This is a genomic window from Micromonospora sp. NPDC005205 (assembly GCF_040608275.1).
Lineage (GTDB): Bacteria > Actinomycetota > Actinomycetes > Mycobacteriales > Micromonosporaceae > Micromonospora.
In genome coordinates this window covers 1-55,801 of record NZ_JBEXHV010000025.1, presented here as the reverse complement: position 1 = coordinate 55,801, position 55,801 = coordinate 1, and the positions used below count along the sequence as shown (strand labels likewise).

Here is a 55,801-nt window from a genome sequence, read left to right as displayed (position 1 = left end):
CGATGGTTCTCCACCGGATCCGCGCTGCTGCTGGCGGTCGCCGCCGGCACTGTCACCTTCGCCGCCGGCTCGGCCCCCGCCCAGGCACACACGATCGTCGCCAGCGACTTCCAGCAGGTCGAGTTGGCTCGCGGCGTGACCGACATGGGTGAGCCGATGTCGCTGGCGGTGCTGCCGGACCGCTCGGTCCTGCACACCGCCCGCAACGGCACCCTGCGCCGCACCGACGCCAACGGCACCACCTCCGTGATCGGCACCGTCTCGGTCTACACGCACGACGAGGAGGGGTTGCAGGGCGTCGGGGTCGACCCGGGCTTCGCCAGCAACCGCTACATCTACCTCTACTACGCCCCGCCGCTCTCCACCCCCGGCGGCGACGCACCGGCCACCGGCACCGACTTCTCGGCCTTCGACGGCGTCAACCGGCTCTCCCGGTTCACCCTCAACTCGGACTTCACGCTCAACCAGTCCAGCAAGGTCGACGTGCTCGACGTCCCGGCCAGCCGGGGCGTGTGCTGCCACGTCGGTGGTGACATCGACTTCGACGCCGCCGGCAACCTCTACCTGTCCACCGGCGACGACACGAACCCGTTCGAGTCGTCCGGCTACTCGCCGCTGGACGAGCGGACCAACCGCAACCCCGCGTACGACGCGCAGCGCAGCGCCGGCAACACCAACGACCTGCGCGGCAAGATCCTGCGGATCAAGGTGAACGCCAACGGCACGTACTCCGTCCCGTCAGGCAACCTGTTCGCCCCCGGCACGGCCAGGACCCGGCCCGAGATCTACGCGATGGGGTTCCGCAACCCGTTCCGGATCAGCGTGGACAAGGCCACCGGGGTGGTCTACGTCGGTGACTACGGGCCGGACGCCGGCTCCACCAGCTCCACCCGCGGGCCGTCCGGCCAGGTGGAGTTCAACCGGGTCGCGGCACCGGGCAACTACGGCTGGCCGTACTGCACCGGCACCAACACCAGCACCGAGACGTACAACGAGTTCGACTTCGCGACCAGCGCCAGCGGCGCGAAGTACAACTGCACCGGCGGGCCGACCAACAACTCGTTCCGCAACACCGGCCTGACCACCCTGCCGCCGGCCCAGCCGGCCTGGATCCGGTACGCCGGTGACGCCGGCACCCCGACCGAGTTCGGCGGCGGCTCCGAGTCGCCGATGGGCGGCCCGGTCTACCGGTACAACGCCTCGTCGACCTCCACCACCAAGTTCCCGCAGTCGTTCGACGGTCAGTTCTTCGCCACCGAGTTCGGCCGGGGCTGGATCAAGCCGATCCACGTCAACTCCGACGGCTCCCGGGGCACCATCGACACCTTCCCCTGGGTCGGCAAGCAGGTGATGGACTCGGCGTTCGGCCCGGACGGCGCCTACTACGTCCTCGACTACGGCACCGGTTACTTCAACGGTGACGCCAACTCCGCGCTCTACCGCTTCGACTACGTCGGCGGCGGCAACCGGGCGCCCACCGCGAAGGCCAGCGCCAACCGCACTTCAGGTGCGGCCCCGCTCGCAGTGACGTTCTCCTCGGCCGGCTCGTCCGACCCCGAGGGTGGCACGTTGACCTACGCGTGGGCCTTCGGTGACGGCACCACCTCGACCGCCGCGAACCCGACGAAGACCTACAGCGCCAACGGCACCTACACCGCCACGCTGACCGTGCGGGACCCGCAGGGCGCCACCGGCAGCAGCAGCGTGCAGATCAGCGTCGGCAACACCGCGCCCACCGTCACGATCAACAACCCGGGCAACGGTCAGCTGTTCGGCTTCGGGGACACGGTGCCGTACAGCATCACGGTGACCGACCCGGAGGACGGCACCATCGACTGCACGAAGGTCAAGATGACCTATGTGCTCGGCCACGACCAGCACGGCCACCAGATCACCTCGAAGACCGGCTGCTCCGGCTCGATCACCATCCCGGTCGACGGTGAGCACGACGACGCGGCGAACATCTTCGCGATCTTCGATGCCGAGTACACCGACGCCGGTGGGCTGACCACGCACACCCAGCACACGTTGCCGCCGCGGCACCGCCAGGCCGAGTTCTACGGCACCTCGTCGGGGATCAACGTGTTCAGCAAGACCCCGGCCGAGGGTGGCAAGACCGTCGGCGACATCAACAACGGCGACTGGATCGCGTTCCAGCCGTACCGGCTGGGCAACGTGACCTCGTTCAACGCCCGGGTCTCCTCGGCGGGCGCCGGCGGCACCCTCCAGGTCCGGGCCGGCTCGGCCACCGGCACCGTGCTCGGCTCGGCCACGGTCCCGGTGACCGGCGGCTGGGAAACCTTCACCACTGTCACCGGGACGATCAGCAACCCGCCCACCGGCACGACCACGCTCTACCTGACCTTCGCCGGGTCGGGCACCGGGGCGCTCTACGACCTGGACGCCTTCACCTTCGTGACCGGGACGCCCCCGGCCGGTGGGGCCGGGCCGATCAAGGGCCTGGCTGGCAAGTGCCTGGACGTGCGCAACGCCGCCACCGCCGACGGCACGCAGATCCAGATCTACACCTGCAACGGCAGCGCGGCGCAGACCTGGGCCGTGACGCCGAACTCGACGATCAAGTCGTTGGGCAAGTGCCTGGACGTCGCGGGTGCCGCCACCGCCGACGGCACCAAGATCCAGCTCTACACCTGCAACGGGACCGCCGCGCAGAACTGGGTGGCCCAGGCCGACGGCACGTTGCGTAGCCCGGCGTCCGGCAAGTGCCTCGACGTCTCCGGCAACAGCTCCGCCGACAGCACTGCGGTCCACCTCTGGACCTGCGTCAGCGGTGCCGCAAACCAAAAGTGGATCCTGCCCTGAGCTGACAGGTGGGGGCCCCTCGGCACGCCTAGTGTGAGGCGAGGGGCCCCTCCTAACCGCAGTTAGGAGAGCGATATGCGCAGACGTCTGCGACCCGTCCTCGGTGCGGCAATGGCCGCACTCGCCGTCATCGCCTGCACCACCCCAGCCACCCCGGCCAGCGCCGCCGACGCCCCGTACGACGTGTTGGTCTTCTCCAAGACCGCCGGTTTCCGGCACGACGCGATCCCGGTCGGCATCCAGACCATCCGGGACCTGGGCGCGGCGAACAACTTCACGGTCACCGCGACCGAGGACGCCGCCGCGTTCACCACGAGCAACCTCAACCAGTACGAGGCTGTCGTCTTCCTCAACACCACCGGCGACGTGCTCAACGCCAGCCAGCAGACCGCCTTCGAGTCGTACATCGGCTCCGGCCGCGGATACGTGGGTGTGCACGCCGCAGCCGACACCGAGTACGACTGGCCGTTCTACGGCAACCTCGTCGGGGCGTGGTTCGCCTCGCACCCCGCGATTCAGCAGGCCAACATGAAGGTGGAGGACCGGGGCCACGCGGCCACCGCCCACCTGCCGCAGACCTGGACCCGCACCGACGAGTGGTACAACTACCGCACCAACGCCCGGTCGAGCGCCCACGTGCTGGCCACCCTCGACGAGTCGTCGTACTCCGGCGGCGGAATGGGCGCCGACCACCCGCTGAGCTGGTGCAAGAGCTACAGCGGCGGCCGGTCCTTCTACACCGGCGCGGGGCACACCCAGGCGTCGTACGCGGAGTCGGGTTTCCGGAACCACCTGCTCGGCGGCATCCGGTACGCCTCGGGCCGGAGCAAGGCCGACTGCCGGCCCGAGACCGGCTACACCCCGCTGTTCAACGGCTCGACGGCCGGTTGGTCACAGGCCGGCCCGGGCAGCTTCACCAACACCGACGCCACCCTGACCTCGGTCGGCGGCATGGGTCTGTACTGGTACAACGCGAAGCAGTTCACCAACTACTCGCTGAAGATGGACTGGAAGCTGGCCGGTGACGACAACTCCGGCATCTTCATCGGGTTCCCTCCGTCGAGTGACCCGTGGTCGGCGGTCGACAACGGTTACGAGATCCAGATCGACGCCACCGACGCGACCGACCGCACCACCGGCGCGGTATACACCTACAAGTCCGCCGACATCGCCGCCCGCGACGCGGCGCTGAACGCGCCGGGGGAGTGGAACACCTACGAGCTGCTGGTCGAGGGCGAGCGGCTACAGATCTTCCTCAACGGGGTGAAGATCAACGACTTCACCAACACCAACCCGGTACGGTCGCTGGCCGGTCACATCGGTATCCAGAACCACGGCACCGGTGACGACGCCTCCTTCCGCAACATCCGGATCAAGGAGCTGGGCGGCACCCCGCCGCCGACCGGGAACACCACGATCCAGGCCGAGGCCTTCAGCTCGGCCAACGGGGTCTCCGCGTTCACCAAGGCGGGCGCCAACGGCGGGCAGACCCTCGGCTATATCGAGCCGGGTGACTGGGCCGCGTACAACGGGGTCAACCTGGCCGGGGTCACCTCGTTCACGGCGCGGGTCGTCTCCGGCGGCGCTGGTGGCGCCATCCAGGTGCGCACCGGTTCGGCCACCGGCCCGGTGCTCGGCACTGTCGCGGTGCCGAACACCGGCAGCTGGAGCACCTACGCCAACGTCTCCGCGGCGCTGTCCAACGTCCCGTCCAGCACCCAGAACCTCTACCTCACCTTCACCGGTAGCGGCACGGGGCTCTTCGACCTGGACGACTTCACCCTGGTCAAGGGTGGAGGTGGCACGAACGGGGTGGGCCCGATCAAGGGTCTGGCCGGCAAGTGCCTGGACGTGCGCAACGGTGGCACCGCCGACGGCACCCAGATCCAGCTCTACACCTGCAACGGCAGCGCCTCGCAGACCTGGACCGTGACGCCGAACTCGACGATCAAGGCGCTCGGCAAGTGCCTGGACGTCAACGGCAGCGGCACCGCCGACGGCACCAAGATCCAGCTCTGGACCTGCAACGGCAGCGGCGCACAGAACTGGGCTGCCGCGTCCGACGGCACGCTGCGCAACCCGTCGTCGGGCAAGTGCCTGGACGTCTCCGGCAACAACTCCGCCGACAGCACCGCCGTGCACCTCTGGACCTGCCTCAACGCGGCCAACCAGAAGTGGACCCTGCCCTGACCGACTGCCCCCTGACCCCCTGACAGCGGAGGGGCCGCGGCTCACGTCGTCGGCCCCTCCGGCCTGACCGCCGACGTGCCCGGCCGACGTCCCCCGTCGACCGGTCGCACCGTCGAAGCGCGACGAGCGGTGTCTCCAACGAGCGTGATGCCTCTGAGTCATCAAGATGACTCAGAGGCATCACGCTCGCACCAATTTGTCTGCCGGGTCGCCATCTCGCCGGGCGCCGCATGCGAGGTGTGCGGGCTTGTCGGAAAGGTCGGGCCTCGGTGTAGGGCTGGCCCCCGCGCCGCTGCCGGGGTACCCGGATGCAGGCACATTGCGTGGACGCCGCCGCCCGGCTCACAGCGGGCTGCCGTACCTTGACCTGCATGGGGTTGTTCGCGCAGTGGCGCGGGACGGTGCTGGCGCGAGGCCATCAGCTGCTCGGTGCGCTGGGCCGGCCCGACGAGCCCGACGACCCGTCCCAGCCGGCGCCCAGCCTGAACCGCCTCGACGCGCTGGTGGAGGGCTTCACCGCCGGTCAACCGGTGCGGTGGACCATGGCCGGGCAACCCCGTCCGCTACCCGGCCCGGTCGACGTCGTGGCGTACCGGATCATCGAGGAAGCGCTGACCAACGCCTGCCGGCACGCGCCGGGCGCCCCGGTCGGGGTCCGCCTGCGCTACGACGCTGCGGGCATCAGCATCGAAGTCCGCGACGAGGGCGCCGGTCCCGCTCCGTCCGGCGGCAGCACCCAGGGCGCCGGTCGAGGTCTGCTCGGGGTACGCAGGCGCGCCGAGCGGCTCGGCGGCACGTTTTCCGCCGGCCCGCGCGCCGGTGGCGGCTTCACCGTACGGGCTGTCCTGCCCGCGCCCGAGGAAATGATCGGATGATCGGCCGTCTGCGGGGCTTCCCCGATGGGGCACTGCGGAAATAGGGTGGGGGTCGGCGACCGTGCTGGTGGCCGGTGACCCGGTGGGAGGCGCAACCCGCCGGGCTCAGGTGTGCTCCGCACCCACCGGTGACCGTCCGGGTGCCACGCACGTCCGGTCACCCTCGCCCCGGTCCGCACAAGGAATCCCCATCACATCAGGGGAGAAGGACAATGGCGCGACCCATCACGCTCTTCACCGGCCAGTGGGCCGATCTTCCGTTCGAGGAGGTCTGCCGGCTCGCCTCCGAGTGGGGCTACGACGGTCTGGAGATCGCCTGCTGGGGCGACCACTTCGAGGTCGACAAGGCGCTCGCCGACGACTCGTACGTCGAGCGCAAGAAGGAAACCCTCGCGAAGCACAACCTTGAGGTCTTCACGATCTCCAACCACCTGGTCGGTCAGGCGGTCTGTGACCACCCGATCGACGAGCGGCATCAGGACATCCTGCCCGGCCGCATCTGGGGCGACGGGGAGCCCGAGGGGGTTCGCCAGCGGGCCGCCGAGGAGATCAAGGACACCGCGCGGGCGGCGGCGAAGCTCGGAGTGAAGACCGTCGTCGGCTTCACCGGCTCGTCGATCTGGCACACCCTCGCGATGTTCCCGCCGGTGCCGCCGTCGATGATCGAGCGCGGCTACCAGGACTTCGCCGACCGGTGGAACCCCATCCTCGACGTGTTCGACGAGGTGGGAGTGCGGTTCGCGCACGAGGTGCACCCCAGTGAGATCGCGTACGACTACTGGACGACGAAGCGGACGCTGGAGGCGATCGGCAACCGGCCCGCGTTCGGGCTGAACTGGGACCCGTCGCACTTCGTGTGGCAGGAGCTGGACCCGGTGAACTTCATCTTCGACTTCGCCGACCGGATCTACCACGTGGACTGCAAGGACGCGAAGGTGCGTACCGGCGATGGCCGGCGTGGCCGGCTCGCCTCGCACCTGCCCTGGGCCGACCTGCGGCGCGGGTGGGACTTCGTCTCCACCGGCCACGGCGACGTGCCCTGGGAGGACTGCTTCCGCGCGTTGAACGCGATCGGCTACACCGGCCCGATCTCGGTCGAGTGGGAAGACGCCGGAATGGACCGGCTGGTCGGCGCTCCGGAGGCGTTGCAGTTCGTCCGCCGGCTCGCCTTCGACGCACCGAGCGCCGCCTTCGACGCGGCGTTCAGCAGCAAGGACTGACCGCGCGTCGGACAGACCGCGGGCCGGTCGCCCTGCGGCGACCGGCCCGTCGACGTGCGATTGGTCAGAGCGTGCTGGCGTTCGTGCCCGAGCCGGACGGCTTGGTGCGGGGGTTCGTGGACGACGGCGACCCGGAGGTCGTGCCGACCGTGCTGGTGCCCGCCTTGGCGCCCACAGTGGCGGGCGTGCCGGCGAACGCGTCGTCGGCGGCGGTCAGCTCCTGCTTGCCGGTGCTGCCGTTGCCGTTGCCCAGCTTCTCGCCCAGTTTGGTCTGGCCGAGCTTGTCCTTGCCCTCGCTGTAGAGCTTGTTGGCCTGGGCCTGTGCCACCCCGGCCGCCTCCTGGACGGTCGGGTGGTCAAGCACCTTGCGGCCCCGGACCACGAGCTCTTCGTACTTCTCCCGGCCGGCACGGGCGCCCAGGACGAATCCCGCAGCCAGCCCGCCAAGAAACATGATCTTTCCGCGCATGGCGGCTCCTTCCGTACCTGACGCGCCGTCGCCCCGGCGAGTTGCCCCGTCGGAAGGCGACCTGTTCGCGCCTGCGTCCTCTGTCCGCAGCTAACTACCCATCCTGCTCCCCGCTCAAGCATGGTTGTGCCGGGATGGCGATTTACCCTGTTTGTCGATGCGTCGCGGACCCTGACCTGCGCCTCTTGATCAACCGGCGCCGGGGTGGAACCCACTGGACCGCCACGGGGGAAAGTCCTGTACTCTTGTCCCGTCGCACGGCGTCGGCGAGATCCGATGTCAGGCGGTGCACGATCCCCTGTAGCTCAATTGGCAGAGCAGCCGGCTGTTAACCGGCAGGTTATTGGTTCGAGTCCAATCGGGGGAGCTTCTCCACCCAACGCCCGTCGGCTTCAGGCCGACGGGCGTTTCTTCGTATCTGCCCCCATCCGCAGGGTCGATCATGGAGTTGTGGTGCCGGTTGCACCCTGCTTTGCGCGTTTCATCCACCACCACAACTCCTTGATCGACGCTGACGGTATGCCGGATTCGCACTGTCTCGACGGGTTTGGGCGGCAGGATGGGCGATGGTGGCCGCGCTCAGAGCGCGTCGAACCTTGAGGTGTGAGGGGCGGATGTCCGGACGAGGCGGCAGGGCCACGCTGATCGCGGTGGCGGTCGTGCTGGCCTGGTTGGTGATCGGCGGCGTGTCCGGCCCGTACGCGGGACGCCTCAGCGAGGTCGCCACCAACGACAACGCCGCCTTCCTGCCCACCGACGCCGAGGCGACCCGAGCCCAGGACCTCGCCAGCGAGTTCGTCGACAGGCAGACCATCCCGGCTCTGGTCGTCTATGAGCGGCCCACCGGGATCACCGACGCGGACCGGCAACGGGTGAGCGCCGACGCCGCCCGGTTCGCCCAGATCCCCGGAGTGGTCACCCCACTGCCCCCGCCCATCCCGAGCGACGACGGCCAGGCACTCCAGGTCGTCGTACCGGTGGACGACGCCGAGGGCGAGGAGATCGGCACCGTCGTCGAGCAACTGCGCGACATCACCGGCGGGGACCGGGACGGCCTCACCGTGGACGTCTCCGGCCCGGCCGGTCTGCTCGCCGACCTGATCGAGGTCTTCTCCGCCATCGACGGACCACTGCTGCTGGTCACCCTGGTCGTGGTGCTTGTCATCCTGCTGGTCGTCTACCGCAGCCCGGTCCTGTGGATCTTCCCGCTGCTCGCCGCCGGGATGTCGTACGCCCTCGCCTCGGTCTTCGTCTACCTGCTCGCCGACGCGGACGTGGTCAAGCTCAACGGGCAGGCCCAGGGCATCCTCACAGTGCTGGTCTTCGGCGCCGGCACCGACTACGCGTTGCTGCTGATCGCACGCTACCGGGAAGAACTGCACCGGCACGAGCGCCCATGGGACGCCATGAAGGCCGCCTGGAAGGGCGCCGCGCCGGCCATCATCGCGTCCGGCGGCACCGTCATCGTCAGCCTGCTCTGCCTGCTGCTGTCCAGCCTCAACTCCAACCGGGCGCTCGGACCGGTCGCCGCCATCGGCATCGCCGCCACCCTGCTGGTGATGCTCACCTTCCTACCCGCGCTGCTGGTGCTCGGCGGACGGTGGGCATTCTGGCCCCGACGACCCCGAGCCGACCAGGCCGACCCTCGGGCCGAACACGGCATCTGGAGCCGCGTCGCCGGCTTCGTCGCCCGGCACGCCCGCCCGATCTGGCTGAGCACCGCCGTCGTGCTGGCCCTGCTGACCCTCGGCCTCACCCAGCTCGGCGCCACCACCCTCGGGCAGTCCGACCTGTTCACCCAGCGCACCGACTCGGTCGACGGTCAGGAGGTCATCTCCCGGCACTACCCGGCCGGCACCGGCAGCCCGGCCACCATCTTCACCACCGAGCAGACCGCCCGACAGGTCGCCCAGGTGGCGACTGACGTGCCCGGGGTCGCCGACGTCCGCCCCCTCACCGCCGGCCCGCAGACCGGCCCACCCCAGGAGAACGCCGCCCCGAAGATCGTCGACGGGCGGGTGCAACTGGAGGCGACCCTGGCCGACCCACCAGACAGCGACGGCGCCGAGCGGACCATCCGCGAGCTGCGGGTGGCCGTACACCGGGTGCCCGGCGCGGACGCGGTCGTCGGCGGCTTCACCGCGATCAACGTGGACACCTCGGACGCCGCGAAGCGCGACCAGAACGTCATCATCCCGGTGGTGCTGGCGGTCATCGCCGTCATCCTGGCCCTGCTGCTGCGCGCGCTGCTCGCCCCGCTGCTGCTGATCGCCACGGTGCTGCTCAGCTTCGCGGCGACCCTCGGCCTCTGCGCGCTGCTGTTCCGCGACGTCTTCGACTTCCCCGGCGTGGACTCGTCGTTCCCGCTGTTCGCGTTCGTCTTCCTGGTCGCGCTCGGCATCGACTACAACATCTTCCTGATGAGCCGCGTCCGCGAAGAGTCGGTCAAGCGCGGCACCCGCGCCGGAGTGCTCGCCGGCCTCGCCGTCACCGGCGGGGTGATCACCTCCGCCGGCATCGTGCTCGCCGCGACGTTCTCCGCCCTCGCCGTCCTGCCCCTCGTGGTGCTCGTCGAGTTGGGTACGGCGGTCGCGATCGGGGTACTGATCGACACCATCATCGTCCGGTCGCTGCTGGTGCCCGCACTCGCGTACGACATCGGGCCGAAGATCTGGTGGCCGGGCCGGTTGTCCCGGGCGAACGGTGAGCGGGAGGCGCGCGGTGCTGGCTGAAACCGATGTGGTCATCGTCGGCGGCGGCCTGGCCGGCCTCGCCGCCGCCCGCCGGCTGCACCGCGCCGGCGTGCCCTGGCGGCTGGTGGAGGCCGAGGGTCGGCTCGGCGGCCGGGTCGCCACCGACGTGGTCGACGGTCACCTCATCGACCGGGGCTTCCAGGTGCTCAACACCGCCTACCCCCGGCTCGGCACGCTGCTCGACACCGACCAGCTCAACCTCGGCTACTTCACCTCCGGCGTGCTGGTCCGCAAGGGCGACAAGCTGCTGCGGCTGGTCAACCCGCTGCGCGAGCCCACCAGCGGGCCCGGCACCGCGCTCGCCGGGGTCGGCTCCCTGCTCGACCGGCTGCGCTTCGCGGCCCTCGCCACCGGCTGCGCCACCCTCCCCGCGTCCCGGCTGCTCGACGCGCCGGAAACCAGCACCGAGACCGCGCTGCGCCGCGCAGGCCTCTCCGACGCCATCATCGAGGAGCTGCTGCGACCGTTCCTGTCCGGTGTGTTCATCGACCGGGAACTCTCCACCTCCAGCCACGTGCTGGCGATGGTGCTGCGCTCCTTCGCCCGCGGCCGGATCGGCCTGCCCGCCGAAGGAATGGCCGCGCTGCCCCGGGCCGTCGCCGCGCCGCTGCCCGCCGACCTGCTCGACCTGAACACCCCGGTCGCCGAGGTCACCCCGGGCCGGGTCCGCACCCAGGCCGGCGACATCCACTGCCGGGCCGTCGTGGTCGCCGTCGACCCGCCCGCCGCGGCCGCGCTGCTGCCAGCCCTTGCGACGGTACGCATGCACAGCTACACCACCTACTACCACAGCGCCCCTGAGCCGCCGCTCACCGAGCCGATCCTGCTCGTCGACGGCGACCGACGCGAACTCGTCGCCAACACCGTGGTGCTCAGCAACGCCACCACGACGTACGCGCCCACCGGACGGCACCTCATCGCCACCTCGGTGGTCGGCCCGACGGCCCCACCCGAGCCGACCATCCGGGCCGAGCTGACCCGGCTGTACGGCCGCTCCACCGCCGACTGGACCCACCTCACCACAGTGGCCATTCCCGAGGCGCTACCCGCCGCGCCACCGCCGCAGGGACGGCTGCGCAAGCCGGTGGCGCTGGGGGAGGGCCTTTTCGTGGCCGGTGACCACCGGGACAGCCCATCGATCCAAGGTGCTCTCACCAGCGGCTGGCGTGCCGCCGGCGCCGTACTGGACGAGCTGCGCGCCGGCTGACGGTCGTACCCGAGCACGCTGTTATATTCCTGTTGCCCATCGTGCTGGCGCAGGCGTGGGCACCGGCCGGCTTCATGCTGGCTGCTGATCGCCGAGCGGGATAAGATCCGGCGCGGTGTTTCGGGGCGGTAGCTCAGCCGGTTAGAGCAGGGGACTCATAATCCCTCGGTCGCGGGTTCGAGCCCCGCCCGCCCCACCGAAACGGATACCCAACCGGAGGGGTCGGAGACCCGAGAAGCTGCAGGCCACGGCGTGCGCCGGGGCTAAGCGACCGACGCCGCTCGGCGGCCAGTGGGCGAGTTGGGCCTGGGCCTCTCGCGGGTATCAGGCGTTGACCGAGTTGTCTGTCAGACCTTGAGGACGTCGACGTCGTACAACGCTATCGACGCGTCGCGGGAGGCGAGGGTCAGACCTTCGGTGATTGCCTGTGCCACCAGCATGCGGTCGAAGGGATCGCGGTGATGCGATGGCAGGCGGCCGGCGGCTATGGCGTGGGCGTAGGTCACCGGGAGTTCTCGAAAGCCCATGTCCCTTACCCGCTCTGCGAGGTCAGGGGGTCCGGTGAGTTTTCCGGTGCTTTGTTTGATGGTGATTTCCCAAAGGGTGACCGGGGAGAGAAAGATGTCCGGCTCGTGGCGTAGTCGGTCGAGCAACTCGGCACCGAGAGTCGGGTCGCCAGTGATGGCCCAGAGCGCGACGTGAGTATCCAGCAGCAGGTTCATGCGCCGATGCCGAAGTCGTCGGCGATCTCGGCGTTGGTCTGTGCTGAGTCCCAGTCACCGGAGAGGTCCAGTTGTCCGGCGAGGGAGCCGACTGCGGTGCGGTTGGCCCGCCGGACCAGCGGTACGACCTTCGCCACCGGGGTGCCCGCCCGGTCGATGATGATCTCCTCGCCGTGTTCCACCCGTTCAATGATGCGCGACAGATGGGTCTTGGCATCATGCATGTTGTAGTGCACAGCCTCAGCCGACATGGCGTGACCTCCTCGCTTAGCTAAGGGATTAGTTTAGCCTGCTTGGCCGCATGCGTCAGCGGCCTTGGCTGCTCGGGGTCGAGGTCGCCAGACGCCGCGCCCTGGAAAATCAGGATCAGCGGATCACCAGGGATGGTGGCGGCGTGGTTCGCATGGTGGTACCTCCGCCCCACCACACAAACTTCCTGGTCAAATCCCGCTGCCGGCGACGGCGCGAGGGCCTTCTTCCAGGTAGCGAGGCATTCATGCATGCATAATGAATGCATGGTTGCTATCCAAATTCGGGACGTGCCTGAAGAGGTGCGAGATGCCTTGGCTGCCCAGGCCAAGGAACGCGGGCAGTCGCTCCAGGCGTACCTGCTGGAGTTGGTGGAGACGCAGGCTCGACGTCTGCGCAACACAGCGACCCTTGATCGCTTCGCCGGCCGTTCTGATGGCACTCGAGCCCTTCCGGGGGAGAGCTCTGCGGAGCTGACAGACCAGCGGGAGCAGCGAGGGCCGAGGGGTAGTGCCGCATGATCGTCGTGGACGCTTCGGTCCTGGCTGATGCTCTCGTCGACGACGGGCCGGTAGGCGACGCGGCGCGGGCGGAACTTTACGCAGATCCGCACTGGGCGGCGCCAGGTCATCTTCTGGTGGAAGTCATGTCGGTGATCAGAGGCAAAGCCCTCGGCGGAAAACTGAGCCCTGCCCGCGCTCAAGAGGCCGTCGATGCTCTGCCTTCACTGGTCATCGACGAGGTTGACGTCTTGCGATTGCTCGACCGGATGTGGCAGTTGCGAAGCAATGTCACGGCCTACGACGCAGCGTATGTCGCGGCAGCGGAGCTGCTGGCCTGTCCACTCGTGACCGGCGATGGTCGGCTCGCCAAGGCCAACGGGATCCGCTGCGAGATCCGACTGCTCGCACCGTCCTGACGGCGGCTGCCACGGATATCGACCCTTGCCTGGACGCGGTGGTGGGAGAACGACATCCTGTCGCCGAAATCGCGTGCGAGGGTTGCCTTGCCTTCGAGAGGTAACGGAGGGGAGGGCTGATGGGCGGCTTCCAGGACTGGGACGGCATCCGTGCAGAGCTGCACGACGGAGACAACGACGCGCTCGATGGGTCGACACCATCAAGACCGCCTGCCGCCCCTGAGCCGGCAGGGCGGCTGACATGGTTCATGGCACTCGCGAACTGGCGCACCTGTGCGGTGAGCGTCAGCGTGTCCGGCTGACGGACGTAACCCTCGGGTCTACGGAGTAGCGGCGGACGACGTCGTCGGCGTCGCCAGCGGTGGCACCGGGATCGAACAGCACTTCCAGGCACGGCGCTTGCGGCCCTTCCGACCCGAAGCCCGCAACCACGTTGTTCGGGTCGAAACGGTGGCTCTCGCTAATCAGCTCCTCAGCGGACTGCCCCTCCCGCACGCAAACCACCGCCTCGGGCTGGCTACCACCCCAGGCCAGTGCTGGAGCCGACACGCCGATTGTGAGCACCAGCGCCGTCCCCACGCCGATCACTGTCGTCCGGCCAAGCCCTGGTCGGCTGATCGGTGAGATCACCGCCGCCAGGGCGGACAGCACGTAAACCCAGAGAGCCCGTTTGTCGGCCGAGTCATGGAGAGCCAACGCGATGACGCCGGCTCCGACGGTCTGTGCGATCAGGCTGATCACCCGGAACCCTGGCCAGTCGACCAGCGCCGCTGGTATCGCGGCGAGCGCACCAAGCAACAGGAGGAGCACGACAAGCCCGTACGCACTCCATTCACGGCGCGCGTCCAGGACGAGCAACACCAGAGCAACCAGGTGTCCGCAGACGACAAGCGGCGGGCGGAGGTACGCCAGAAACCGTGCGACCATCGGAAGACCCTACGTGATGTGACCGATTTCAACGAGGGCGCCAATCCCGGCCCGACCGGCGAGCGGTGACGTGAGGAGGGGGCCGGACATGGTTCAAGGCACCCGCGACGAGCTGATCACTCGTTTGGCTGAGGCAGTCGGGGCCGTCGCAGTCGGCCACCCGACGCGGGTTGCCGTCGACGGAGCGCCCGCCGCTGGTAAGACCACTCTCGCCGACGAGTTGGCCGTCGTCCTGCGCGCACAGGGCCGCGAGGTCATCCGCGCCACGATCGACGACTTCCTCTTTCCTCGGGCGCAGCGCTATCCGCGCGGCGAGTACTCAGCCGTTGGCTGCTACCACGACACCCACGACCATCAGGCGCTGAAGCGGGTTCTACTCGACCCGCTGGGGCCGGGCGGAGATCGACGCTTCCAACCCGCGGTCTACGACAGCGCAACGGATGCCGTGCTGTCCCCGCCGGTCGTGACCGCCCCGACCGACGCCGTGCTCGTCCTCGACGGCGTCTTCCTCCTGCGCCCGGAACTGGTCGACCGGTGGGAGCTGCGCGTCTTCGTGTCGACGGCATTCGACAAGACCGTGGATCGTGCCGTGGTCCGGGAGCGCCGGGTGTCGACCCGGGCCCACGTCGAACGGCGCTGGCGGGAGCGTTACATCCCCTCCCAGCAGCTCTACCTCGCTACGGCCCGGCCGACCCAGCACGCCGACATCGTCGTGCACAACGACGAGCCTCAGCGGCCGGCGTGGGAGACGCGGACGCACTGGCCGCACTCATCCTGACTCTGGGCAGGCCGGTCAAGCGCACGGTTAGGCAGCCGCGTCACCCACGGTCGGGCTGTGGGGTCTCGACGTACTGGCCAAACGGTTCGGCGGCGTCGTCCGACTCTGGTAGGTGCAGACGACCTGACGGCCACACCGTGTGTCCCACTATGGGCATCTGACGACTGTCGATGTCCTTCACGTCGAAGCCGTTGTCCGGAGGCATCGACGGGTGGCACGGTCGTGCGATGATCAGCGCGAGTGCCAGGTGGCGGAGGGAAGAAGCGTGACCGATCCGCAGCACGGCTCCGGTCGACGGGAGCCGTTCTGGCAGACAATGGCCGGGATGCTCACCGCCGTCGCGGCCCTGATCACCGCGATCGTGGGTGCCGCGGCCTTCGTGCATCAGATCGGCGGGTTCGGCGCGGACGGCGGTCAGCAGACGTCCACCGGGACCACCGCCACGCCTTCCATCGCGCCCCGTTCGGCGGGAACGGCCGGTGCCCAGGCGACACCACCGCGTGCCGCTCCGGTGGAAGGCGCGGGCGCGGGACCGTACGAGTTGCTCTTCACCAACAACGGCGTCGACCTCGACGCGGACCCACCGAAGGTCGCCACGGGCCCGGACCCGAGCATCGACATCTACGACGCCGGCACATTGATGACGAGTTACCCGGCCTGGCCCGGTCTGGCGAAGTGGCCCCGGCCCAGCGCACCACAACGACAGGACTGCCTCTCGCTGCTCAACAGCTTCGCGACGGGCAACTCAAGATTCGTCAAGGGGAGTCGGTACTGCGTTCGCACGCAGGGCGACCTGCATGTCGCAGCCGTCGAGTTCGTCGAACCGATGAGCGGCGGGTGGAAGATTCGTGTGACGGTCTGGCCGGGCACGGTGAGCTGACAGGACAGGTGGTGCGTCGGCGCTACCGTGAGTGCGTCACACCCACCGAGGAGCGCCGCATGACCGCCGCACCGCGCAGGGCCGTACGCCGGGGTCTCATCGTCCTTCTCGTTCTGCTGGCGGTCTCCGGCTGGACCTATGTCGCCATCGGTGACCGGTGGAAGAGCAACGTCGCCTTCTTCACCCTCGACGAGGGCGACAACTATCGGCTCCGGGTCACCGGTTCGTTCGATGTGCGTTGCGCCAAACTTGAACGGGAGACGTTCTCCGACCCGTACGTCAACTGGCGGGAGGCGGGCAAGGACTGCGCCTGGCCCCGGGTGGCAGACGGCGACGGCTGGCTGGCCGGTGGGCGGGTCGAGCAGGTCCATTCGGAACGTCTGGGCAGGCGCCTGCCGGAGGCGATCCTCTATGGCATCGTGCCGGCCGCCGCCACGTCGATCCAGATCACCCTTGGCGACGGGACGCCACGCGAGGCGACCACGATCGCATCGGGTCACGATGCCTACCGGGTCTACGCCGTGTACGTACCCGATGCGGGCGACCGGGTCGAGGTCGTGTCGCTGCGGCTGCACGACGCGCAAGGCGGTGATCTGCTTGTCTACTAGCCGTTTCCGTACCGTGGTGGCCGCCGTGGTGGTGTTCGGTGGGCTTGCCGTGGTCGGCGGCCTCAACTGGGAGGGCTGGGACGGGCGGCGGCCGAGCGTCACCGGTCCCCGGTTACTCACCGAAGGCACGACCAGCGGCGTGAACTGGTCGGTGGTCCAGGTTCGGGAAAGCACCTGGGGCGAGTGTCTCTACCTGCGTCAGGACGGCGCGACAGTGGAACGCACCTGCACCGAGTCCGGCGTTCTGCAGAACTACGAGATCAGCGTCCGTACGCTCCGCGGCGCCGCCGCCCCGATCATCTTCGGCATGCTCCCCGCCGCGGCCGCCCGAGCCGAGGTGGCAGCGGACGGCGGCGATGTCCAGGTCCGCTTCCGCAACGCCGAACTGGTGCCCCTCGAGGTCCATGGCTCCGACGGGTCCCGGCGCTTCGTGGTGCAGGCCGCACCGCCCGGCCCGGACTGGGCTGGCAAGAACTCGGTGTCAGTCGCCGTCCAGGACGCGGCGGGTCGGCCGCTCACCCCCCGCGACCTTCGGCCCCGCTAGTCGCCGGGGTGACGGGGCGGCTGGTTCGTGGCTACTGGTCACCGTGACTCTGCTCGCGGGTGCGCTTGATGCTGCCGACCTCGCCTCTGATCGGCAGCCAGTAGAACGGGATGAACGCGATGACCACCACGAGGCCCACGACCGGATGAACAGCGCCCAGTGCGGTCCCGACAACGATCCAGAACGGCGCGGGGCGGAAGCGTCTGCTGATCGCCCGTGCGGTGTCGTCGTCGGTGGTGGAGGTCAGCAGACGACGGCCGTGCCTGGCGTACTCCCAGATCACGTTGAAGAGGATGGCGGCCACTTCGTAGGTGGCCCCGTAGAAGATGAGTGCGGTCCGCTTGCCGTGGCCCGACTCGAACGCGTGGGCCAGGAGGGACGAGGCGAACGGCAGAAACGCGATCACCATCAGCAGCAGGGTGTTGAGCAGGAGCAGCATGCGGTCGGCGGAGCGGATGTGGTCGAACATGACGTGGTGGTTCACCCACATCTGACCGATCAGCAGGAAGGTGATCGCGTACGCCAGGTATGAGGGCCACAGTTCGGTGAGGCCGCGGAGCAGGTGCTCGGTGTCCTCCGGCGGCTGGATCTCCAGGACGAGCAGGGTAACGGCGATGGCAATGACCGCGTCACTGAAGGTGACTGCCCGCTTCGGATCTCGTTCCGCACCGATCGGGTTGCTGGCCCTGGTTGTGCCCTCGGTGGAGACGCCGCGAGCCGCGCGAAACCAGCGCATGAGCCTCCCCACGGTGGTCACCCAAGAGCCTGCCGGTGCCGCGGGTTCCCACCGTCGCCGGAACCAAACCGGCCTGTGGGTCAGGCAGCGTCCTCCGCCTAAAGGAGTCGGCCTCAGCCGATGTGCAGCAGCAACACCTGGTGGTCGCTGAGGTCGGAGACGCAGTCGCGCAACAGCCTCAGCCCGTCCAGCCCGGCCGGGCCACTCTCCTCGAAGTCCATCCCCATCTCGGCGAAGTGGGCCGCCAGATCCTCCGCGCGGTGCGCGCCGGGATCGAGCTGATCAAGTAACCCTGGTGCGGGAGTGATGAGCGTGGTCAGGCCGTAGGCGCTGTTGATGGCCTCCGACTCGGCGTTGAACTCCGGCGGATCCAGGTCGATGCCGCGCTCCTCCAGATAGGTCAGGACGTACAGCATGCAGTAGCCGGACCAGTCGTACTCCTGCCGCGCACTGCGCCCGTGTTCGGCCAGGTACGCGCGGAACGACGACGGCGATGTGCGGGCCAGGCGGGCCAGCTCAACGATGCTGTCCCTGGGGACCACTGTCAGTGACGCGATGGCGGACAACGCATCCTCCGTCGGTTCAGGAGAGCACGCGGTAGGTGACGTGCAGGACCGAGCTTGCCGCCCGTGCCGTCACCTGTTCCAGTTTCAGCGACGGGACGCCGTCGAACAGCCGCACACCGGTGCCGAGGGTGAACGGCACCAGGTGCAGCCGCAGCTCGTCGACGAGGCCGGCGGCGAGGTACTGGTTGATGGTGGTCGCACCGCCGTGGATCAGGATGTCGCCGCCATCGGCCGCCGCACGGGCCCGCGTGAGCGCCGACTCGATGCCGTCGGTGACGAAGTGGAAGGTGGTGCCGCCCTCCATCGGCTGCGGCTCGCGTGCGTGATGGGTGAGCACGAACACCGGCTTGTGGAACGGTGGGTCGTCACCCCACCAGCCGTTCCACTGCCGATCCCATGCACCGCGCACGGGGCCGAACATGTTGCGCCCCATGATGACCGCCGACGCGTCGGTGAGCTGGTCGAGCTCGGCCTGGTTCTCCTCGGCGTGGTCGAACATCCAGGCGTGCAGTCCACGGCCCCCGCCGTCACCGCCGTCGTCGCCGAACGGGCGTTCCTCGGTCTGGTTGAGCCCGGCCGAGTATCCGTCGGCGGAGACGGTCTGGTCGGCGATCACCTTGCCGTTACGTGTGGTCACAGCGCTCTCCATCGACGACTTCTGGGCGGGGGATCAGCCTACGGCCGTACCTGGTCCCGGTCTCGCGTTTCGGGAAGGCGTACACGCCGACCAGGAGGAGCACGATCCACAGTGGCACGAGCACGGGGGCGAGAGCGGGCCAGACGGGCCAGACCGGCTCGGTGACGATGCCCGGACCCAGGGCCGTCCAGGTGAGGGCGGCGCCCGGGAGGAGGCCAACCGTGACCAGCGTGCCAACCAGCAGGGGTACGGGTCGACGCCGCCGTCCCACCCACCCGAACAGCGCCGCGCCGGCTGCGGCACCGGTGAGGGTGCCAGCGACAGTGCTGGCGAGGAACGTGCCGGGCGCGGCCGATGCGATGGTCAGCTCTGCCCCGCTCGCCGAGTAGTCGAGCGTGAACGTCTGTCCGTCGCGCTCAGCCCGCCAGCCGTCGCACAGGTAGCCGGGTACGCGGCGAAGACCCTCCCACCCCTGCCTCGCGGCGTTGCGCCGCAGCTGCTCCGAGAGCCCACAGTCGTCACCATCGTCGTACCGGAAGGACGTCCGGCCCGAGCCCAGGTCGTCGGCAGCGAGATGAACGCCCCACCGGTAGCCGTGCACGACCTGACCCGAGTCGACCGGCACCGCACCGGGAAGCAGCTGCGCCGCCGCGCGCTGTGCCTGATCGCCGGTGGGTGGCGTGACGCCGCGACCGCCGTACCAGGAACCGAGGCTGAGGCCGACCGCACCCAGCAACACCGCGCCGAGCAGCATCATCGCGACGCGCCGCAGCCGACGGCTCATCGGCGCACCTCCCTGCCGTAGTGCGCTAGAGGGTAGCTCCCGGAGTCCGGCTCTGGTGCCCCGTGGATCGTGTCCAGTGCGCGACGATCGGATCGAGCATGCCGGGGCGGAGATTTAGCCTGATTCGGTGATCTCGATGGTTGGAACGGGCGTGCGGGTCAGGCTGCTCGGGCCGGTGGAGGTGGTCGTCGCCGGCGCTCCGCAGGCGGTGAACGGTGTACGCCGCAAGGCGGTACTGGCCACGTTGGCGCTGCACGCGGGCCGTGTCGTCAGCATCGACCGGCTCGTCGACGTGGTCTGGGGCGACCAGCTACCGGCCACCGCGGCGAACACCTTGCAACGCCACGTCTCCTACCTACGCGGGGTGCTCGGTGAGCCCGGATCGATCGTGGCGCGCCAGCCCGGCTATCTGCTCGACACCGGGCCGGACTCCACGGATGTCCAGGCCGCCGAGCGCCTCATCGAGCTGGCCCGGCGCTCGACGGACCCCAACGAGCAGGTGAAGCACCTGACGGCCGCGGTGGCACTGTGGCGGGGCCCACCGCTGGCCGACGTGGCCGGGTCGGCCTGGCTTGAGGAACAGGCAGAACATCTGGCACGCCTACGGTTGGAGGCCGAACGGTCGCTCGCCGAGGCCCGGCTGTCCGTCGGTGAGCACGCCGGCCTCGTCCCCGGGTTGGAACGGCTCGTCCGACAACACCCCTTCGACGAACACCTGCACGCCCAGCTGATGCTCGCCCTGTACCGCGACGGCCGACAGGGCGAGGCGATCGCCACGTACCGGCGGTTGCGCGACAACCTGCGGGAGAACCTCGGCCTCGACCCGGGTCCGCGGTTACGCGACCTGGAGTGCGCCATCCTGCGCCAGGACACCGCCATCGCCGCACCGGCCGCGGCGGCACCGACGCGGGTCGCGGCGCAACTGCCTCCCCCCGTACCCACGTTCACCGGACGCGACGCGGAGCTCGCCGCCCTCGACGCGATGATCGACCGGGGCGGCGCCGTCGTGGTGTCCGGGACGGCCGGCGTCGGCAAGACCGCCCTCGCCGTGCACTGGGCGCACCGCGCGGCCGAGCGCTTCCCCGACGGGCAGCTCTACGTCAACCTGCGCGGCTTCGACCCGGCGGCCACACCGACCGAACCGGCGCGAGCGCTGCACGGTTTCCTGGAGGCGCTCGGCGTTCCGGTGGCCCGGATGCCCCGCGACCTGGACGCCATGGCGAGCTTGTACCGCACGACGGTGGCGGGCAAGCGACTGCTGGTGGTGCTGGACAACGCCCGCGACGCGGAGCAGGTCCGGCCGCTGCTGCCCGGCTCACCGGACTGCCTCGCCATCGTCACCAGCCGCGACCAGCTCATCCCGCTGGTCGTCACCGAAAGCGCCCAACCGGTGCCCCTGGCCCTGCTGAGCCCCGGCGAAGCCCGCGACATGCTGGTCCGCCGGCTCGGGGAGCGCCAGGTCGCCGCCGAACCCGCCGCGGCCGACACCATCGCCGACCGGTGCGCCCGGCTGCCCATCGCCCTGGCCATCGTGGCCGCCAGAGCCGCCACCAACAGACACTTCTCGTTGACCGCCGTCGCCGGCGAGCTGGGCGACCTGGACGCCTTCCGCGCAGGTGACGAGGCCACCGACGTACGGGCGGTCTTCTCCTGGTCGTGCCGGACGCTCAGCCCGGCCGCAGCCCGGCTGTTCCGGCTGCTGAGCCTGCATCCCGGCCCGGACGTCTCCGCCCCGGCCGTGGCCAGCCTGGCCGGCGTCGACGGGCAGGCGACCGGCCCCCTGCTCACCGAGCTGACCCGGGCGAATCTCTTCACCGAACACACGTACGGGCGCTACGCGTTCCACGACCTGCTGCGCGCGTACGCCGCCGACCTGGCCGAGGAGGCCGAGCCGCCGGCCGAGCGTCGGGCCGCCATCCACCGGCTGCTCGACCACTGCCTGCACACCGCTCACGCCGCCGACCTGGCACTGCACCCGCACTTCAGCGCGATCAGCCTCCCGCCACCCCGGGCGGGTGTGACGCCGGAACGCCCCAGGAGCCGATCGGCCGCCGCGGCGTGGTTCGCCACCGAGGTCCCCGTCCTGCTTGCCGCAGTGCCGCTCGCGGCGCGGTCCGGGTTCGAGGGACACGCCTGGCAGCTCGCCTGGACCATGGCCGGGTTTCTGCACCGGCAGGGGCACTGGCAGGACTGGCTCGGCACGCAGCGGATCGCGCTGGCCGCCGCGTCCCGCATCGGGGATCAGGCGGGGCAGGGCCACGCGCACCGCAGCCTCGGTCTCGCCTGCTCCCGGCTCCGACGGTACGACGAGGCCGACGACCACCTGCGGCGCGCACTCGATCTGTTCACCGATGTCGGCGACGACGCCGGACGGGCGCACACCTGCCTGAACCTTGGCCAACTGGCCGAGCGGCAGGGGCAGCACCAGCAGGCGCTGCGCCATTCCCGGCGGGCGCTGACCCTGTTTCGGGGGGCCGGGAACCGGGCCGGGCAGGGGTACACCCTCAACGCGGTCGGTTGGCAGGAAGCGCTGCTCGGCGAATACCACAGCGCCCTCGAATCGTGCGGCCAGGCGCTGCGGATGTTGCAGGAGGTGGACGACGTCCAGGGACAGGCCGACACCTGGGACAGCCTCGGCCACGCCCACCACCAGCTCGGCGACGACCGGCGGGCCATCGCCTGTTACGAGCATGCCCTCGAACTCTTCACGCAGGTCAACGACCGGTACGCCGAGGCGGGCACGTACGTCAATCTCGGTGGCAGCCACCTGGCGCTCGGCGACGTCCCCGCCACCCGCGCCGCGTGGCGGCGAGCCCTGACCATTCTCGACGAGCTCGGCGATGCCGACGCCGACTCGATCCGCGCCGACCTCGAACAGCTCGACGCCACTCGGCTGCGCTGACGTACGCCGCTTTCTGCGCCGTTTCCGGGCCGCTTCAGCGCGGCCCGGCACTCTTCGGACACCAGTCTCTTCCGCATCAGGAACGGAGCGTTCGATGAGTCGTTTGGCACACCGCCTCGCGGTGATCGGGGTGGTCAGCGCGACGGTGCTGGCCATGTCCTCCGCCGCCGTCGCGCAGACCGACAAGCCGCCACGGAAGGGCGTCGACTGCGTGGTCCAGCACGTCGACGAACGCGGCAAGGTCCTCCGCACGGAGACCGCGCCCGAGGGCCGGGAGCACGGCCCGTTCCGCTGCGTCGGCGGGAAGTGGACGTTCGCCTGGGCGCCCTTCGGGGCGGACGACATGATCACGGCCGCCGAGATCCAGATCGAGCCGTCCGGTGCCGTGTCGGTCCGGCAGTTCACCGGCCCCGCGCTCGGCAACGACCTCACAGTGGGCGAGATCGCCGGCATCGCCCAAGCCGTCAGCGGAAGCCGGGAGGTGCTTGTCGACCGCGCCATCGTGGCGGTCGACGACGGCAAGGAGCGGACCCCGGAGCAGATCGAGGCGCTGCTGGCCGGCACTGACGACACCGGGGTACGGGTGCTGGACATCATCGAGAAGCCCGACGCCGCCATGTCGACGAAGGACGTCATCGACGAGGCCGGCGGGACACCCGAGACGACAGTCGTCTACTTCAGCCTCTGGGGCGCGATCAAGTCGGTGTTCGCCTGGATCGTGGACACGATCGGCGAGATCGGTGAGTGGATCGACGACCACTGCGACTGGGGGTCCCCCAACACCACTGGCGACATCGTGACGTGTCGCTGGTAGCCCGTCCCACCCCGCCGACACCGATCACGGAAATGAGGACAGCATGACAACTCTGCGGGACATCACCAGGCGCGCCACCATCGTCACGACCGCTCTGATCGTCGGACTGACGGCTTCGTACGCACCGTCGCAGGCCGCCGAGGGGGAGGCCCGGACGACGATCACCGACCACAGCGGTGCCCCGGGCACGATGCTTCGACAGCTCGAGGATCTGACCGGTCGGCCCGTCGGCGACCTGGACAAGGTGCTGGCCGTCGACACCGGCGGGCGGACCCTCACCAGCGACCAACTCGCGGCGCTCGCCGCCGGCAAGGAGGTCGACGGCGTCAAGGTCGTCGGCACAATCCCGGGCAGCCGGGAGGTGCTCGGTACGACAATGGCCGACCTCGCCGACGGCACGTACGACGGCACTGGCGACGGCGGGACGGCGACGTCAGTGCTCTTCGCCTCGTCGACCTCCGGCGGCCGGGAGTGGTGCCTGACCATGTGCGTCGCGTCCGGCAAGTCCGTCTGGGAATGCCTGCTGTCGCGCCGGACCGGCGAGCTGATCCTCACCCTCGACCTGGCCGGCGGCACCACGGTCGGCGGGACGAAGGCGGCCTTCGAGAAGGCGAACGGTGTCGCCGTCGACGGCCCGTCCAGCGTGCAGACGCTCATCGGCGACGGCGAGCCGTCGGCGGACGAGATCAGGACGCTCCTCGACGGCAGGGACATCACGTCGTTGCGCCGGGTGGCGACAGTGGACCGACCGGACCCCGAGTGGGCGCTGGCCGACGTCGCCGAGAAGTCAGGCGTCGTCTACGCGAAGACCAAGGGCCACCTCTTCACCGTCAACCTCCCGATCCTCGGCAAGATCCTCGTGTTCTGCGTGTCGCAGGACAACGGGAAGACCTGGAAGTGCTCGGCCAAGCAGTGGGGCGGGTTCTAACCCGTAGGCCCGCCAACGGTCCCGCTCCGCATCGACCCTCAGCAGTCGACGCGGAGCGGGACCCCACCCCTTGAGCGCGCCGCTCATACTCCCCGCATGATCAGCAACGACCCTCGCGTGCGGAGCGGGACCCCACCCCTTGAGCGCGCCGCTCATACTCCCCGCATGATCAGCAACGACCCTCGCGTCCCGTGGTCGCCTCGGGCATCCCACCCGGCCGACGGCTCGACACTGCCGCTCTACATGGTCTTCTTCTTCCTCCTGGGCCTCGTCGGCTTCGCGATCCACGGGCTGAGCGACGGCGGGGGTGCGCTCGTTCTCGCGATCATCGTCTCGGGAGTGTTCTTCGCGTGCTTCCTGATCCTCTTCGCGGTCTACTGGATCGGATACCTGCTCAAGGGACACGCCACCTGGTTGGCCGAGCGTCAGGCTGAGTCCGATGGGCCGTCCACGGGTCACCAACCGGAGGCGTGAGCCCGGCAAGCGATCTTCCACTCAACCCCGGAGACCCCCGGTGGCGTCTCACCCTGCGTCCGCACTGACGCGAGGTGGACGCGACCTGGAGGTGGCGTGAGTCGGCACGAGGACGACGAAGAGTTCCGGCTGTTCGTCCAACGACAGTGGGGATCGCTGCTCCGAACGGCCTACCTGCTGACCGGTGACCGGGGGACAGCCGAGGACCTGACGCAGTCGGCGTTGGAGAAGACCCATCGGCGCTGGGGGCGGGTGCTGCGCCGGGACGCGCCCGAGGTCTACGTACGTCGGGCGATGGTGAACACGGCGATCTCCTGGCGGCGTCGACGGCGGCCGTTGGAGGTGCCGCTGCTGACCTCCGACAGCCAGCCGACTCATGACGCGTACGTGCAGGTGGAGCAGCGGCAACTCCTCCTCGCCGCGTTACGGCGATTACCGCCCAGGACGCAGGCGGTGCTGGTGCTGCGCTACTTCGAGGATCTCAGCGAGGCGGACACCGCCAAGGTCCTCGGCTGCTCCGTCGGCGCGGTGAAGAGCCAGGCGTCGCGCGGGTTGGCCCGACTGCGCAGCGACTTCGCCCCACCCGCGGCGCAGTCCCCGGCACGGCTCGAGGAGGAACTGGCATGACCGGAAGCTTCGCCAATTCGACGCTCGGTCCCGCGCTGCGGCAGGCCGCGCACGGCGTTGACGTACCCGAGGATCCCTGGCCCGGATTCGCCCGCCGGGAGCGACGGCACCGGCGGACGCGGCTGATCCGCACGGCGTTGGCCGCCGCGGTCGGGGTCGCGCTCGTCGGGGTCCAGACCAACGTGGTTCCGTTGCCCGGATGGGCGCCGGGCATCGCGGTCGCAGCCACTCCGACGGCGCTGCTCGACGCACCACCACGGGGCGCGCTGGCCGGAGATCAAGCTTGGCTGGACACGCTACGGGCGCGGATCACCGCCGATCCGCCGGTGCGAATCGACGCCCCGGTGGGTGCCTGGAAGATCGGCGACAGTGACCGGATCCGTCTGATCTACGGCAGTGACCAGCCGGGCCACCGGGTCGCGCTGGTCGCGGTGCCGCTGCGGTTCGGCCTGCTGACCAGAGAGGCGCTGGTCTGGTACGTGGGTCCCGCCGGGGCCAGTGCCCAGCAGATGCGGTACAGCGGCCACAGCGAGGGTGACGACGACCCGGTGATGACGCTGATGCGGGCCTACCCCGACCGGGCCGGGTTCGCGGTCGCCGTCGGTCCGCCCGAATCCACTGTGACGATCAGTGGCGACCCTCGATACACGTCGAGGGGCACCCTGGAGTACCAGGACATCGCCCGAGGGGACGGAGGCGGAGTCGGGCTCGCCGTACTGCCGCCCGAACCCCTGCCGCACGAACCCGTCGTCCGGGTCAGCCGCGGCGAACGGGTGTTCTTCCAGGGCGGTCTGGGCGGCGGCCCGTACGCCGGGCTCGACCCGACCGGGCCGGAGATGGACTCTCTGCTCATCGGTGCTCGTCAACCCGACCGAGGTACGCCGATCGACGAGGCCAACCTCCGTAACTTCGTCCACACGGCACTTCAGAACAGCCAGCTCGCGGCCGGCGGCACGACAGTACGGGTGCGGTGGTCGGGCCGCGATCACGGGCAGGCCGCCGCGCTGCTCACTGTGCAACCGGCCGGGGGTGGAGTGATCGCGTACGCCATGCACGGCGACGACCGGACCGGCTGGTACATCGACCTACGGTTGCTGCTGCCGGCCGAGGGCGCCGACCAGCGACCGATCGGCTGGCGGGTCCGGACCGAGGACGGTGCCCGTCCCGCCACCGGCGAGGTGCGGGTGATCGCCCCGCCGAACGCGGCCCGCCTCACGGTGACGGTCGAAGGCGCACCCCCGGCCACTGTCACCCTCGACGCGTCGAACGCCGGCACCACCCGGGTACCAGCGGACCGGGCGGCCACTCTCACCGCGTACAGCAGGGACGGCGGTGTCCTCGGGACCACCCCGCTGCCGCCCGTGGAGACCGACAGCAGCGCGGGAGGTCTGCCCGGCGACAGCCCTGCCACCCGGGTGACACCCTGACGCGACGGCAGGCGGGCCGAGCCGTCCCCGGACGGCTCGGCCCGCGTCGGCCTCTAGGATCGACAGCCTTGACGGCGAAGACGGCCTGCGGGAGCGCGTGGTGACGATCGAGGCAGAACGGCCAGCTGACCGGCTCGCCGACATCGTCGAGCGGGCCGAAGCCGTACTCGTGGACTTCGACGGACCGATCTGCCGCCTGTTCGGGAGCAAGGCCGCGCCGCGCATCGCCGCCGACCTGCGTCAGCTGATTCTCAGCCGGGGCGTCGTCGTGCCCGACGAGCTACGCGACGGAGACGACCCGCTGGCGCTGTTCCGCGCGACAGCTGCGTTCGCGCCGGAGCTGGTCGGCGTCGTCGGTGCGGCCCTGGCATCGGCGGAGGTTGAGGCGGCGGTGTCCGCGGAGACCACCATCGGAGCCTTCGACCTGGTCAGGGCATGCCTGGCGACCGGGCGAAGCCTCGCCATCGTCAGCAACAACTCTGCCGCCGCCATCGGCGCCTACCTCGGGCGCCGCGACCGGGCCCGCTACTTCGCCGCCGTCGTCGGGCGGGGCGAGCATCCCGATCTGCTGAAGCCCGACCCGACGCCCGTTGTCCGGGCCCTGCGGGCGCTGAAGGTCGCACCCGATGCCGCTGTTCTGGTAGGTGACTCGGCCACCGACGTCGAGGCCGCCCGAGCAGCCGGTGTCGCCTGCATCGGGTACGCCAACAGACCCGGCAAGGCCGAACGCCTCACCGCCGCCGGTGCCGACGCGATCGTGACCGACATGACCGACCTGGCCTCGGTTCTCGCTCGTACGCGCACGCCAGTCAGCCTGCTGCCGTGGGTCGACTCGGGCGGCGGGCCGCTCATCGTCGTGCCGACGACCGCGCTCGGCCAGTGGAAGGGCGCGTCGGACGACGACGATGACTCCTGGGGTGACTACGACCGGGCCTGCCGGGTCGATGGTTACGTGGGGGTGCTTGACGTCGGTGCCGCCCAGGCGCTCGTTCTGGCCGACGAGCCGGCCTCCACCACGTACCTCCCGGACCGGCGGATCTTCGTGCGGTGGCTGTACGCCGACTCCGAGGCAGAGGTCGTCCGCCTCGTTCCCCGGGCGGTGGAGATCGCCGACTGGGAGGACGCGGGTACGTGGACGACCAGCGGGCCAGCCGAGTTGTTCGACTCCGCCTACACCGATGACGGGTTGGAGCACACCACCCACCTCACCGTTGACCTGGCCCGTGGCACGTATCTGATCCGCACCGCTCTCGTGCAACCCGACGAGAGGACGGCGCTGATGCTTGTCCACCTGGTCGAGCGGACGCAGCCGGCCTGAGCGGACCGAACAACTCCGGACAGACCCGTGACCAGCCCGGACAGGGCGCGTCTGTTCGGAACAGGCAGCGACCGTAGCGGAGGCTGAGCTGGCGTCAATACGCTGATGACGGTCACCCGGGACGCTGGCCAGCAGGACCGGGTGACGAGTTTCGCCGATACGTGGGGCCCGCGATCTGTCAGCGCTGTCGCCTGTTGAAACGGCAGCACACCCTCTGAGAGGAGAGCTCATGCGAATCCGTCGTGTTGTCTACGCAACGGCCCTCGGCGCCATCCTGGCCGTCACCTGGATGGCCGCGCCAGCCCAGGCTGGTTGGGGTCACGGCTGGTAGTCGGCTGCGGGCGAATGCGGGCGGGCGGGACGCTCCCAGCGGGACGGCCCGCCCGACAACGTCACGCGGCCGGACCACCTGCTCCACCGCTATCGCGACAGCCTAGGGCTGGCGCACATCCGGTCAGGACGCGGCCGTGCGGATCTCCGATCGGGTGGGGACGACGCGGTGGCGGCGGACCGGGTACAGGATCGGGTGCGCCATGCTCCATGCGGCGCCCGCGCAGACGAACTCCTTGTACCGGGCCGCCAGCTTCCCGGTGAGCTGGGCGGGCCTGGCCCGGTCGTCGGCGGTCACGTACTGGATGATGCCGTCGCGGCGACCGAGGCTGATGCACTGGTTGAAGTAGCGCAGCGGGGCCTTGGGGAACTTCGCCCGACCGGTCAGGCGCGCGGCGATGGCGTCGGCGGCCTGCCAGGCCATCGGAATGCCCGAGGCGCAGGACATCCGCAGTGGCTTGCCGCCCGGTCCTTCGGCGATCGCGGCGTCGCCCACTGCGTACACCTCGGGGTGTGAGACCGACCGCATGCTGGCGTCGACGATGATCTGGCCGGTCTGCGCCACCGCCAGGGTCGTGGCGGCGGCGATGGGGTGCACGGCGAAGCCCGTCGTCCACACCGTCACCTGGGCCGGGATCTCCCGACCGTCGCGGGTGACCGCACCGTCCGCCTCGACCCGCGTGATGTCGGCGTGCTCGTGCACTGTGATGCCGAGCCGGTCGCAGACGCCGCGCAGGTGCTGCTGCGCCTTGCCGTTGAGCCAGTCGCCGAGACCGCCGCGGGCGGCGAGCGCGACGTCGAGGTCCGGCCGGGTCTCCGCGATCTCGGTGACCGCTTCAAGGCCGGTGAGGCCGCCGCCGACGACGAGCACGGTCCCGCCGGCAGCGAGGTGGGCGAGGCGGTCGCGCAACCGCAGCGCCGAGGGCCTGCCCGCGATGTCGTACGCGTGCTCGGCGACCCCGGGAACGCCGTGGTCGGCGGTGACGCTGCCGAGGGCGTAGACCAGCGTGTCGTACGTGATCTCGTCGGTGCCGTTGTCGTCGACGAGCGCGACGGTCCTGCGGTCGGCGTCGACGGCGGTGACCCGCGCCTGCCGAGGCGTCACGCCGGTGCCGGCGTAGACCTTGCTCAGTGGGCGTGGTGTGAGGTCCTGTCCGGTGGCGAGTTGGTGCATGCGGACCCGCTCGACGAAATCCGCGTCGGCGTTGACGAGGGTGATCTCGGTGTCGTCCGGGTGCAGCCGCTTGGCGAGACGCCCGGCGGCCATGGCTCCGGCGTAACCCGCTCCGAGGACGACGATGCGGTGCTTCATGGTGGCACTCCTGTCTCGGTGGTGGTCGCTTCCTGAACCGGACAGCGACGCGATTCCTGACAGGAGTCGGCTATGAGCTGGATCACCAGACGCGGAGGGTGGGCTCCTCGTGCTCCAAGGCGGACCACTGCCGGGTGGCGCGGACGAGCTTGTCGGGGTTGACCTGGTTGTGGATGGCCGCGACGCCCTCGGGCGTCACCTCCAGCGACATCACGCCGATGACCCGGTCGTCGATCACGACCACCACCGCCGGAGCGCCGTTGGCGGTGGCGACGTGCACGGCTGGGCTGCCACCCACCAGGTCCCGTTTGACGTCGGTCGGCTTGAACAGGCCACGCAGGAACTTCGCCACCGCCAGTGCGCCGACGATCGGCGCGGCCCGGGCCGGGATCTTGCCGCCACCGTCGGCGGTGCTCGTCGCGTCACTGGTCAGCAACTCCACCAGCCGCTGGATCTCGCCGTTGTTGGCCGCCGTGAGGAACTCCGCGACGACCTTCCGGGCGGTGGCCCGGTCGACCTCCGCGGGGGCCCGTTCGGCGGTGACGTGCTGTTTGGCGCGCCGGTAGGTCTGCTGGCAGTTCGACTCGGTGATGCCGAGGATCTCGGCGATCTCACCGTGCGGGTAGCCGAAGGCCTCCCGCAGCACGTACACCGCGCGCTCGTTGGGTGACAACCGCTCCAGCAGGGTCAGCACCGCCATCGAGACGGACTCGCGCTGCTCGGCGGTGTCGAGCGGGCCGAGCATCCGGTCCCCGCCGAGGACCGGCTCGGGCAGCCACGTGCCCACATAGGTCTCCCGCCTGGACCGCGCCGAGGTCAGCTGGTTGAGGCACACGTTGGTGAGGACCTTCGTCAGCCACGCCTCGGGCGTCTCGACGTGTTCCCGGTCCGCGCCCTGCCAGCGCAGGAAGGTGTCCTGGACGGCGTCCTCCGCGTCGCTGGCCGAACCCAGCAGGCGGTAGGCGATCGCCTCCAGGCGGGGCCTGGAGTGCTCGAACACCTCGACCTCGTCCGGGCTGAGCGGCATGACTAGACAGTATCCGGGCGGGCGGTGCCGCCGTCCCGGTGCCCGTCCCACCGCTCGCGCCATGATCAAGTGATGAAAAGTAGCTTTGAGCGCTGTTCCTGACCTCCTTTTCATCACTTGATCAACGGATCGCACGGCCCGCGTGGTGGTCGTACCCTTGCCGCTGTGACGTCCGATTCGTTGCGCCGCGCCCTCACCGCACCCGCGGACCCGCCGCTACGGCACCTGCCCGCCCAGGTCGTCGCTCTGCTGGAGGTCCTGGACGCGCCGCCGCGCCTCGCCGCGCACCTGCGGGCCGTGCACGACGTGGCCGCGCAGCTCGCCGACGCGATGGCGCATCGGTTCCCGCAACTCCCGTTCGACCGCGAGGCGGTGCTCTTCGGCGCCGCCACTCACGACATCGGTAAGGTCCGGCACCCGGAGGAGTTGTCCGGGCCCGGTTCCGCGCACGAGCCCGCCGGTTACGAGCTGCTGCTCCAGCACGGTGTCGGCGAGTCGTCGGCCCGGTTCGCGCGCGACCACGCGTCCTGGCACCAGGACGGCGTCGGCGTCGACGACCTGCTGGTCAGCGTGGCCGACAAGGTGTGGAAGGGAAAGCGGGTCACCGACCTGGAAGAGCTGCTCGTGGACCGGCTGGCCGACGCCACCGGCCGTGAGCGCTGGTCGGTCTTCCTCGACCTTGACGACATCCTCGATGAGATCGCCGCCGACGCGGACCGTCGACTCGCCTTCCAGGCGACCCATCCGGTACGCGGGTGAACCCGGTCAGCGGCTCGCCGGACCCGTCCCAGCCGTCCGGCGTGGTGTGGACGCGGTCGGCGTCTCGTCGTACGGCGTCGACCGCCGGCGGAACGTGGCCACCACCACGGCGGTCAGGCAGATCGCCGCAGCTGCCATGAGCGGCGGGCGGGCACCGAGGTGGACGGCCGCGGAGCCGAGCGGAATCGCCACGACGAGCGGTCCGAACATCGCGGTGTTGGCCGTCGCGGAGACCCGTCCCAGCAGCGCTGACGGCGTGTGGGTCTGTACGGCGGTCACCGCCGCGACCAGGGTCCAGGGCAGCCCGACACCGGCCACCACCGCCCCGACGACAGTTGCCGGCCACCACGGCAGGCAACGCGTCAGGCAGCCGACCGCGAACAGCGCCGTTCCGGCGATGCCGACGGCCACGGGACCTCTCGCCGCGATGAGCCTGCCGACGATCAGGCCACCGAGAACGGAACCGGCGCCCTGTGCACTGGCCAGCACACCGAGGAACGTCGTCGGCAGGCGTAGCTCGGTCACGACGATCGCGTAGATTCCCGCGGTCGTGAAGCCGGACATGGCGATCGACACCGCGGCGAGCACGACCGCCAGCCGTGTCGCTCGCTGTCCGAACAGGACCACCAATCCGGTACGTAGGCCGCCGCCGCGTTCGGTGGGCCGGCCGGTGGGCGCATCGTTGAGGCGAAGGAGCGCGTACAGGGTGGCGACCAGGACCGGCATGGCGGCACTGAGGACGGCGACCGCGTGGCCGCCGCGCCACGCGTAGAGGCCGGCCCCGGCCAGGGGAGCGACGAGCTTCATGCCCTCCTGCGCGCTGGAGCGCCACCCGTTGACGTCACCGAGTTCGGCCGGCGCGAGTGCCGACGGCAGCAACGCCGTCTCGCCGGCGTCGATCAACACGTAGCTGACGCCGTAGGCGCACGCGACGGCGAAGATGAGCCAGGTCTGCCCCGGCCCGCGCACCGCGAGGAGCGCGAGCAGGGCGGCCGCCAGCATGAGGTTGACGGCGATGACCAGCGGCCGTCGGGCCGCCCGGTCGAGCAGACCGCCCAGCCACGGGCCGGTGAGCACCGGGGCGTAGACGCAGAGCCCGGCGAGGGCGGCGAGGCTGGTGGAGCCGGTGAGATCCAGGATCCAGATGCCGGCGACCAGGGACATGGCGCTGCTACCGAAGCCAGACAGTAGGGAGATCGCCGCGAACAGGCCCGCGTTGCGACGCATGAGCACTCCGAGTTGAGTCGAGGTGACTCATATCCTCAAGCTTGAGCGCAGTGCGGGCAATGCCGCTGGGCCTTGTCAATCAACCGTTGACAAGGGCAACGTCGATCTTCATCGCGGCGGTCCGCGCCGACGCGGGCAGTCGCTCACCCGCTTCGGCGAGATCGGTGCTGAGGTGCAGGGCCAACGCGTGCAGCGAACCCGGGGCCGCGTCCAGCGCGGCGTCCACGGTGCTCCGGACGAGCGCCGCTCGACGAAATCGGCTGTCCCACCGCTGGTCGGCCCCGATCCACCGAGCCAGGTCCGCCACCGCCGCCCGCAGCGCCGCGACCTGCTGCGGCATCTGAAGGTCGAGCTGCTGCCGCCGCGACCACCGTGCCGCCACCAGCCGTTGTCGACGCTGCTCGGCGGCCTGCCGACTGCCGAGGTCGAGTGCCGTCGCGATCTGAGCCCACGTCGCACCGTCGTGTCGTGCGCGGTCGATGAGCTCCAGCTCCTGCTCGTCCAGGCGGGCGCGGGTGGCGCGAACCTCCGCCAACCGCGCCAGCTCCGACGTCATCCGTCAACGTTACATTGACACTGTCGGAGTCTGGGCGGCGATCGTCCTGGGGGCGCGAACCATGAACACGTCCACCGCATCCTCGGTGTCGAGGGTGAAACCGTGCCGCTCGTACAGGCTCCGGGCCGGGCTGCCCCGCAGCACGTTCAGCCGGACCGGCGTGCCGGCGCTGTCGCACCGGCGCAGCAACTCGCGCAGCACTGCCGTGCCGATGCCACTGCCCTGTAGCCGCGGAGCCAGGTAGAAGTGCTCCAGCCAGTGGGCGTCCGCGGCGGGCCGCAGCGCCACGCAGCCGGCGAACGCGCCGTCCACCTCGACGACCCAGGTGTACGCCGGTGCGAAACCGTCCCGCAGGCGCTGCCGCACCCGCTGTTCGTCGTACCGCCCGAGCCGCTCCAGATCGGCCCGCAGTACCACCGCCCGCAACTCGGCCACCGCCTCGACGTCCGCCGCCGAGGCCGGCCGAAGCTCCCAGTCCGCCATGATCAATAAGCTAGCGCGGCCCGGTGACCTCGTGTTGGCGCAGCCCCGCGACGAGGAGTTCGACCATGCGACGCGCGTCATAGCGGGGTTCGCCGGCGCCGATGCAGAGATTGCCGACACCGCGCAGCAGCTCGAAGGCCGTCACGTCGGGGCGGATCTCGCCAGCCGCGGCCGCGGCGTCGAGCAGTTGGGCGCACACCGGCAGGAGCCGGTCCAGGAAGTAGGCGTGCAGCGCCTCGAAGGCCGCGTTGTCGGACTGTAGCGCCTCGGCGAGGCCGTGCTTGGTGACCAGGAAGTCGACGAAGATATTGATCCACTGGGTGAGGGCGGCGTGCGGTGTGTCGCTCTCCGCCAGCAGCGTCGGCCCGGCCTCCGCGCACGCCTCGACCTGGTGTCGGTAGACGGCGACGATGAGGTCGGCGCGGGTCGGGAAGTGGCGGTAGATGGTGCCGACGCCGACGCCGGCCCGGGTGGCGATGTCGCGTACGGGCACGTCCACGCCCGAGGTGACGAAGGCCGAGGCGGCGGCGGCCAGCAGTGTCGCCTCGTTGCGCCGGGCGTCGGCCCGCTTCCGCGGGGTCGGCCTCCCTGGTTCGCCGTCGATGTCGACCAACGCGCCCTACCTCCTATTTGGCAAACGGAACAGTCCGTTAGCGGAACGGGGTTCCACTTGACCAGGATGCCAGATCGGGTGGGCCAGTCGCCACCGCCGCGGACACCGCGCCTTCGGGTGCGGTGCTCGGCACCGCTGGTCACCTAGGCTGAGACCCATGAGCGCTGAGGCTGTCGGCATGGACATGCCCGCCGTCGTGACGCTCGCAGACGTGGCGGCGATGAACGCCGCCGATCCGAACGGTCACCGCTACGAGACCAGCCCCGAGGGGTTCCTGTCGGTCATGCTGCCGCCCGATTCGGAACACGCCATGATCGCCAGCCGCCTCTTCGCCTGGCTGATCGTGGCCGGGTGGCCTGCCGAGCAGGTGCTTCAGGCGGTCGGTGTGCGCATCTCCGGACCGGACGGTGACGGTGGCCGCATCCCCGACGTGAGCGTCTGGCGTAAGCCGCCGTCCCGCAGCGTCTGGGCCACTGTCGCCGACGTCGTACTCGTCGTGGAGATCGTCTCGCCGGGCTCGGAGGCGATGGACTCCGTGACCAAGGTCCGCGAGTACGCGTCGGCGGGGATCCCGCAGTACTGGGTCGTCGATCGGGACGGCGCGCAGACGGTCACCCTCCACCGGCTGAGCAGGGACGGCAGCTACGAGACGCGGGCACGGATGCCACTGGCCTGGCTGCTCCAGACCGCCCCCGCCGACCACCTCGACTGAACGCCAGCATCGACGGCCCTGACCTGTCGTATCTTTTCGGGATGGTGCAGCCGGTGTGGGCGAACGGTGACGCGTACGAGGCGTACGTGGGTCGGTGGAGCCGCCTGGTCGCTGTGGAATTCCTGCGCGGGTTGGCCGTTGCGCCGGGGCGGCACTGGCTCGACGTGGGCAGCGGCACCGGAGCACTGACCTCGACGATCCTCACCCACAACGACCCCGCCGAGATAACCGGCATCGACCCGTCGGAGGGCTTCGTCGCTGTCGCGCGTACCCAGGTCACCGACCCCCGAGCGGCCTTCCAGGTTGGTGACGCCCAAGCGCTGCCGCTGCCCGATCGCGTCGCGGACGTGGTGGTCAGCGGATTGACGCTCAATTTCGTGCCGGAGCCCGCGCGGGCGGTGGCGGAGTTCGCCCGGGTGGTCCGGCCGGCCGGGGTGGTGGCCGCCTACGTCTGGGACTACGCCGATCAGATGGCGATGATGCGGCACTTCTGGGCCGCCGCCGCACAGCTCGACGGGGCCTCGGCGAAGCTGGACGAGGGGAACCGCACCACCGTGTGCCAGCCCGACGCGCTCCGCACGCTGTGGGAGCGGGCCGGGTTGCGGGACGTGTCGGTCTGGCCGGTCGACGTACCGACGACCTTTACCAACTTCGCCGACTACTGGACGCCGTTCCTCGGCGGCCAGGGGTCGGCGCCGGGGTACGTCGCGACGTTGGCCGAATCCGACCGGGCCGCGCTGCGGGAGTCGCTGGCCACGCGGCTGCCGGTCGAGCCGGACGGGTCGATCCGGCTCACCGCGCGGGCGTGGGCCGTGCGCGGGACGCCGCCCGAGTAACCCGTCGCGCCGAGCCCTTCCCGAGCCTTCCGGGCTCTTGTCGCAATTCGGACAAGACGGTAAAGCCCCTGGTAGAGCACCCTTGGGGCAGGTGGAGGTAGACGGGTGGCGGGCCACATCCCGATCCTCCGGCCCGGTGGGGACAACATCGTCCGCACCGGTGCCGCCCTCACCCAGCCCGGCCTCGAAGCCGTGGCGGTCACGGCACAGCTGCCGTGCCGATCGCGCGTACGACAGGCCGTGGCTGTCACCGACACCCCTGCGGGCGCCCGCAGCGGTGCCTCCGCCCATCGGGACAAGGACGTCAGCACCATCGGCAGTCAGGCAGCGCCGTCCGTCGGTCGTGCCCACCGTCCCCGTGCCCCGCCGGCCTTTCGCACTGTGGACCCCGCCGGGGTCCGGCGTCGCTCGACCGCGCGCCGAGGCCCCGGCGACCGAGCAAGAAAGGGCCCGACATGGCCGCTCCCACTGCAACCGCAGCCCTGAACGCATCCGTCTTCGCGCCGGGTGACCAGATGCTGCTGACCGTCACCTACTCAGACGCCGACACCAAACCGCTGACCGTCACCATCGTGGTCACCGACGCGCAGGGCAACAGCAGCGCGCCGGTCAAGGTCACGGCGGTCATCGACCCGCTCACGGTCACCGTCACCGACAACTCCGGACGTACCTGGACCCGGGTCTCCGACAACGGCTCCGTGGCCGTGTATCGGTCGGTGGCGTGATGCCCCGGGTCACCGTCCAGGTCCGCGATGCCGCTGGCAACACCGCGACGGCAGCCGCCGACTACAGCCTGAGCCAACCCGTGCTCGGCGGCTACTACCTCTCTGGGGGCGCCGACCCGACCGCCGACATGGCCGGCGGCAACTTCCGGTCGCTCACCCAGTACCGCAGCTTCGCCGACGGCTTCATCTTCCCCGGCTACAACCGGCCCTGGCTGGTCAATCTTGGTAAGGCCGGTGTGCAGATGAACATGGTCCTGGAGTTGAAGAGTTACGGCGCCCCGAACTACGGGCCGCAGAGCTTCACTGTGGACGGCGTCAGCTACACGGTGCCAGCCCCGTCGATGACCATCCAGCAGCGACCCGGCACCACCTGGCCGAGGGCGTACGGGTACAACCAGGTGATCAAGGGGCAGTGCGACGGGTTGTTCGCCCGCGCCCTGTCGCAGTACCGGGCGCTGGGTTTCGGGGTCAACATCCAGCTCGCCTCGGAACTGGACACAGATCACGAGTTCGGCACCACCGAGGACGGGAAGGCGTACACCTGGGCCGAGTCGGACGCTCGCGCGGTGCAGGCGATCAACTACATCCTGACGTGGTTCAGGGCGCGGACCCTGCCCACCGGGACGACCTTCTCGGTGGGGTTGGGCGGCTTCGACCGGGAATGCTTCCAGCGCACCCACCCGGAGTCGCTGATGTCCCGCCTCGACTACCTCCAGTGGAACGCGTACGGCACCAACGCCAGCCACACCGCGCTGGCCCGGTTTCGTCGCACCAAGGACTGGGCGGTGGCGGATCTCGGCCCGGTGGCGCTGTCCCGACCCGTGATCATCGCGGAGTGGGGCGTCAGGGTCGCCGAGATTCCGAACCAGGCCGCCTGGATCGCCACAGTCCCGCCGGCGATCGCCCAGCTCAACGCCGAGCGCGGGCCACGGATCGTGCGCACCAACTACTTCAACTCCGGGTGGGGCACCCTGGTGCCGAAGGCGGCCGGGTTGGCCGCGCTCCGCGAGGCGTACGCCAAGCGGCCGTACGTCTGACCGGGTTCCGGCGGCTCCGGGCTCCGGGGCCGCCGGAACTGCACCGGTCAGCCCGCACCGAGCCGTTCGGCGTACGCGTCGCGCAGCTCGGGCCAGCCGAAGTCCTTGGCCTCCGCGCCGCGGATCGGGCCGACCGGGTCGCCGTCGAGCAACCGGTCGGCCACGTCGAGGCAGAGGTGCCAGCCGGCCGCGACCATCGGCAGCATGCCCCGCTCGGCGACGGTGTGCCGCAGGGTGAGCCGGGTGCCGCTGCCCAGCGGGCTCAGCTCCCAGCGCAGCAGGTCGTCGCCCCAGGTGTACTCCAGCAGGTGCGGCGGCTCGGCCCGGCGTACCGTCGCCGGGTCCTCCTGGGTGGTCTCGCCGTCGACGAGGGTGAGCACGGCGGCGCCGGCGTTGCCGAGATCGCGGTCGGCGAGGAACGGCGCCCACTGCGCGAGCTGGGCCGGGTCGGTCAGTGCCGCCCAGACGGTGGCTGGCGGATGCCGCAGGTCGCGGACGAAGACGAGGGTCGCGTGAGCGTCGTTTCGCTCGGCGCGCACGTCGGCGGGTGGGCTCGGGCGGAACGCGTCGCGGTCCATTCACTGCTCCTGACTGTCGAGGTGCCGTTCCAGGGCGTCCAGGTGTCGGGCCCAGAGCCGCCGGTACGGGTCGAGCCAGCCGTCGACGACCCGCAGCGGGCCGGGGTCGAGGCGGTAGATCCGCTGTCGGGCGGCCGTCCGGCAGGTGACGAAGCCGGCGTCGCGAAGCACCCGCAGGTGTTTGGAGACGGCTGGCTGGCTGACCCCGAGCCCATCGACCAGCTCGCCGACGCTGCGTTCGGCGTCGCGGAGCTGATCGAGGATCCGGCGCCTGGTGGGCTCGGCGAGGACGGTGAAGGCGTCGGTGGACACCTCCCCAATATGCCTCCTCCGTCATATGACTGTCAAAGCATATGACCACGGTCGCCGTCCCGACGCGCCACCGCCGATCGGCTCCCTATGCTCGGATCATGGAACTTCGGATCTTCACCGAGCCCCAGCAGGGTGCCAGCTACGACCAGTTGCTCGCCGTCGCCCGCTGCGCCGAGGACGCCGGCTACGGGGCGTTCTTCCGGTCCGACCACTACCTGAAGATGGGTGACGTGAGCGGCGAGCCCGGCCCCACCGACGCGTGGACCACGCTCGCCGGCCTGGCCCGGGAGACCAGCCGCATCCGGCTCGGCACGCTCATGACCGCTGCCACCTTCCGACTGCCCGGCCCGCTGGCGATCACGGTGGCGCAGGTCGACCAGATGAGCGGCGGCCGGGTGGAGCTGGGCATCGGCACCGGCTGGTACGCCGAGGAGCACAGCGCGTACGGCCTCGCGTTCCCGCCGCTGGGCGAGCGGTTCGACCGGCTGGAGGAGCAGCTCGCCGTCATCACCGGGCTCTGGGCCACGCCGCCGGGGGAGCGGTTCGACCACGACGGCCGGTACTACCCGGTCCGGAACTCGCCGGCACTGCCCAAGCCCGTGCAGCAGCCCCGTCCTCCGATCCTGCTCGGCGGTACGGGCCCGAAGCGCACCCCTCGGCTGGCCGCCCGCTACGCGGACGAGTTCAACCTGCCGTTCGCCTCGGTGCCGGACACCGCGGCGCAGTTCGACCGGGTACGCGCGGCCTGCGTCGAGATCGGCCGGGACCCGGCCGAGATGGTCTGGTCCAACGCCCTGGTGCTCTGCTGCGGGCGCGACGACGCCGAGGTGGCCCGCCGCGCTGCCGCCATCGGTCGCGATCCGGACGAGCTGCGGGCCAACGGTCTGGCCGGCACGCCCGCCGAGGTGCTGGACACCATCGGCCGGTACGCGGAGATCGGCAGCGAGCGGCTCTACCTCCAGGTGCTTGACCTCAGCGACCTGGAGCACCTGGAGCTGGTCGCCGGCGAGGTGATGGCGAAGCTCTGACTCGGCCCGGTCAGGCCCGGTGGAAGCTTGTCCCGACCGCGTTCGGGTCACTTAGCACGGTGTCCAGCCGCCCGTCGCGGTCACTGTCCACGTAGGTGATGTCCGGGATCCCGTCACCGTCCACGTCGATCTGGACGATGTCGGCGACGCCGTCCCCGTCGAGGTCGGTGACCACCTCCACCGAGCCGTCCAGGTGACGCGTCACGATCGACTGTGCGCCGGGGGCGCGCGGCGGCGGGCCGGGTGCCGGCACCGGCGTCGGGGCGGGCGCGGGCGTCGGTGTGGGCCGAGGACCGGGCGTCGGCGACGGGTGGCTCGATGACCCGCCGGCCGGCGGCGCGCTGGCCTGCTCGACCTCGGTGCCGGTCGGGTCCAGCTCCTCCTCGGAGGGGAAGACGTCGCCTCGTGCGGCCGGATCACGGTAGCTGCTCATGGGCGTAGGGTTCCCCGACGACGACGAGAACAACCGTGCCCGATCGACCGGTGTCCCTGGTGCCCGGTCTGGCGGAAGATGTCGGGACCGACGCCACGGTCATGAAACGGGGGTCCGAGCGTGGAACTGCGCCGGAATCGGGGGGCCCGTGCGCTCGCCTTGGTGTGCGTACTCGGTGGAGTGCTTCTGTTGGTCTATCCCAGCGACGGCGCCCTGCTACGGACGATCATCGCGGTGGGGGCGATCGCGCTCGGCGCGGTCGCGCTGGTCAGCGCGATGCGGCCGTTCCGGTTCGGGATCCACTCGGAAGGGCTCAGCATCCGGCGTCCCGGCCTGCGCCGGGAGATTCGGTGGGACGAGGTCGACACGCTGGTCCTCGACGAGCCGCCCCGACGCGACGGCTACGCGAGACCGCCGCGACTGTTGCTGGTTCCTGTGCAGGGTGTGCCCCGTGAGCTGGTGACGGCGCGCCACCCGTCCGACGGTCGCCCGGCCATCGAGTTGCTCGTTCTCGACCAGGTCCGTGAGCAGCCGGAGCAGGTGTCGGCCGCGTTGACCCGCTATGCCGGCGACCGGTTCGTCGACCTGCTGGCGGTGCGCCGCGCCGCCTTCGAGGCGCCGGAGCTCATGATCGGTCTGCGTGGCTACCAGATGGACCGGGTCGACCGGTTGATCCGACGCGGCCAGGACGCGCTGATGTCCGGGGACACGTCAGCCCGGCAGGCGGCCCGAGGGGAGATCGAACGCGCCACCAGGGCCGGTCTGCCGATCGCCCAGCGTGGCTACAACACGTCCGAGACGGATACCGTTCTGGGTGCCCTCGTCGCCGCGTTGGCCGACCAGCAGAGCACCGATCGGGAGACCGCCACATGACCGCGCAGGGACCGCACACCGCGTCGAACACTGACGTTCCGCGCCGCAACTGGGCCGGCAACGTGCGGTACGCCGCCAAGGCGTTCCACCGCCCCACCTCCGTCGACGAGCTGCGCGGGCTCGTCGCCGGCAGCAGCCGGATCCGGGCGGTGGGCAGCGGGCACTCCTTCAACCGTCTCGGCGACACCGACGGTGACCTGGTCAGCCTCGCCGGGCTGCCCCCGGTCGTCGAGGTGGACCACGAGCGCGGGCAGGTCACGGTGAGCGGCGCGATGCGCTACGGCGACGTCGCCCGACAGCTGCACACCCAGGGGTACGCGCTGGAAAACCTCGCCTCGCTGCCGCACATCTCGGTGGCCGGCGCGGTGGCCACCGCCACCCACGGCTCCGGTCAGACCCACGGCAACCTGGCCAGCGCGGTCGCCGGCCTCGAACTGGTCACCGCCGACGGCGACCTGCTCCGTGTCGACCGCGACACCGACACGTTCGCCGGCATGGTGGTCGGGCTCGGCGCGCTCGGCCTGGTCACCCGCGTCACTCTGGACGTCGTGCCGACCTTCGCGCTGCGCCAGTACGTACGCCTCGACCTGGACCGGACGGCGTTGGACGAGGCGCTCGGCTCGGCGTACAGCGTGAGTGTCTTCACCGACTTCCGGACTTCCCGGCTGCGTGAGGTGTGGCGCAAGCAGGTGGCCGACGAGCCGTCACCCCCGGTTGACTGGCTGGGCACCACGGCGGCCGACCAGCCTCGGCACCCGGTGCTCGGGATGCCGGCGGAGAACTGCACCCCGCAGCTCGGCGAGCCGGGCCCGTGGCACGAACGGCTGCCGCACTTCAAGCTCGGCTTCACCCCGAGCAGCGGCGACGAGTTGCAGTCCGAGTACCACGTCGCGCGCACGGCGGCGGCGGACGCGCTCGCCGCCCTGGACGACGTGGCGGACCTGATCGCCCCGGTGCTGCTGGTGTCCGAGCTGCGGACGGTGGCGGCCGACGAGCTGTGGCTCAGCCCGAACTACCGGCGCGACAGCTTCGTGCTGCACTTCACCTGGGTCGACGACACCGCGGCGGTGCTGCCCGTGGTGGCCGCCGTGGAGGAGCGGCTGGCGCCCTTCGCGCCCCGCCCGCACTGGGGCAAGGTCTTCGTCACCGACCCGGCCGAGCTGTCCGCCCGCTACCCGCGCTACGACGACTTCGCCGCGCTCCTGGCCGACCTGGACCCGAAGGGCACGTTCCGCACCGAGGCCATGGACCGCTACTTCCCCCGGTGATTCAGCGCGTGTCATAGCGCGGCGGCATGGGGCGGCTGGGATTGGTGGGGTGCGAGACCCCGAGCGGACACTGACGTCTGTCGATGAGTCTCATCGTCCGGTCCCCGTCCCGGGGCCGTCGGCTCCACCCCTCGGAGCGAGACATGCAGCCCGTACCCGCCATCATCCCCGAACCAGTCGCCCCTCGCCCCCGCCGCGCTCTGCGCTGGGCGCTCGCCCTCGCCGTGCTCGGCGCCGGACTGGGCGCAGCGGCGCCGGCCGCCCACGCCGCCGCCAGCCCCTACGAGCGCGGCCCGGCCCCCACCGTGGCCAGCATCGAGGCCAGCCGGGGCGCGTTCGCCATCGCCCAGAGCACCGTCGCCGCCTCCAGCGTCAGCGGTTTCCGGGGCGGGACGATCTACTACCCGACCAGCACCGCCGAGGGCACCTTCGGCGCGGTTGCGATCTCACCCGGCTACACCGCCACCCAGTCCAGCGTGGCCTGGCTGGGGCCACGCCTCGCCTCGCAGGGCTTCGTGGTGATCACGATCGACACGTTGTCCCGCTACGACCAGCCGGCCAGCCGGGGCACGCAACTGCTCGCAGCCCTGGACTACCTCACCAACACCAGCGGCGTACGTACCCGGATCGACCGCAACCGGCTCGCCGTGATGGGGCACTCGATGGGCGGCGGCGGCAGCCTCTCGGCGGCGAACTCACGACCGCAGTTGCAGGCCGCGATCCCGCTGACCGGCTGGCACACCGTCAAGAACTGGTCCGGCGTACGAGTGCCGACGCTGGTCGTCGGCGCGGAGAACGACTCGGTGGCGCCGGTCTCGTCGCACTCGGAGCCCTTCTACACCAGCCTGCCGTCCACGCTGGACAAGGCGTACCTGGAACTCAACAACGCCAGCCACTCCGCGCCCACCTCGACGAACGTGACGGTCGCCAAGTACAGCATCTCCTGGCTGAAGCGCTTCGTGGACGACGACACCCGCTACGACCAGTTCCTCTGCCCCGCACCCGCGCCCTCCTCAACCATCCAGGAGTACCGCAACACCTGCCCCCACTCCTAACCCCAAGCCCCTCTTCCCTTGCCTTCGTTGATCATGAAGTTATTGCCACTCGGCGCGGCGTGTCGGCGCAATAACTTCATGATCAACGGGGTGGGGTGCGGGAGGGCGTGGGGGTGCGGAGGGTGCTGCGTTGGACGGCGCGGCTGATGTCGCTGGGGGAGACTATGCCGGTCAGGTGGCCGTCTTCGGTCACCACGAGGGCGCGGCCGTCGGCGCACTCGGAGAGCCGGGGGAGCAGGTCGTTGAGCTGTTCACCGGGCTGGGCCAGCACCAGATCGTCGGCCCGGCAGGCCACCTCGGCCAGCGTGGTCGACGCCCGCCGCTCCGGCGGTACGCCCCGCACCCGATCGACGGTGACCAGCCCGGTCGGCCGGCCGTCCTCGGTCAGCGGCAGCGCCGAATGCCGGTACGCGAAAAGGTAGTGGTCGACGAAGTCCGCGACAGTCATCTGCGCCGAGGCCGTCTGCGGCTGCGGGGTCATCACGTCGCCCACCCGGATCCCGCGCAGCGCGGTGCCGGTGCGGGCCTGCCGCTCCTCCATGCCGGCCGCCCCGATCAGGAACCAGCCGATCAGCGCCAGCCAGAGCCCACCGAAACCGACACCGGACAGGAACTGCCACAACCCCAGGCCGATCAGCAGCACACCCAGCACCCAGCCGGCCCGGGCGGCGACCACCGACGCCCGGGTCCGGTCGCCGGTGGCCTTCCAGACCGCGGCGCGCAGCAACCGGCCACCGTCCAGGGGCGCGGCCGGCAACACGTTGAAGACGGCCAGCAGCACGTTGATCCCCGCCAGCCAGGCCACCGCCCCGAACAGCAGGCCGCCCTGCCCGGCCAGCGCGAGCAACGCCGCGATGGCACCGAAGAACGCCCCGATCAGCAGGCTGACCAGCGGGCCGACGCCTGCGATGCGTAACTCCGCGCCCGGGTCACGCGGCTCGCCCCGCAACTCGGCCACGCCGCCGAACAGCCACAGCGTGATGCCGTCGACCTCCAGCCCGTTGCGTTTGGCCACCACCGCGTGCGACACCTCGTGGGCGAGCAGGCCGACGAAGAAGACCACCGCCGCGGCCAGGCCGGCGAGGGTGTACGCCACGGGCGAGCGGTCCGGGTACGAACGGGGGAACTGGTTCGCCGCCAACCCCCACGCGATCAGCGCGAAGATGACCAGCACGCTCCAGTTGACACCGACCGGCACTCCTGCGACCCGGCCAAGCCGGAAACTGGCCCTCATCCCGGGCTCATACCCCTACTTGGCCTGCCCATGCCAGTCGACGAGGCGGCGTCTCGGTGGGTGTGATCGGTTGGCCGTGCCGAGCGAACATCTGCCCAAGTTCCGTCCGACCGCGCTCCACCACCTCGAGTAGGGGACCAGGGTCGACGGTGTCCGGCAGCGGAGTGTCGGTGGTCAGGTCTCGAACGGAGATGGGGCCGCACAACCACCGGTGCAGCGCCCGCCGATCCACGGCAGCCTTCTCCCGGTCGCCCAGCATCCAGACATCCGTCTTGTACGGGGTGCTGTCGGTTCCCAGTGCGGTCAGCAGGCCAGAATGGCGTACCAGACAGGGGTAACAGGTCCCGCAGTGGTAGTGCTCGGCACCCGGTCGGTCCCGTGGTGGGCGCCCACAGCTGATGGTGGCATGGGTGAGGGTCGCCGGGGTCAGACCGGCGTTCAATGCCTGCTGGCAGACCTCTCCCTTGGTGAGGTGCAGGTACGGGTTGACGACGGTCACCCCGCCGCCGAGAGCGTCGATCAACGAGTTGAGCAGGTGCAGTGTCCCGGGATGTACGGATTTCGTGGAGCAGGCGGCTACCCGGGCCGGTGTGAGCGGGGGATTGACGGCGAGCTGCCCGTTCTCCGGCACGATCACCTGTGGCACTCCGTGGGCGGCGGCGAGGTAGATGGCGGTGGCGAGATAAAGCAGTCCGCGGGTGCGCGCAGATTTCTCCAGCTTCCTGGTGAGACGGACCTGCTGCGACGCCTTGAGTTGCTCGATGTCGCGGCAGGCCGAGCTCTCGATCGCGCTGAGAGTCTGGTCCTGCTGGCTGCCCCACTGGGGTTCGAAATAGGAGACGAGCAGGAGGGGGCCGGCCGAGGCCTTGGCCCGCTCTGCCGCCCACGCGGTGGAATCAAGCCCACCGGAGAACAGGGCCACCTCTCCTACCTCGGAATAAGTGGTCCGTCCCTGCTGGGGCCACCGCTGCCCGCCGGCCCGGACGTTGATCGTCCATTGATCCGCGCTTAACGTCTCCGAGAGGTGGGACAGCAGCCGCAACGTTGGTGGGCTCCAGACGGAGGGGTTGACCACCTCCACGGACAGGTTGATCCTTCGGGTCCAGCCGTCGACCGCGCACTCGCGCAGCGACAGCTTGTCGGCCAGGTATACGGCTCGGGCGATCTGCAGCAGGTCCTGGGCCCAGTCCGGCCGGTCCTGGGGCACCTCGGTCAATGTCTGCAACCGCTGGTCGGCGTGCTCAAGCAGTGGCCAGCCGATGGTCTCGCGCTTCCTATCGGTGGACACTCGAACCCGGGTCACGTAGTCATACGCGAAGCTCGCCCGGCTCACGCCGCCAACTCCAGTTCGCTGTCGCCGAGCCCGAGGGCCTGAGTCACCGTGGTGGTCAGCAGATCCTTGGCGACGTCGGCGAGCCGTGGTGGCTCCGGCCCACGTTTGACCGCCTCAGCGCAGGGGTTGGGCAGCACCTTGACGACCTGATCGGCAACGAAGCCAGCCACCACGTCGGTCGGGTCGAGGATCACCAGTGCCGGTACGGCGATCTTGATGTTCTCCGCGATGAGAATGTGTACGAACTCGCCGACCACCTCACCGAAGAACGCCCGATACAACGCGCAGAACAGTTCGCCGGTGACCCGTGTTGGACGGCCGGGATCGCCGAGCGGTTCGTCCTGCGTCACGAGGTGTTCCGCGACGCGTCGAGCGGCCCGGCGGACGGCAGCGTCCACGATGAGTTGGCCATCGCCCGCGACCTGCCCGACGAACCGCCGGACGAACTCGTCGGCGTCATCCTGCGCGGCCAAGTCCCCCACCGGTGGGAGATCCGCTCGCCCGAGGCCATCGAGCAGCTCGATCAGCCGTCCGCCGGCCTGCTCCGTCGCCGCACGGATGCCGAACGCCTCCGGATCTGCGTTCAGGGCGTCTCGCAACGCTCGCTGGTACTGGGCCGCAATCGCCTCGGCGCGTTGTTGGTCATGTCCGAGTAGTTGATCAGGCCGGCTGGTGGCGCCCGGCGTCCAGTTGCCCAGCCGGCCCTTGGCAGCGGTCCAGCTGCCGTTCTTCGGACCTGGTAGACGGGTCGAGGTGCCCATGGCGACCTCCCGGAGGGGTTGGGAAGGACGTCGAGCGAAGTCTATTGATACCCAGCGTATTTGACCAGATGCACAACGTACGCGAGCGGTGGTCTCCGCTGATCAAGCGGCGAAACGGTAAAGTGCGCAGCCTGAGCCGGAACATGACGGCCGGGGCGGAAGGGTCGGCGCATGCGGGAGGATTCACCGCGCTGGGAGCAGATCAACTCCAGCTCGTACATCTGGGAGCAGGACGGTCTGCGCGAGTTGGCCGGCTACCTGCCCGACGCCGACCCGTACCACGTCTGGACGAACGTCGAGTTCGTGGGCGCCGACGGCTCGATCAACGAGGTCGACGCCCTGGTGTTGACCCCGAGCGGGCTGTACGTGCTGGAGCTGAAGCACTGGCAGGGGGAGATCCGCGGTGACGGCACCCAGTGGCTGCGCCGGGCGCCGAATTCGCGACTGATCCCCGAGGACAACCCGTACATCCTGGCCAACCGGAAGGCCAAGCGGCTGGCCAGCCTGATCCGCTACTACGCCAAGCAACATGGGCGGCAGCGTGAGACGCCCTATGTCGGGGCGGCGGTCTTCATGCACGCGAAGGCGATGCGGGCCGACCTGGACGCGATCGGCAGTCAGCACATCTACGGGCTGGAGGGGCACGACTCCGGCCTGCCCTGTCTGAAGAAGCTGCTGCTCGCCCTGCCGCGAAACCCGGACCATCTGGTGGACGAGGCGCGCGGCCGGGACATCGTCGAGCTGGTGCGCGGTGCGAAGATCCGCCCGTCGGTGGCGGACCGCAAGGTCGGTCAACTGCTGCTGCATCCGAAGCCGTTCGCCGAGGGTCTCGGCTGGCAGGACTTCCTCGCCGGGCATGCGCTGGACACCTCGCTGGTGCGTCGAGTGCGGTTCTACCTGACCAGCCGGGCCGCCGAGCATGAGGTTCCGGCGATCCGCAGGGCGGCCGAGCGGGAGTTCCGCCTGCTGCAGGGCATCCACCATCCCGGGGTGGCGCGGGCGCACGACCTGGTTGAGCATTCGTGGGGCCCGGCGGTCATCTTCGACCACCAAGAGGAGTGGGTACGCCTCGACCAGTGGCTGCTGCGACGGGGCGACGCGTTGACCCTGGCCCAGCGGTTGCAGCTGGTACAGGATCTCGCCGAGATCATCGACTACGCGCACTCCCGCCGGCTGGCCCACCGGGCGCTCTCGCCCCGGGCGATCTACGTCGGTAACCCGGACGGGCCGCGCCCGACGCTGGTGGTCACCGACTGGCAGACCGGCGGCCGGTTGGCCGGCACGACCCAGCTCACCCGGCTCGGCCCGTCGAGCGACCCAGCCAGCCTGGAGCTTTTCTTCGACGACGAGGTCCGCCGCTACCAGGCGCCGGAGGCCGAGAATGCCACCCGGCTGCCGGGTCACCAGCTCGACGTGTTCTCCCTCGGCGCGCTGGCGTACCGGATCTTCGCCGGGGCGGTGCCGGCCGCCACGCCGGAGGAGCTCGTCAACGCGGTTCGCGACAGTGGCCTGCACCTCGATGCTGCGGTCGACGGCATGCCGCACACGCTGGTCACCCTGGTCTACGATGCGACCCGGGGCGATCCGGCGCAACGGCTGCCCAGCGTCTCCCGATTCCACAAGGACCTGGAAAAGGTCTGGGAGGAACTAACCGCGCCTGAGCCCGAGCCGGTCGCCGACCCGCTCTCGGCCCACCGGGGTGACGTGCTCGACGGCGCCCTGGAGGTGAAGGACCGGCTCGGCTCCGGTGCCACCGCCGTCGCCTTCTTGGTCACTCGCGACGGGGAGTCGCGTGACCTGGTGCTGAAAGTCGCCCGCGACGAGCAGCACGAGGAACGGCTGACGGCGGAGGCGCGTACCCTCGCGCGGTTGAAGCACCCCCAGGTGGCCGCGCTGGTCGACGGCCCGGTGCGGGTCGGCGGCCGGACCGCGCTGCTGATGGAGAGCGCCGGTACGCGGACCCTCGCCGAGGAACTGCGCGGCGGCCGGCTGGCGCTGGACCTGCTGGAGCGGTACGGCCGGGACCTGCTCGACATCGTCAACTACCTGGACGGGCAGGGCGTCTGGCACCGTGACCTGAAGCCGGCCAACCTCGCGGCCCGACCCCGGCCGAAGGACAAGCAGCCGCACCTGTGCGTCTTCGACTTCTCGCTCTCGTCCGCCCCCGCCGACCAGCTCGGCGCGGGCACCGTCGGCTACCTCGATCCGTTCCTCGGTCCGCCGCGCCGGCTGCGCTACGACGCGGCGGCCGAGCGGTTCGCGGCGGCAGTCGTGCTCTACGAGATGGCGACGGGCGTGCTGCCCCGGTGGGGTGACAACGCCAACCCGGCCGTGGTCAGCGACGAGGTGGCCCTTGACCCGGCGGTGTTCGACCCGGCGGTCGCCGACCGGTTGTTGGAGTTCTTCGGCCGGGCGTTGGCGAGGGACGCGGCGGCGCGGTTCGACACGGTCGACGAGATGACCGACGCCTGGCGGGCCATCTTCCAGCAGATCCCGCAGCCTGCGGTGACCCCGGTCGGCCCGCTGCCGGCGGCGGTGGGGTTGACTCGCGAGTCGCCGCTGGAGGTCACCGAGCTGACCGCCCGGGCCCGCTCCGCGCTGCAACGGCTCGGCCTGCACACCGTCGGCGAGCTGCTGGACGTCGAGCTGTCGGCGCTCACCCGGGCCAAGGGAGTGCCGGACGCTACCCGCAAGGAGATCATCGCCCAGGCACGGGCCCTGCGCGCCGTGCTGCCGGGCGGAAGCGAGTCGGCCGCCGTTGACGAGCAGCCGCTGGCGCAGGGCGTGGAGGCACTCTGCGCGACCCTGCTTCCCGCCTCGACCTCCCGCAACCACCGGACGCTGGCCGTGCTGCTCGGGCAGACGCCCACTGGCGATGGTGAGTTCCTGTGCTGGCCGGCGCAGAGCGAGGCGGCCCGGGCCACCGGCCGGAGCCAGCCACAGATCTCCAAGCTGCTTGCTGCCCAGGCCAGGAACTGGCTGGGCGAGCCGGCACTGGAGGCGGTGCGCAACGAGATCGTGGCACTGCTCGACTCCCGCGGCGCGGTGATGTCCGCCGAGGAGTTGGCCCAGGCACTGATTGCCGCCCGTGGCTCCTACACGCCCGAGCCGAAGCGGTTGCCACAGGCGATCGGGCTGGTGCGCGCCGCCGTCGAGGCCGAGCTCAGCACCGGCGGGGATGCCAGGGTGGCCATCCACCGGTTCCGCACCTCCGGCACGGTCCTGGTCGGCCGGGAACCGGACGATCCGGCGTCCGACGTCACCGCCGCCGACTTCCTGGGGTACGTGGTGGAGCTGGGCGGCCGGGCCGTCGAGCTGGCCGGCGCCGATCCGCTGCCGACCCGGCAACGTGCCGTCGAGGAGCTGCGCCGGCTGCCAGTGCCGGCGGGGATGCCGGCCGTGGCCGACCTGCGGCTGTTGCAGCTCGCGGCGGCCGCCCGCAGCGATCGGGTCGACGTCAACGCGCAGGGGCAGCTCTACCCGGTGGGGATGCCGGCGGAGCGGGCGCTGCGGTTGTCGGTGGGCAGCCTGATCGGGCAGCGGCTCAGCGAGGACCAGATCCGCGACCGGGTGCAAAGCCGCTTCCCCCGCGCGGAGCGGCTGCCGAAGCGGCCCGCGCTGAACGAGATGCTCGCCGCAGCCGAGATACCGCTGACCTGGCACCCGCACGACCGGGTGTACGGGCCGGCGACTACGACGGCGTCGGTAACCGGCACCCGACTGGCCACCACCCACGCGCCCCTGCTCGGGCTCACCGCCGCCGACGAGGTGGGAGACAAGCTCACCTCCGCCATCGACCGGCGGGCCTTCCTCGCGGTGCTGGCGCCGCTGCGCCGGCTCGGGCCGGCCCGGCGGGCGCTGCTGGGCCGGCTGCCGCTGACCGAGGTGGACGTCACGGCGATCCTGCTGGACCGGCTGCGTGCGCTGGGCTTCCCGTGGGAGGCGATCGTGGCGGCCGACAACGGCTCGGCGCTGGACGCGGACTTCCGCAGCCTGGTGGACCTGGTCCGGCACCAGGTGGTGCCGGCGGTCAGCGCGGCGATCGCCGCCGCCGAGGGGCCGGTGCTGCTCACCGAGGCGGCACCACTGGCCCGGTACGGGCAGCTCGGGCTGCTCCAGGAGATGGCCGACCCGACCCGGCCCCGGCCGGCTGCCCGGCTGCTGCTGGTGCCGGCGCGGCGACCCGAGCCGGCGGTGCTGGACGGGGTGCAGTTGCCGCTGACCTCACCGGCCAGCCAGTCGCTGTGGCTCGCCAACGACTGGATCGAAGGAACCTTCGAGGCAGCGCGTACGTCCTGACTGTCGTATTGCTGACATGCTGCGGGTCGGCGGTTACTACTGTGGACTGCTACAAATCTTTGAATGCCCCTCAGCAAGATCGTGCTTGAGAACTACCGCTGCTTCCGGGACCGGCAGGAGATCGAGCTGGCCCCGGTGACAGTGGTGCTCGGCAAGAACAACTCGGGCAAGAGTGTGTTGACTCGGGCGCCGATGGTGATCGCGACGGGCTTCGGGACGACGACTACCGCGCCGCTCGACTTGGACCGACTCGAACCACAGCCGGTGGACGGCTTCCCAGATTTGATCTTCGAGCAGAGCCCGCACGGCAAGTTTTTCCTGGGCTTTGATGTGGATGGGCCGAGACCCTTCCAGATGGCCGCGACGATCCAGCATGTGGCCGAGAACCGCACCGCATTCGTCTCGGACCTGACGTTGCGTGCTTCGGACGCTGACGTCGTACTTGCCTGGCAGCCGGCCTTCCACGTCGGTGACGGTCCGTACTCGTATGAAATCCGCAGTTCTGACCGAGCTTCTGCCATACGTCCCGTGGCATTCCAAGGTTTGTGCCCGCAGGCTGATGGCGTCCCGGAACTTCGTGACCTACGGGGGATGGACCTTTCGCTCGGACCGATCCGCTATCTCAGCGCCTACCGAGATCGACCAGAGCGGCAGCACAGACTTCCGCTTGGGACGCCACAGAGGATCGGACAGCAGGGGCAGGGGACGCTGGGCATCCTTGCTCACGATCAGGAACGTGGTGGAGGCGACTTGCTCGGGATGGTCAATGAGCGCCTGCAGCTCATCGTGCCGGGCTGGCGTCTGGAAGAGATCGAAGCTGGCCCTCTCTGGTCCACGGTCCTGACTAGGCGAGGCAGCAGGGTGCGTGTCAACCTGGCCGACGCTGGCTCCGGCCTGGCTCAAATGCTGCCAATCCTCGTGCAGTGTGCGCTGGACGAGCAACGCGGTCGGAACGTAGCCGCACCGTTGCAAATCATCGAGGAGCCGGAGATGCACCTACACCCCGCGGCACACGCCGAACTGGGAGACCTCTATCTGCGGACCGCGCAGGCTACCGGTACCCGATTCCTCATAGAGACCCACAGCGAGACCTTGCTGCTACGGCTCCGGCGCCGAATCGCTCAGGAGGACGTGCCCCCGAAGACTGTCGCGGTCTATGTGGTGGAGCAGCACGACGGCGCTTCGAACGTCAGGCGGGTGCGCATCGACGACCTGGGCAATCTCGATGAGAGCTGGCCCGAGGGTTACTTCTCCCAGGACTACAGAGAAGTTCGGGCACTTGCGGCGGCGCAGGTGAAGCGGAGCCGGCATGCGTCTTGACATTGAGCCGGAGGTCTTTGCATCAGCGGATCCGGTAGCCACCATCGATTTGATCATCCTCACGCTCGACGGACGACATGAGTGGCAGCCTTCGTTGCCGGTCGCGTCGGCTGCCGTGCAGTTCGTCGCCCGCCAGGTGCCCGCTCTGTCCGAGTACATGCAGAAGGTGTTGGTGGAGGCTGCCAACCCGGCGACACCGGCGGCCGCGGCGGCGAAAGTTCGAGCAGGTGACCTCCGCGCCGTGCTGGCCGATCTGAGTAAGCCAGCGGTGCTGGTTGTGGAGAACCGGATCGGTGATGGCGGGTTTGTACGGGCGGTCGCGGCGGCGCTACGGGACCAGAGGATCGTCGATGCTCTGCAGGGCGACAATGACTGGCTACGGTTGAGTAACGGCGGAGGCTGCGGCCAGATGCCTGACCTCGCTGCTGAGGAGTGCCGGGCCTTCAGCATGCTGGTGCGAGTCGCTGTGCTGTTTGACAGCGACCGTGTGGAGCCCGACGAACCGAGCCCTCATCATGACAAGGTTGCCAAGTGTCGCGAGGCTGGGGTCCGTGAGGTGCACCTACTCACTTGGCGGATGATGGAAAACTACGTCCCCTTTCCGGTGTGGGAACGACATTTCCCCGCCCGCATCAACCAGATCGAAGAGCTACGCACCCGAATCCCGAGGCAGCGGGGCTACCAGAACCTCAAGGACGAATTCGGCAGGCGCAACATGCCTAAGCGGATGTTCCCGGACGATCTGCCGTTGACCGAGGAGGACTTCGCGGAGCTGGGCCCAGGGGTTGTGACGGAGCTGCGGGAGTTGCTCGCGATGATCCACCGGATTCTGTAGGACACTGACCCACATGCGCAGCGACCAGAACGAGATACGACCAGATCCCACGGTCGTGCTCGTCGACGACCTGCTCACCGACATTGGTCGAGGGCGGGTTCGAGTGCCGGCCTTCCAACGCCCGTTCGTCTGGCGGCCCGGCCAGATGCTGGAACTCTTCGACAGCATTGAGCGTGGGTATCCCATCGGCAGTCTGCTGGTATGGCAGACGGACGAGGAGGTGCGGTCGCTGGATCACATCGGTGGCATGCCGATCCCCCCGCCTGCTGCAGGCAGTTCTATCTCCTACATCCTCGACGGGCACCAGCGTGTGTCCACCTTGTTCGGGGTGCTGCGGCACGGCCTCTCTTGGAGGGTCGATCAGGCGGAGCAGGACTGGATCTGGCGTGTCTACCGCGACTTGCGCCATGACCCGCTGGTGCCGGAACGCTATCGCCACTACCGACCGGAGGGTCATCCGCCAAGCCACTTGCTGCCGCTGGCTGCGGTGATGCGGACGATGGACTTTCTGGGACATTTCCGACGCATCGAGCTTCAGGCGAAAGATCCTCGGCAGGTTGAAGAATTGATCCGGGAAGCCGAGGCGGTGGCGCAGCGGATCAAGAGCTATAAGTTGACCCTGGTACGTCTCCAAGGCGCCAGTTTGGACCAAGCAGTCAACGTGTACTCCCGACTTAACCGCACCGGCACACGGATGGACCCGGATCAGATGGTGTCGGCGTTGACCTACAAGCATGCCCGGGCTTCATTAGCCGATCGCATCGATGATATTGTTACGTCGATCGCCGAGACAGGATTCGGCGAGCTACCGCGTATCGCTGTCTTCAGGGCAATGCTGGCCGTGGCCGGTGAAACTGACATCCTGTCTCCTCGGTGGGACGTGGTAGCGCGCGATCTTCAAAACCGGCTGCACAACGCCATCCCCGATACTGAGCGGGCCGTTGGGCTGGCTGTGCGTTTCCTTCAGACGGAGATTGGCGTACCGCTTGCCAGGCTTCTGCCCTACTCGCACCAGCTCGTTTTGCTTGCGACGTTCTTCCATCACAGGCCGGAGCCGACGACCGCCCAAGTCGATACGCTCCGAACCTGGTTCTGGGTGACGTCTTGGACCAGCGCCTTCGGCGGTGCGACGTCGACGTTGCTGCGGCGGGCGCTGCAGGACGTGCGGGGCTACGCCCTAGGCTCGGGTGTTCTTCCCATCAGCGACGTCGGTGTTCAGCCCATGCCTGAGGCGTTCAACCTCAACAGCGCACGTACCAAGGCGTATGTGATTTGGGAGCTGCTGGAGTTTCCCCGCCGGCTGGATGTCATGGGACAGCCCTTCGATGTGGTGAAGGTCTTGGCGTCTGGTGAGTCTCAGAGCTACCGCCAAGTTGCTCCAGGCGACAAGCGGCCGGCGAACCGGCTTGTGATGCCGACTAGGCCCGACGTGCGGCTGATGGACGCCTTGAAGAACCTCGACCTGTCTGCGGGTCAGCTAAGGGCCGATACTCCGCGCGATCCCTGGTCAGATCTGCTCGAGCGAGCAGCCTCAGGGGGTAGAAGAATCTCTCCGCCAGAGCGGGTGCTGACGAGTCACGGCATCCCGTTGAAGGCGTGGCGGCGGCTTTGCGAGGGCAACAAGACCGTGTTCGTCGATGATCGTACGGATTTTCTGAAGCAGCGGCTCCGAGAGTTCGCGGCCGAGATTGGGGTCAGGCTCGGTGACAACCTTGAAGGCGTGGCTGACGACGACTCGGAGTAGTGGCGTTCGGGAAGTTCGGCCGTAGAATCTGGCGGTGATCGAGCTGAAGGCATTGCAAGCGCAGGTCAAGAGCCTGGTGGATGATCTGCGTGGGCAGGTTGCGGAGGCATCAGGTCTGCGGGCGGAACTGCGCCAGGAGTACGCCCAGGCCAAGGCCGCCGAGCGGATCGGCGCGAGCTTCGAAACCTGGCTCGACGACGTGCTCGACCAGGCGGCGGTCGCTTGGGTGCTCGGCTGCGTCTTCGTCCGGTTCTGCGAGGACAACGAGCTGGTCGACGGGCTGTGGATCGGCGGCGCCGACCCGGCCGCGCCGGCCGAGCGGGCGATGCAGCACCGGCAGGCGTACCTGATTGCCAACCCCCGGCACAACGACCGGCACTGGCTGCGGGAGGCGTTCGGCTACCTGCGCGGCCTCAAGGCCACCGGCAAGATCTTCGACCAGCACAACCCGGCGTGGCGGTTCGACATCTCCGGCCCGGCGGCCGAGGAGCTGAGTGACTTCTTCCGCCGGGGAGCCGGCTCCGTCTCGCTAAGGGACCCGAAGCTGGACACTCGGGATCTCGGTGACCTTTATGAGCACCTGTCTATGCACGCCAAGAAGACGTACGCGCTGTTGCAGACTCCGAGGTTTGTGGAGAGGTTCATCCTCGATCGGACCTTCGAGCCGGCGGTCCGGGAGTTTGGTCTCGCCGCGACCAGCGTCATCGACCCGACCTGCGGGTCGGGCCACTTCC

The 55,801-nt window shown here is 69.8% G+C and carries 54 protein-coding genes, 2 tRNA genes and 1 pseudogene (1 of these 57 cut by a window edge); 37 read left to right on the top strand and 20 right to left on the bottom strand.

Annotation, left to right across the window (positions count from 1 at the left end; genetic code table 11):
• From ABZU43_RS30170 to ABZU43_RS30155, 4 genes are all read left to right on the top strand, one after another.
• Window positions 1-2,823: the 3' portion of a PQQ-dependent sugar dehydrogenase gene (locus ABZU43_RS30170; RefSeq protein ID WP_355009787.1), read on the top strand. Its footprint begins 36 nt before the window's first position; 2,823 of the gene's 2,859 nt are visible here — the last part of the coding sequence; its start codon lies off the left edge, out of view; it ends in the stop codon at window positions 2,821-2,823.
• 75 nt (window positions 2,824-2,898) lie between these two features.
• Entirely contained in the window at window positions 2,899-5,013 is a 2,115-nt protein-coding gene (locus ABZU43_RS30165; protein WP_355009786.1) for a ThuA domain-containing protein, read from the top strand.
• A gap of 371 nt (window positions 5,014-5,384) precedes the next feature.
• The gene (locus ABZU43_RS30160; protein WP_355009785.1) at window positions 5,385-5,888 is read left to right on the top strand and encodes an ATP-binding protein; all 504 of its coding nucleotides are present in this window, start codon (window positions 5,385-5,387) and stop codon (window positions 5,886-5,888) included.
• A 212-nt stretch (window positions 5,889-6,100) separates the two neighbouring features.
• Window positions 6,101-7,108: a sugar phosphate isomerase/epimerase family protein gene (locus ABZU43_RS30155; protein WP_355009784.1), complete on the top strand. Its 1,008-nt coding sequence runs from the start codon at window positions 6,101-6,103 to the stop codon at window positions 7,106-7,108.
• Window positions 7,109-7,172: 64 nt separating this feature from the next.
• On the opposite strand, the gene ABZU43_RS30150 is transcribed toward ABZU43_RS30155, so the two are convergent.
• Window positions 7,173-7,577 carry a hypothetical protein gene (locus tag ABZU43_RS30150; RefSeq protein WP_269682837.1) on the bottom strand — a complete coding sequence of 135 codons (405 nt, stop codon included), beginning with the start codon at window positions 7,575-7,577 and terminating at the stop codon, window positions 7,173-7,175.
• A 294-nt stretch (window positions 7,578-7,871) separates the two neighbouring features.
• Here ABZU43_RS30150 and ABZU43_RS30145 point away from each other — a divergent pair.
• From ABZU43_RS30145 to ABZU43_RS30130, 4 genes are all read left to right on the top strand, one after another.
• Window positions 7,872-7,944 (top strand) — tRNA-Asn (locus ABZU43_RS30145).
• A 247-nt stretch (window positions 7,945-8,191) separates the two neighbouring features.
• Window positions 8,192-10,309: an MMPL family transporter gene (locus tag ABZU43_RS30140; protein ID WP_355009783.1), complete on the top strand. Its 2,118-nt coding sequence runs from the start codon at window positions 8,192-8,194 to the stop codon at window positions 10,307-10,309.
• The gene (locus ABZU43_RS30135; protein ID WP_355009782.1) at window positions 10,299-11,537 is read left to right on the top strand and encodes an FAD-dependent oxidoreductase; all 1,239 of its coding nucleotides are present in this window, start codon (window positions 10,299-10,301) and stop codon (window positions 11,535-11,537) included. The genes ABZU43_RS30140 and ABZU43_RS30135 overlap by 11 nt, the downstream gene beginning before the upstream one ends.
• A gap of 122 nt (window positions 11,538-11,659) precedes the next feature.
• Window positions 11,660-11,733: transfer RNA gene (locus ABZU43_RS30130), tRNA-Ile, on the top strand.
• A 151-nt stretch (window positions 11,734-11,884) separates the two neighbouring features.
• Here ABZU43_RS30130 and ABZU43_RS30125 read toward each other — a convergent pair.
• A complete protein-coding gene (locus ABZU43_RS30125; RefSeq protein ID WP_354824914.1) occupies window positions 11,885-12,259 on the bottom strand; it encodes a type II toxin-antitoxin system VapC family toxin in 375 nt (124 codons plus the stop codon).
• On the bottom strand, window positions 12,256-12,510 hold the full coding sequence (locus tag ABZU43_RS30120; protein ID WP_355009781.1) for a type II toxin-antitoxin system prevent-host-death family antitoxin: 255 nt from the start codon (window positions 12,508-12,510) through the stop codon (window positions 12,256-12,258). Before ABZU43_RS30120 ends, ABZU43_RS30125 begins: the two co-directional genes overlap by 4 nt.
• 264 nt (window positions 12,511-12,774) lie before the next feature.
• Between ABZU43_RS30120 and ABZU43_RS30115 the strand changes: the two genes are divergently transcribed.
• From ABZU43_RS30115 to ABZU43_RS30105, 3 genes are all read left to right on the top strand, one after another.
• Complete coding sequence (locus tag ABZU43_RS30115; RefSeq protein ID WP_355009780.1) at window positions 12,775-13,029, top strand: hypothetical protein; 255 nt, start codon at window positions 12,775-12,777, stop codon at window positions 13,027-13,029.
• Window positions 13,026-13,427 (top strand): type II toxin-antitoxin system VapC family toxin, encoded by a 402-nt coding sequence (locus ABZU43_RS30110; RefSeq protein WP_355009779.1) that lies wholly within the window; start codon window positions 13,026-13,028, stop codon window positions 13,425-13,427. The genes ABZU43_RS30115 and ABZU43_RS30110 overlap by 4 nt, the downstream gene beginning before the upstream one ends.
• Window positions 13,428-13,546: 119 nt before the next feature.
• Complete coding sequence (locus ABZU43_RS30105; protein ID WP_355009778.1) at window positions 13,547-13,729, top strand: hypothetical protein; 183 nt, start codon at window positions 13,547-13,549, stop codon at window positions 13,727-13,729.
• On the opposite strand, the gene ABZU43_RS30100 is transcribed toward ABZU43_RS30105, so the two are convergent.
• Window positions 13,713-14,354, bottom strand: coding sequence for a hypothetical protein (locus ABZU43_RS30100; RefSeq protein ID WP_355009777.1), 642 nt, complete (start codon window positions 14,352-14,354; stop codon window positions 13,713-13,715). The genes ABZU43_RS30105 and ABZU43_RS30100 overlap by 17 nt on opposite strands.
• Before the next feature lie 88 nt (window positions 14,355-14,442).
• Between ABZU43_RS30100 and ABZU43_RS30095 the strand changes: the two genes are divergently transcribed.
• The 4 genes from ABZU43_RS30095 (at window position 14,443) to ABZU43_RS30080 (ending at window position 17,164) form a co-directional block, all read left to right on the top strand.
• Window positions 14,443-15,132, top strand: coding sequence for a cytidylate kinase family protein (locus ABZU43_RS30095; RefSeq protein ID WP_355009776.1), 690 nt, complete (start codon window positions 14,443-14,445; stop codon window positions 15,130-15,132).
• Window positions 15,133-15,397: 265 nt separating this feature from the next.
• The gene (locus tag ABZU43_RS30090) at window positions 15,398-16,012 is read left to right on the top strand and encodes a hypothetical protein (protein ID WP_355009775.1); all 615 of its coding nucleotides are present in this window, start codon (window positions 15,398-15,400) and stop codon (window positions 16,010-16,012) included.
• A 59-nt stretch (window positions 16,013-16,071) separates the two neighbouring features.
• Complete coding sequence (locus ABZU43_RS30085; protein WP_355009774.1) at window positions 16,072-16,620, top strand: hypothetical protein; 549 nt, start codon at window positions 16,072-16,074, stop codon at window positions 16,618-16,620.
• Entirely contained in the window at window positions 16,610-17,164 is a 555-nt protein-coding gene (locus tag ABZU43_RS30080; protein ID WP_355009773.1) for a hypothetical protein, read from the top strand. Before ABZU43_RS30085 ends, ABZU43_RS30080 begins: the two co-directional genes overlap by 11 nt.
• A 31-nt stretch (window positions 17,165-17,195) precedes the next feature.
• Here the strand turns inward: ABZU43_RS30080 and ABZU43_RS30075 are convergent, their stop codons facing one another.
• The 4 genes from ABZU43_RS30075 to ABZU43_RS30060 form a co-directional block, all read right to left on the bottom strand.
• Window positions 17,196-17,900 (bottom strand): TMEM175 family protein, encoded by a 705-nt coding sequence (locus ABZU43_RS30075; RefSeq protein ID WP_355009772.1) that lies wholly within the window; start codon window positions 17,898-17,900, stop codon window positions 17,196-17,198.
• Between the two features lie 113 nt (window positions 17,901-18,013).
• Entirely contained in the window at window positions 18,014-18,466 is a 453-nt protein-coding gene (locus tag ABZU43_RS30070) for a hypothetical protein (RefSeq protein ID WP_355009771.1), read from the bottom strand.
• Between the two features lie 16 nt (window positions 18,467-18,482).
• Window positions 18,483-19,103 (bottom strand): dihydrofolate reductase family protein, encoded by a 621-nt coding sequence (locus tag ABZU43_RS30065; RefSeq protein WP_355009770.1) that lies wholly within the window; start codon window positions 19,101-19,103, stop codon window positions 18,483-18,485.
• Entirely contained in the window at window positions 19,090-19,887 is a 798-nt protein-coding gene (locus ABZU43_RS30060; RefSeq protein WP_355009769.1) for a hypothetical protein, read from the bottom strand. The genes ABZU43_RS30065 and ABZU43_RS30060 overlap by 14 nt, the downstream gene beginning before the upstream one ends.
• Before the next feature lie 136 nt (window positions 19,888-20,023).
• Here ABZU43_RS30060 and ABZU43_RS30055 point away from each other — a divergent pair, with 136 nt between their 5' ends.
• The 7 genes from ABZU43_RS30055 to ABZU43_RS30025 all read left to right on the top strand — a co-directional run bounded on the left by ABZU43_RS30055 (window position 20,024) and on the right by ABZU43_RS30025 (window position 28,377).
• Window positions 20,024-22,789, top strand: coding sequence for a BTAD domain-containing putative transcriptional regulator (locus ABZU43_RS30055; RefSeq protein ID WP_355009815.1), 2,766 nt, complete (start codon window positions 20,024-20,026; stop codon window positions 22,787-22,789).
• A 94-nt stretch (window positions 22,790-22,883) separates the two neighbouring features.
• The gene (locus ABZU43_RS30050; RefSeq protein WP_355009768.1) at window positions 22,884-23,603 is read left to right on the top strand and encodes a hypothetical protein; all 720 of its coding nucleotides are present in this window, start codon (window positions 22,884-22,886) and stop codon (window positions 23,601-23,603) included.
• A 43-nt stretch (window positions 23,604-23,646) separates the two neighbouring features.
• Window positions 23,647-24,531, top strand: a complete 885-nt coding sequence (locus tag ABZU43_RS30045; protein WP_355009767.1) for a hypothetical protein — start codon at window positions 23,647-23,649, stop codon at window positions 24,529-24,531.
• Between the two features lie 165 nt (window positions 24,532-24,696).
• The gene (locus tag ABZU43_RS30040) at window positions 24,697-25,005 is read left to right on the top strand and encodes a hypothetical protein (RefSeq protein ID WP_355009766.1); all 309 of its coding nucleotides are present in this window, start codon (window positions 24,697-24,699) and stop codon (window positions 25,003-25,005) included.
• A gap of 96 nt (window positions 25,006-25,101) precedes the next feature.
• The gene (locus ABZU43_RS30035) at window positions 25,102-25,632 is read left to right on the top strand and encodes a SigE family RNA polymerase sigma factor (RefSeq protein ID WP_355009765.1); all 531 of its coding nucleotides are present in this window, start codon (window positions 25,102-25,104) and stop codon (window positions 25,630-25,632) included.
• Window positions 25,629-27,059 (top strand): hypothetical protein, encoded by a 1,431-nt coding sequence (locus tag ABZU43_RS30030; RefSeq protein WP_355009764.1) that lies wholly within the window; start codon window positions 25,629-25,631, stop codon window positions 27,057-27,059. The genes ABZU43_RS30035 and ABZU43_RS30030 overlap by 4 nt, the downstream gene beginning before the upstream one ends.
• A gap of 100 nt (window positions 27,060-27,159) precedes the next feature.
• Window positions 27,160-28,377 (top strand): Imm21 family immunity protein, encoded by a 1,218-nt coding sequence (locus tag ABZU43_RS30025; RefSeq protein WP_355009763.1) that lies wholly within the window; start codon window positions 27,160-27,162, stop codon window positions 28,375-28,377.
• Between the two features lie 454 nt (window positions 28,378-28,831).
• On the opposite strand, the gene ABZU43_RS30020 is transcribed toward ABZU43_RS30025, so the two are convergent.
• The gene (locus ABZU43_RS30020; protein ID WP_355009762.1) at window positions 28,832-30,019 is read right to left on the bottom strand and encodes an FAD-dependent oxidoreductase; all 1,188 of its coding nucleotides are present in this window, start codon (window positions 30,017-30,019) and stop codon (window positions 28,832-28,834) included.
• 82 nt (window positions 30,020-30,101) lie between these two features.
• Window positions 30,102-31,046: an RNA polymerase sigma-70 factor gene (locus ABZU43_RS30015; RefSeq protein ID WP_355009761.1), complete on the bottom strand. Its 945-nt coding sequence runs from the start codon at window positions 31,044-31,046 to the stop codon at window positions 30,102-30,104.
• Between the two features lie 165 nt (window positions 31,047-31,211).
• On the opposite strand from ABZU43_RS30015, the gene ABZU43_RS30010 reads away from it, so the two are divergent.
• Window positions 31,212-31,805, top strand: a complete 594-nt coding sequence (locus ABZU43_RS30010; RefSeq protein WP_355009760.1) for an HD domain-containing protein — start codon at window positions 31,212-31,214, stop codon at window positions 31,803-31,805.
• Between the two features lie 6 nt (window positions 31,806-31,811).
• Here the strand turns inward: ABZU43_RS30010 and ABZU43_RS30005 are convergent, their stop codons facing one another.
• The 4 genes from ABZU43_RS30005 to ABZU43_RS29990 form a co-directional block, all read right to left on the bottom strand.
• Window positions 31,812-33,032: an MFS transporter gene (locus ABZU43_RS30005; protein ID WP_355009759.1), complete on the bottom strand. Its 1,221-nt coding sequence runs from the start codon at window positions 33,030-33,032 to the stop codon at window positions 31,812-31,814.
• 79 nt (window positions 33,033-33,111) lie between these two features.
• On the bottom strand, window positions 33,112-33,588 hold the full coding sequence (locus tag ABZU43_RS30000; protein WP_355009758.1) for a hypothetical protein: 477 nt from the start codon (window positions 33,586-33,588) through the stop codon (window positions 33,112-33,114).
• 9 nt (window positions 33,589-33,597) lie between these two features.
• Complete coding sequence (locus tag ABZU43_RS29995; protein WP_355009757.1) at window positions 33,598-34,071, bottom strand: GNAT family N-acetyltransferase; 474 nt, start codon at window positions 34,069-34,071, stop codon at window positions 33,598-33,600.
• Between the two features lie 10 nt (window positions 34,072-34,081).
• Window positions 34,082-34,684: a TetR/AcrR family transcriptional regulator gene (locus ABZU43_RS29990; protein ID WP_355009756.1), complete on the bottom strand. Its 603-nt coding sequence runs from the start codon at window positions 34,682-34,684 to the stop codon at window positions 34,082-34,084.
• 157 nt (window positions 34,685-34,841) lie between these two features.
• On the opposite strand from ABZU43_RS29990, the gene ABZU43_RS29985 reads away from it, so the two are divergent.
• From ABZU43_RS29985 to ABZU43_RS29970, 4 genes are all read left to right on the top strand, one after another.
• Window positions 34,842-35,396 (top strand): Uma2 family endonuclease, encoded by a 555-nt coding sequence (locus ABZU43_RS29985; protein WP_355009755.1) that lies wholly within the window; start codon window positions 34,842-34,844, stop codon window positions 35,394-35,396.
• A gap of 41 nt (window positions 35,397-35,437) precedes the next feature.
• Window positions 35,438-36,232: a methyltransferase domain-containing protein gene (locus tag ABZU43_RS29980; protein ID WP_355009754.1), complete on the top strand. Its 795-nt coding sequence runs from the start codon at window positions 35,438-35,440 to the stop codon at window positions 36,230-36,232.
• A 455-nt stretch (window positions 36,233-36,687) separates the two neighbouring features.
• On the top strand, window positions 36,688-36,957 hold the full coding sequence (locus ABZU43_RS29975) for a hypothetical protein (protein ID WP_124859437.1): 270 nt from the start codon (window positions 36,688-36,690) through the stop codon (window positions 36,955-36,957).
• Window positions 36,957-37,994 (top strand): hypothetical protein, encoded by a 1,038-nt coding sequence (locus ABZU43_RS29970; protein ID WP_355009753.1) that lies wholly within the window; start codon window positions 36,957-36,959, stop codon window positions 37,992-37,994. The genes ABZU43_RS29975 and ABZU43_RS29970 overlap by 1 nt, the downstream gene beginning before the upstream one ends.
• Before the next feature lie 47 nt (window positions 37,995-38,041).
• Here ABZU43_RS29970 and ABZU43_RS29965 read toward each other — a convergent pair whose 3' ends face one another.
• Window positions 38,042-38,572, bottom strand: a complete 531-nt coding sequence (locus tag ABZU43_RS29965) for an SRPBCC family protein (protein WP_355009752.1) — start codon at window positions 38,570-38,572, stop codon at window positions 38,042-38,044.
• Window positions 38,573-38,884 carry a metalloregulator ArsR/SmtB family transcription factor gene (locus ABZU43_RS29960; RefSeq protein WP_355009751.1) on the bottom strand — a complete coding sequence of 104 codons (312 nt, stop codon included), beginning with the start codon at window positions 38,882-38,884 and terminating at the stop codon, window positions 38,573-38,575. It lies immediately after the preceding gene.
• 98 nt (window positions 38,885-38,982) lie between these two features.
• On the opposite strand from ABZU43_RS29960, the gene ABZU43_RS29955 reads away from it, so the two are divergent.
• A complete protein-coding gene (locus ABZU43_RS29955) occupies window positions 38,983-39,912 on the top strand; it encodes an LLM class F420-dependent oxidoreductase (RefSeq protein WP_355009750.1) in 930 nt (309 codons plus the stop codon).
• A gap of 10 nt (window positions 39,913-39,922) precedes the next feature.
• On the opposite strand, the gene ABZU43_RS29950 is transcribed toward ABZU43_RS29955, so the two are convergent.
• Entirely contained in the window at window positions 39,923-40,345 is a 423-nt protein-coding gene (locus tag ABZU43_RS29950; protein WP_355009749.1) for a hypothetical protein, read from the bottom strand.
• Window positions 40,346-40,534: 189 nt separating this feature from the next.
• On the opposite strand from ABZU43_RS29950, the gene ABZU43_RS29945 reads away from it, so the two are divergent.
• The 3 genes from ABZU43_RS29945 (at window position 40,535) to ABZU43_RS29935 (ending at window position 43,541) form a co-directional block, all read left to right on the top strand.
• Complete coding sequence (locus ABZU43_RS29945; protein WP_355009748.1) at window positions 40,535-41,218, top strand: hypothetical protein; 684 nt, start codon at window positions 40,535-40,537, stop codon at window positions 41,216-41,218.
• Window positions 41,215-42,486, top strand: a complete 1,272-nt coding sequence (locus tag ABZU43_RS29940) for an FAD-binding protein (RefSeq protein ID WP_355009747.1) — start codon at window positions 41,215-41,217, stop codon at window positions 42,484-42,486. The genes ABZU43_RS29945 and ABZU43_RS29940 overlap by 4 nt, the downstream gene beginning before the upstream one ends.
• Before the next feature lie 143 nt (window positions 42,487-42,629).
• Complete coding sequence (locus ABZU43_RS29935; RefSeq protein ID WP_355009746.1) at window positions 42,630-43,541, top strand: alpha/beta hydrolase; 912 nt, start codon at window positions 42,630-42,632, stop codon at window positions 43,539-43,541.
• A gap of 82 nt (window positions 43,542-43,623) precedes the next feature.
• Here ABZU43_RS29935 and ABZU43_RS29930 read toward each other — a convergent pair whose 3' ends face one another.
• The 3 genes from ABZU43_RS29930 to ABZU43_RS29920 are packed head-to-tail and all read right to left on the bottom strand — an operon-like array spanning window position 43,624 to window position 46,458.
• Window positions 43,624-44,775: a site-2 protease family protein gene (locus tag ABZU43_RS29930; protein ID WP_355009745.1), complete on the bottom strand. Its 1,152-nt coding sequence runs from the start codon at window positions 44,773-44,775 to the stop codon at window positions 43,624-43,626.
• A 7-nt stretch (window positions 44,776-44,782) separates the two neighbouring features.
• Complete coding sequence (locus tag ABZU43_RS29925) at window positions 44,783-46,108, bottom strand: 7-cyano-7-deazaguanine synthase (RefSeq protein WP_355009744.1); 1,326 nt, start codon at window positions 46,106-46,108, stop codon at window positions 44,783-44,785.
• Window positions 46,105-46,458, bottom strand: coding sequence for a hypothetical protein (locus ABZU43_RS29920; RefSeq protein ID WP_355009743.1), 354 nt, complete (start codon window positions 46,456-46,458; stop codon window positions 46,105-46,107). The genes ABZU43_RS29925 and ABZU43_RS29920 overlap by 4 nt, the downstream gene beginning before the upstream one ends.
• Window positions 46,459-46,461: 3 nt before the next feature.
• Here ABZU43_RS29920 and ABZU43_RS29915 point away from each other — a divergent pair, with 3 nt between their 5' ends.
• The 6 genes and pseudogenes from ABZU43_RS29915 to ABZU43_RS29890 all read left to right on the top strand — a co-directional run.
• Window positions 46,462-46,764: a hypothetical protein gene (locus ABZU43_RS29915; protein WP_355009742.1), complete on the top strand. Its 303-nt coding sequence runs from the start codon at window positions 46,462-46,464 to the stop codon at window positions 46,762-46,764.
• Between the two features lie 276 nt (window positions 46,765-47,040).
• Window positions 47,041-51,168, top strand: coding sequence for a BREX system serine/threonine kinase PglW (gene pglW / locus ABZU43_RS29910; RefSeq protein ID WP_355009741.1), 4,128 nt, complete (start codon window positions 47,041-47,043; stop codon window positions 51,166-51,168).
• Between the two features lie 63 nt (window positions 51,169-51,231).
• Window positions 51,232-52,488, top strand: a complete 1,257-nt coding sequence (locus ABZU43_RS29905) for a DUF3696 domain-containing protein (RefSeq protein WP_355009740.1) — start codon at window positions 51,232-51,234, stop codon at window positions 52,486-52,488.
• Window positions 52,478-53,323, top strand: coding sequence for a hypothetical protein (locus tag ABZU43_RS29900; protein ID WP_355009739.1), 846 nt, complete (start codon window positions 52,478-52,480; stop codon window positions 53,321-53,323). The genes ABZU43_RS29905 and ABZU43_RS29900 overlap by 11 nt, the downstream gene beginning before the upstream one ends.
• A gap of 13 nt (window positions 53,324-53,336) precedes the next feature.
• Complete coding sequence (locus ABZU43_RS29895) at window positions 53,337-55,067, top strand: DUF262 domain-containing protein (RefSeq protein ID WP_355009738.1); 1,731 nt, start codon at window positions 53,337-53,339, stop codon at window positions 55,065-55,067.
• A 34-nt stretch (window positions 55,068-55,101) separates the two neighbouring features.
• Window positions 55,102-55,801, top strand: a pseudogene (locus ABZU43_RS29890) (SAM-dependent methyltransferase); the annotation flags it as partial.

Excerpts from the sequence above, each read along its gene's own strand:
- ABZU43_RS30165 (WP_355009786.1), top strand. The coding sequence starts at position 2,899 with ATGCGCAGACGTCTGCGACCCGTCCTCGGTGCGGCAATGGCCGCACTC.
- ABZU43_RS30160 (WP_355009785.1), top strand. The coding sequence starts at position 5,385 with ATGGGGTTGTTCGCGCAGTGGCGCGGGACGGTGCTGGCGCGAGGCCAT.
- ABZU43_RS30155 (WP_355009784.1), top strand. The coding sequence starts at position 6,101 with ATGGCGCGACCCATCACGCTCTTCACCGGCCAGTGGGCCGATCTTCCG.
- ABZU43_RS30150 (WP_269682837.1), bottom strand. The coding sequence starts at position 7,577 with ATGCGCGGAAAGATCATGTTTCTTGGCGGGCTGGCTGCGGGATTCGTC.
- ABZU43_RS30140 (WP_355009783.1), top strand. The coding sequence starts at position 8,192 with ATGTCCGGACGAGGCGGCAGGGCCACGCTGATCGCGGTGGCGGTCGTG.
- ABZU43_RS30125 (WP_354824914.1), bottom strand. The coding sequence starts at position 12,259 with ATGAACCTGCTGCTGGATACTCACGTCGCGCTCTGGGCCATCACTGGC.
- ABZU43_RS30120 (WP_355009781.1), bottom strand. The coding sequence starts at position 12,510 with ATGTCGGCTGAGGCTGTGCACTACAACATGCATGATGCCAAGACCCAT.
- ABZU43_RS30115 (WP_355009780.1), top strand. The coding sequence starts at position 12,775 with ATGGTTGCTATCCAAATTCGGGACGTGCCTGAAGAGGTGCGAGATGCC.
- ABZU43_RS30110 (WP_355009779.1), top strand. The coding sequence starts at position 13,026 with ATGATCGTCGTGGACGCTTCGGTCCTGGCTGATGCTCTCGTCGACGAC.
- ABZU43_RS30105 (WP_355009778.1), top strand. The coding sequence starts at position 13,547 with ATGGGCGGCTTCCAGGACTGGGACGGCATCCGTGCAGAGCTGCACGAC.
- ABZU43_RS30100 (WP_355009777.1), bottom strand. The coding sequence starts at position 14,354 with ATGGTCGCACGGTTTCTGGCGTACCTCCGCCCGCCGCTTGTCGTCTGC.
- ABZU43_RS30095 (WP_355009776.1), top strand. The coding sequence starts at position 14,443 with ATGGTTCAAGGCACCCGCGACGAGCTGATCACTCGTTTGGCTGAGGCA.
- ABZU43_RS30085 (WP_355009774.1), top strand. The coding sequence starts at position 16,072 with ATGACCGCCGCACCGCGCAGGGCCGTACGCCGGGGTCTCATCGTCCTT.
- ABZU43_RS30075 (WP_355009772.1), bottom strand. The coding sequence starts at position 17,900 with ATGCGCTGGTTTCGCGCGGCTCGCGGCGTCTCCACCGAGGGCACAACC.
- ABZU43_RS30060 (WP_355009769.1), bottom strand. The coding sequence starts at position 19,887 with ATGAGCCGTCGGCTGCGGCGCGTCGCGATGATGCTGCTCGGCGCGGTG.
- ABZU43_RS30055 (WP_355009815.1), top strand. The coding sequence starts at position 20,024 with ATGGTTGGAACGGGCGTGCGGGTCAGGCTGCTCGGGCCGGTGGAGGTG.
- ABZU43_RS30050 (WP_355009768.1), top strand. The coding sequence starts at position 22,884 with ATGAGTCGTTTGGCACACCGCCTCGCGGTGATCGGGGTGGTCAGCGCG.
- ABZU43_RS30045 (WP_355009767.1), top strand. The coding sequence starts at position 23,647 with ATGACAACTCTGCGGGACATCACCAGGCGCGCCACCATCGTCACGACC.
- ABZU43_RS30040 (WP_355009766.1), top strand. The coding sequence starts at position 24,697 with ATGATCAGCAACGACCCTCGCGTCCCGTGGTCGCCTCGGGCATCCCAC.
- ABZU43_RS30030 (WP_355009764.1), top strand. The coding sequence starts at position 25,629 with ATGACCGGAAGCTTCGCCAATTCGACGCTCGGTCCCGCGCTGCGGCAG.
- ABZU43_RS30020 (WP_355009762.1), bottom strand. The coding sequence starts at position 30,019 with ATGAAGCACCGCATCGTCGTCCTCGGAGCGGGTTACGCCGGAGCCATG.
- ABZU43_RS30015 (WP_355009761.1), bottom strand. The coding sequence starts at position 31,046 with ATGCCGCTCAGCCCGGACGAGGTCGAGGTGTTCGAGCACTCCAGGCCC.
- ABZU43_RS30005 (WP_355009759.1), bottom strand. The coding sequence starts at position 33,032 with ATGCGTCGCAACGCGGGCCTGTTCGCGGCGATCTCCCTACTGTCTGGC.
- ABZU43_RS30000 (WP_355009758.1), bottom strand. The coding sequence starts at position 33,588 with ATGACGTCGGAGCTGGCGCGGTTGGCGGAGGTTCGCGCCACCCGCGCC.
- ABZU43_RS29995 (WP_355009757.1), bottom strand. The coding sequence starts at position 34,071 with ATGGCGGACTGGGAGCTTCGGCCGGCCTCGGCGGCGGACGTCGAGGCG.
- ABZU43_RS29985 (WP_355009755.1), top strand. The coding sequence starts at position 34,842 with ATGAGCGCTGAGGCTGTCGGCATGGACATGCCCGCCGTCGTGACGCTC.
- ABZU43_RS29980 (WP_355009754.1), top strand. The coding sequence starts at position 35,438 with ATGGTGCAGCCGGTGTGGGCGAACGGTGACGCGTACGAGGCGTACGTG.
- ABZU43_RS29975 (WP_124859437.1), top strand. The coding sequence starts at position 36,688 with ATGGCCGCTCCCACTGCAACCGCAGCCCTGAACGCATCCGTCTTCGCG.
- ABZU43_RS29970 (WP_355009753.1), top strand. The coding sequence starts at position 36,957 with ATGCCCCGGGTCACCGTCCAGGTCCGCGATGCCGCTGGCAACACCGCG.
- ABZU43_RS29965 (WP_355009752.1), bottom strand. The coding sequence starts at position 38,572 with ATGGACCGCGACGCGTTCCGCCCGAGCCCACCCGCCGACGTGCGCGCC.
- ABZU43_RS29955 (WP_355009750.1), top strand. The coding sequence starts at position 38,983 with ATGGAACTTCGGATCTTCACCGAGCCCCAGCAGGGTGCCAGCTACGAC.
- ABZU43_RS29950 (WP_355009749.1), bottom strand. The coding sequence starts at position 40,345 with ATGAGCAGCTACCGTGATCCGGCCGCACGAGGCGACGTCTTCCCCTCC.
- ABZU43_RS29940 (WP_355009747.1), top strand. The coding sequence starts at position 41,215 with ATGACCGCGCAGGGACCGCACACCGCGTCGAACACTGACGTTCCGCGC.
- ABZU43_RS29935 (WP_355009746.1), top strand. The coding sequence starts at position 42,630 with ATGCAGCCCGTACCCGCCATCATCCCCGAACCAGTCGCCCCTCGCCCC.
- ABZU43_RS29930 (WP_355009745.1), bottom strand. The coding sequence starts at position 44,775 with ATGAGGGCCAGTTTCCGGCTTGGCCGGGTCGCAGGAGTGCCGGTCGGT.
- pglW (WP_355009741.1), top strand. The coding sequence starts at position 47,041 with ATGCGGGAGGATTCACCGCGCTGGGAGCAGATCAACTCCAGCTCGTAC.
- ABZU43_RS29905 (WP_355009740.1), top strand. The coding sequence starts at position 51,232 with ATGCCCCTCAGCAAGATCGTGCTTGAGAACTACCGCTGCTTCCGGGAC.
- ABZU43_RS29900 (WP_355009739.1), top strand. The coding sequence starts at position 52,478 with ATGCGTCTTGACATTGAGCCGGAGGTCTTTGCATCAGCGGATCCGGTA.
- ABZU43_RS29895 (WP_355009738.1), top strand. The coding sequence starts at position 53,337 with ATGCGCAGCGACCAGAACGAGATACGACCAGATCCCACGGTCGTGCTC.